The sequence below is a fragment of the Buttiauxella warmboldiae genome (assembly GCF_003818135.1).
Classification (GTDB): Bacteria; Pseudomonadota; Gammaproteobacteria; order Enterobacterales; family Enterobacteriaceae; genus Buttiauxella; species Buttiauxella warmboldiae.
The window spans coordinates 1-45,361 of the sequence record NZ_RPOH01000098.1; the positions used below are offsets into that span (position 1 = coordinate 1).

The 45,361-nt window shown below is 48.3% G+C and carries 43 protein-coding genes and 1 pseudogene; 20 read left to right on the top strand and 24 right to left on the bottom strand.

All coding sequences use genetic code 11. The features are described from left to right. Positions 1–27: 27 nt before the first annotated feature. Entirely contained in the window at positions 28–915 is an 888-nt protein-coding gene (locus tag EHN07_RS18925) for an acyltransferase (protein ID WP_124025561.1), read from the bottom strand. A gap of 446 nt (positions 916–1,361) precedes the next feature. On the opposite strand from EHN07_RS18925, the gene polA reads away from it, so the two are divergent. Further along, positions 1,362–4,154 (top strand): DNA polymerase I, encoded by a 2,793-nt coding sequence (gene polA, locus EHN07_RS18930; RefSeq protein WP_124025562.1) that lies wholly within the window; start codon positions 1,362–1,364, stop codon positions 4,152–4,154. A 153-nt stretch (positions 4,155–4,307) separates the two neighbouring features. Next, positions 4,308–4,355 carry a small protein SpfP gene (spfP, locus tag EHN07_RS20915; RefSeq protein WP_071892919.1) on the top strand — a complete coding sequence of 16 codons (48 nt, stop codon included), beginning with the start codon at positions 4,308–4,310 and terminating at the stop codon, positions 4,353–4,355. A gap of 85 nt (positions 4,356–4,440) precedes the next feature. Here the strand turns inward: spfP and yihA are convergent, their stop codons facing one another. After that, on the bottom strand, positions 4,441–5,097 hold the full coding sequence (gene yihA, locus EHN07_RS18935) for a ribosome biogenesis GTP-binding protein YihA/YsxC (protein ID WP_124025563.1): 657 nt from the start codon (positions 5,095–5,097) through the stop codon (positions 4,441–4,443). A gap of 586 nt (positions 5,098–5,683) precedes the next feature. Between yihA and yihI the strand changes: the two genes are divergently transcribed. Continuing rightward, complete coding sequence (gene yihI / locus EHN07_RS18940; RefSeq protein ID WP_124025564.1) at positions 5,684–6,199, top strand: Der GTPase-activating protein YihI; 516 nt, start codon at positions 5,684–5,686, stop codon at positions 6,197–6,199. A 149-nt stretch (positions 6,200–6,348) separates the two neighbouring features. Continuing rightward, positions 6,349–7,722 carry an oxygen-independent coproporphyrinogen III oxidase gene (gene hemN / locus EHN07_RS18945; protein ID WP_124025565.1) on the top strand — a complete coding sequence of 458 codons (1,374 nt, stop codon included), beginning with the start codon at positions 6,349–6,351 and terminating at the stop codon, positions 7,720–7,722. A 55-nt stretch (positions 7,723–7,777) separates the two neighbouring features. Here hemN and glnG read toward each other — a convergent pair whose 3' ends face one another. The 3 genes and pseudogenes from glnG to glnA all read right to left on the bottom strand — a co-directional run bounded on the left by glnG (position 7,778) and on the right by glnA (position 11,799). After that, a complete protein-coding gene (glnG, locus tag EHN07_RS18950; protein ID WP_124025566.1) occupies positions 7,778–9,187 on the bottom strand; it encodes a nitrogen regulation protein NR(I) in 1,410 nt (469 codons plus the stop codon). 8 nt (positions 9,188–9,195) lie between these two features. Next, positions 9,196–10,244: pseudogene (gene glnL / locus EHN07_RS18955) on the bottom strand (nitrogen regulation protein NR(II)). 145 nt (positions 10,245–10,389) lie between these two features. Beyond that, complete coding sequence (gene glnA / locus EHN07_RS18960) at positions 10,390–11,799, bottom strand: glutamate--ammonia ligase (protein ID WP_124025567.1); 1,410 nt, start codon at positions 11,797–11,799, stop codon at positions 10,390–10,392. Between the two features lie 375 nt (positions 11,800–12,174). Between glnA and typA the strand changes: the two genes are divergently transcribed. The 5 genes from typA (at position 12,175) to fabY (ending at position 17,039) form a co-directional block, all read left to right on the top strand. Beyond that, positions 12,175–14,001, top strand: a complete 1,827-nt coding sequence (gene typA / locus EHN07_RS18965; protein ID WP_124025568.1) for a ribosome-dependent GTPase TypA — start codon at positions 12,175–12,177, stop codon at positions 13,999–14,001. Between the two features lie 152 nt (positions 14,002–14,153). After that, positions 14,154–14,750 (top strand): glucose-1-phosphatase, encoded by a 597-nt coding sequence (gene yihX / locus EHN07_RS18970; RefSeq protein WP_124025569.1) that lies wholly within the window; start codon positions 14,154–14,156, stop codon positions 14,748–14,750. After that, positions 14,747–15,619 carry a virulence factor BrkB family protein gene (locus EHN07_RS18975; protein WP_124025570.1) on the top strand — a complete coding sequence of 291 codons (873 nt, stop codon included), beginning with the start codon at positions 14,747–14,749 and terminating at the stop codon, positions 15,617–15,619. Before yihX ends, EHN07_RS18975 begins: the two co-directional genes overlap by 4 nt. Further along, positions 15,616–16,053, top strand: coding sequence for a D-aminoacyl-tRNA deacylase (dtd, locus tag EHN07_RS18980; protein WP_124025571.1), 438 nt, complete (start codon positions 15,616–15,618; stop codon positions 16,051–16,053). Before EHN07_RS18975 ends, dtd begins: the two co-directional genes overlap by 4 nt. A 44-nt stretch (positions 16,054–16,097) precedes the next feature. Next, positions 16,098–17,039 carry a fatty acid biosynthesis protein FabY gene (fabY, locus tag EHN07_RS18985; protein ID WP_124025572.1) on the top strand — a complete coding sequence of 314 codons (942 nt, stop codon included), beginning with the start codon at positions 16,098–16,100 and terminating at the stop codon, positions 17,037–17,039. Between the two features lie 11 nt (positions 17,040–17,050). On the opposite strand, the gene EHN07_RS18990 is transcribed toward fabY, so the two are convergent. Beyond that, the gene (locus EHN07_RS18990) at positions 17,051–18,733 is read right to left on the bottom strand and encodes an AsmA family protein (RefSeq protein ID WP_124025573.1); all 1,683 of its coding nucleotides are present in this window, start codon (positions 18,731–18,733) and stop codon (positions 17,051–17,053) included. Between the two features lie 125 nt (positions 18,734–18,858). Continuing rightward, positions 18,859–20,250 (bottom strand): nucleobase:cation symporter-2 family protein, encoded by a 1,392-nt coding sequence (locus EHN07_RS18995; RefSeq protein WP_124025574.1) that lies wholly within the window; start codon positions 20,248–20,250, stop codon positions 18,859–18,861. Between the two features lie 234 nt (positions 20,251–20,484). Here EHN07_RS18995 and gltS point away from each other — a divergent pair, with 234 nt between their 5' ends. Then, positions 20,485–21,687 carry a sodium/glutamate symporter gene (gene gltS / locus EHN07_RS19000; protein ID WP_124025575.1) on the top strand — a complete coding sequence of 401 codons (1,203 nt, stop codon included), beginning with the start codon at positions 20,485–20,487 and terminating at the stop codon, positions 21,685–21,687. 3 nt (positions 21,688–21,690) lie between these two features. On the opposite strand, the gene recG is transcribed toward gltS, so the two are convergent. Genes recG through gmk form a run of 5 tightly spaced genes read right to left on the bottom strand, consistent with a single transcriptional unit; the run spans position 21,691 to position 27,554 of the window. After that, positions 21,691–23,772 (bottom strand): ATP-dependent DNA helicase RecG, encoded by a 2,082-nt coding sequence (gene recG, locus EHN07_RS19005; RefSeq protein WP_124025576.1) that lies wholly within the window; start codon positions 23,770–23,772, stop codon positions 21,691–21,693. Positions 23,773–23,776: 4 nt separating this feature from the next. Continuing rightward, positions 23,777–24,466, bottom strand: coding sequence for a tRNA (guanosine(18)-2'-O)-methyltransferase TrmH (gene trmH / locus EHN07_RS19010; protein ID WP_124025598.1), 690 nt, complete (start codon positions 24,464–24,466; stop codon positions 23,777–23,779). Between the two features lie 4 nt (positions 24,467–24,470). Further along, entirely contained in the window at positions 24,471–26,582 is a 2,112-nt protein-coding gene (gene spoT / locus EHN07_RS19015) for a bifunctional GTP diphosphokinase/guanosine-3',5'-bis pyrophosphate 3'-pyrophosphohydrolase (RefSeq protein ID WP_124025577.1), read from the bottom strand. 18 nt (positions 26,583–26,600) lie between these two features. After that, the gene (rpoZ, locus tag EHN07_RS19020; RefSeq protein WP_034499980.1) at positions 26,601–26,876 is read right to left on the bottom strand and encodes a DNA-directed RNA polymerase subunit omega; all 276 of its coding nucleotides are present in this window, start codon (positions 26,874–26,876) and stop codon (positions 26,601–26,603) included. A gap of 54 nt (positions 26,877–26,930) precedes the next feature. Further along, positions 26,931–27,554, bottom strand: coding sequence for a guanylate kinase (gmk, locus tag EHN07_RS19025; RefSeq protein WP_124025578.1), 624 nt, complete (start codon positions 27,552–27,554; stop codon positions 26,931–26,933). 254 nt (positions 27,555–27,808) lie between these two features. Here gmk and ligB point away from each other — a divergent pair, with 254 nt between their 5' ends. Next, on the top strand, positions 27,809–29,500 hold the full coding sequence (ligB, locus tag EHN07_RS19030) for an NAD-dependent DNA ligase LigB (protein ID WP_124025579.1): 1,692 nt from the start codon (positions 27,809–27,811) through the stop codon (positions 29,498–29,500). Here the strand turns inward: ligB and EHN07_RS19035 are convergent. Next, the gene (locus EHN07_RS19035; RefSeq protein WP_124025580.1) at positions 29,494–30,111 is read right to left on the bottom strand and encodes a trimeric intracellular cation channel family protein; all 618 of its coding nucleotides are present in this window, start codon (positions 30,109–30,111) and stop codon (positions 29,494–29,496) included. The two genes, ligB and EHN07_RS19035, sit on opposite strands and share 7 nt — an antisense overlap. A gap of 209 nt (positions 30,112–30,320) precedes the next feature. On the opposite strand from EHN07_RS19035, the gene EHN07_RS19040 reads away from it, so the two are divergent. The 3 genes from EHN07_RS19040 to EHN07_RS19050 all read left to right on the top strand — a co-directional run bounded on the left by EHN07_RS19040 (position 30,321) and on the right by EHN07_RS19050 (position 31,432). Beyond that, positions 30,321–30,698, top strand: a complete 378-nt coding sequence (locus EHN07_RS19040) for a hypothetical protein (RefSeq protein WP_425267209.1) — start codon at positions 30,321–30,323, stop codon at positions 30,696–30,698. Between the two features lie 101 nt (positions 30,699–30,799). Continuing rightward, positions 30,800–31,054 carry a hypothetical protein gene (locus EHN07_RS19045; protein ID WP_124025581.1) on the top strand — a complete coding sequence of 85 codons (255 nt, stop codon included), beginning with the start codon at positions 30,800–30,802 and terminating at the stop codon, positions 31,052–31,054. A 180-nt stretch (positions 31,055–31,234) separates the two neighbouring features. Continuing rightward, positions 31,235–31,432, top strand: a complete 198-nt coding sequence (locus tag EHN07_RS19050; RefSeq protein WP_124025582.1) for a hypothetical protein — start codon at positions 31,235–31,237, stop codon at positions 31,430–31,432. A gap of 329 nt (positions 31,433–31,761) precedes the next feature. Here EHN07_RS19050 and EHN07_RS19055 read toward each other — a convergent pair whose 3' ends face one another. Together EHN07_RS19055 and EHN07_RS19060 are read right to left on the bottom strand one after the other, a co-directional pair. Continuing rightward, positions 31,762–32,844 (bottom strand): hypothetical protein, encoded by a 1,083-nt coding sequence (locus tag EHN07_RS19055; RefSeq protein WP_124025583.1) that lies wholly within the window; start codon positions 32,842–32,844, stop codon positions 31,762–31,764. Positions 32,845–32,994: 150 nt separating this feature from the next. Beyond that, positions 32,995–33,225, bottom strand: a complete 231-nt coding sequence (locus EHN07_RS19060) for a helix-turn-helix transcriptional regulator (RefSeq protein ID WP_085347589.1) — start codon at positions 33,223–33,225, stop codon at positions 32,995–32,997. Positions 33,226–33,488: 263 nt separating this feature from the next. Here EHN07_RS19060 and EHN07_RS19065 point away from each other — a divergent pair, with 263 nt between their 5' ends. Continuing rightward, on the top strand, positions 33,489–34,007 hold the full coding sequence (locus EHN07_RS19065) for a hypothetical protein (protein WP_124025584.1): 519 nt from the start codon (positions 33,489–33,491) through the stop codon (positions 34,005–34,007). Positions 34,008–34,052: 45 nt separating this feature from the next. Here EHN07_RS19065 and EHN07_RS19070 read toward each other — a convergent pair whose 3' ends face one another. Beyond that, complete coding sequence (locus EHN07_RS19070) at positions 34,053–34,433, bottom strand: helix-turn-helix domain-containing protein (RefSeq protein WP_124025585.1); 381 nt, start codon at positions 34,431–34,433, stop codon at positions 34,053–34,055. Positions 34,434–34,690: 257 nt separating this feature from the next. On the opposite strand from EHN07_RS19070, the gene EHN07_RS19075 reads away from it, so the two are divergent. The 3 genes from EHN07_RS19075 (at position 34,691) to EHN07_RS19085 (ending at position 36,226) form a co-directional block, all read left to right on the top strand. Beyond that, positions 34,691–35,254, top strand: coding sequence for a hypothetical protein (locus tag EHN07_RS19075; protein WP_124025586.1), 564 nt, complete (start codon positions 34,691–34,693; stop codon positions 35,252–35,254). A 70-nt stretch (positions 35,255–35,324) separates the two neighbouring features. Beyond that, positions 35,325–35,813: a hypothetical protein gene (locus tag EHN07_RS19080; protein ID WP_124025587.1), complete on the top strand. Its 489-nt coding sequence runs from the start codon at positions 35,325–35,327 to the stop codon at positions 35,811–35,813. Between the two features lie 53 nt (positions 35,814–35,866). Beyond that, positions 35,867–36,226 carry an acyl-CoA dehydrogenase gene (locus EHN07_RS19085; protein WP_124025588.1) on the top strand — a complete coding sequence of 120 codons (360 nt, stop codon included), beginning with the start codon at positions 35,867–35,869 and terminating at the stop codon, positions 36,224–36,226. 84 nt (positions 36,227–36,310) lie between these two features. Here EHN07_RS19085 and EHN07_RS19090 read toward each other — a convergent pair whose 3' ends face one another. The 8 genes from EHN07_RS19090 to EHN07_RS19125 form a co-directional block, all read right to left on the bottom strand. After that, positions 36,311–36,916: a Shedu immune nuclease family protein gene (locus tag EHN07_RS19090; RefSeq protein WP_124025589.1), complete on the bottom strand. Its 606-nt coding sequence runs from the start codon at positions 36,914–36,916 to the stop codon at positions 36,311–36,313. A 192-nt stretch (positions 36,917–37,108) separates the two neighbouring features. Further along, on the bottom strand, positions 37,109–37,837 hold the full coding sequence (locus EHN07_RS19095) for a hypothetical protein (RefSeq protein ID WP_124025590.1): 729 nt from the start codon (positions 37,835–37,837) through the stop codon (positions 37,109–37,111). Beyond that, positions 37,834–38,250, bottom strand: coding sequence for a hypothetical protein (locus tag EHN07_RS19100; RefSeq protein WP_124025591.1), 417 nt, complete (start codon positions 38,248–38,250; stop codon positions 37,834–37,836). The genes EHN07_RS19095 and EHN07_RS19100 overlap by 4 nt, the downstream gene beginning before the upstream one ends. A gap of 41 nt (positions 38,251–38,291) precedes the next feature. After that, positions 38,292–38,993: a hypothetical protein gene (locus EHN07_RS19105; protein ID WP_124025592.1), complete on the bottom strand. Its 702-nt coding sequence runs from the start codon at positions 38,991–38,993 to the stop codon at positions 38,292–38,294. A gap of 8 nt (positions 38,994–39,001) precedes the next feature. Further along, a complete protein-coding gene (locus EHN07_RS19110; RefSeq protein WP_124025593.1) occupies positions 39,002–40,078 on the bottom strand; it encodes a hypothetical protein in 1,077 nt (358 codons plus the stop codon). Next, positions 40,075–41,142, bottom strand: a complete 1,068-nt coding sequence (locus EHN07_RS19115) for a PD-(D/E)XK nuclease domain-containing protein (protein WP_124025594.1) — start codon at positions 41,140–41,142, stop codon at positions 40,075–40,077. The genes EHN07_RS19110 and EHN07_RS19115 overlap by 4 nt, the downstream gene beginning before the upstream one ends. 230 nt (positions 41,143–41,372) lie before the next feature. Further along, positions 41,373–42,635 carry a tyrosine-type recombinase/integrase gene (locus EHN07_RS19120; RefSeq protein ID WP_124025595.1) on the bottom strand — a complete coding sequence of 421 codons (1,263 nt, stop codon included), beginning with the start codon at positions 42,633–42,635 and terminating at the stop codon, positions 41,373–41,375. Between the two features lie 193 nt (positions 42,636–42,828). Then, positions 42,829–43,692 carry a YicC/YloC family endoribonuclease gene (locus tag EHN07_RS19125; RefSeq protein ID WP_124025596.1) on the bottom strand — a complete coding sequence of 288 codons (864 nt, stop codon included), beginning with the start codon at positions 43,690–43,692 and terminating at the stop codon, positions 42,829–42,831. A gap of 123 nt (positions 43,693–43,815) precedes the next feature. Between EHN07_RS19125 and rph the strand changes: the two genes are divergently transcribed. After that, on the top strand, positions 43,816–44,532 hold the full coding sequence (gene rph / locus EHN07_RS19130) for a ribonuclease PH (protein ID WP_124025600.1): 717 nt from the start codon (positions 43,816–43,818) through the stop codon (positions 44,530–44,532). 112 nt (positions 44,533–44,644) lie between these two features. Next, a complete protein-coding gene (gene pyrE, locus EHN07_RS19135; protein WP_124025597.1) occupies positions 44,645–45,286 on the top strand; it encodes an orotate phosphoribosyltransferase in 642 nt (213 codons plus the stop codon). Positions 45,287–45,361 lie beyond the last annotated feature (75 nt).

The following is a 45,361-nucleotide window of genomic DNA, read 5'->3' on the forward strand; positions in this document are numbered from 1 at the left end:
GCATTAGGGCAATCGACCGGCTTTCTTTTATCGTTTAATGCTCGTCAGCAGCGCGTCTTTCTCATGCCATAGCGCATTCAGCCACTGCTGGAAGTATCGCTTAAACCCTTTGTCATTCACATAATCACCATGCAGATCCTCGGTAACAGGCAGCAGTGACACCCTCACCACAATCTTTGTCATCTTCCCGGTTAGCATGTCATAGAACGGCCTTTGAGCATTCTCAGGATAGCAAAGCGTCACATTGAGCAGCTTATCGAACTGTTTTCCCAATACATTGAGCGTCATGGCTATGCCTGCGGCTTTCGGGGGAAGCAGATTCTGAAATGCCGAACGAGTCTGTAATCGTTTCTGGTCAGTGAAGCGCGAACCTTCGACGAAATTCACAATGGTTGTCGGGTGCGTGCGAAATTTCTCGCAGGAGCGGCGGGTTGTTTCAACGTCTTTACCCCGTTGTTCCGGGTGGCGGAGTAAATATCCGCGCGAGTAGCGTTTCATGAATGGCATATCCAGAGCCCAACATGCCAGCCCCATAAACGGCACCCAGGCGAGCTGCTGCTTTAAAAAGTATTTGTTCATCGGGATATGTTTGCGGAACAGCACGCATAAAATAACGATATCAGCCCAGCTTCGGTGATTACAGATCAGCAAATACCAGTTCTTTTTGCTGAGTTCATCAAGCCCTTCTACATCCCATTTTAAATGTGGATTAAGCCTGAGCAGCCATGCCAGGCCCTCACACCAGCAGTACATCATCAAATCGGCAAATACTGAGATGGAACGCCAGATAAAAGGAACAGGTAACAGGAGTTTAATGATACCAGCAATAATAATGGGTATTGAGCAGGCAACGGTCACCAGAATGGTGAGCACGACGCTAAAAACCAACGTTATTGCGGCGAATATTTTCGACATAAATATATTTTTCAGATAGTTAGGTAGCGTCAGCGGTTGAGGAGATGAATAATAAAGCGAGAATTTTACCAGAAATCTATGGGGAATGATGAAACTAAAGCGGTTGATTAAAAAACCCAGCAGGTGGGCTGGCAATATTATTGGTCTATAACAAAATTAATTTTTATATCCACATTTATCACGTAGGCAAAAAATAATTCTTTATTGAATAGCTTAACTTCAAGTAATTGATATATATAGAAACTTACCATCAAGGAGATTTCATTTTATCGCAATAATCAATTGCTTAAAGAATTATGCACAAACTTATCCACAATATTGATCCAGAGTGCGATCCTGAAGATCAACAAAACTTTTCACCTTATCTCGCTCAAAAGTTCATGTTTTCAGCCAGGCTATGGCATCCTTTAGCGATAAACTAAAAACCAGTCACGGAACGGAACATTATGGTTCAGATCGCGCAAAACCCACTTATCCTCGTTGATGGCTCATCCTACCTTTATCGTGCCTATCATGCCTTTCCACCGCTGACCAATAGCAAAGGTGAACCGACCGGGGCGATGTATGGCGTGCTGAACATGCTGCGTAGCCTGCTGTTGCAGTACCAGCCGACTCATGCCGCCGTGGTTTTTGATGCCAAAGGCAAAACCTTCCGTGACGAACTGTTTGAGCATTATAAATCTCACCGTCCACCTATGCCTGACGATCTACGGGCGCAAATCGAGCCGCTTCATGCGATGGTGAAAGCGATGGGGCTGCCTCTGCTTGCCGTTTCTGGCGTAGAAGCCGACGATGTGATTGGCACGCTGGCGCTTGAGGCTGAGCGCGTTGGCCGCCCGGTGCTTATCAGTACCGGTGACAAAGATATGGCACAGCTGGTGACGCCTGGCGTGACGCTTATCAACACCATGACCAATACCATTCTGGGGCCGGATGAGGTCCGTGCGAAATATGGCGTACCGCCCGAGCTTATCATCGACTTCCTGGCCTTAATGGGTGATTCATCGGATAACATCCCTGGCGTGCCGGGAGTGGGTGAAAAAACGGCGCAGGCATTGCTACAGGGGTTGGGCAGCCTCGATACGCTATACGCCAACCCTGAAAAAATTGCCGGATTGACATTCCGTGGTGCCAAAACCATGGCGGCGAAGCTTGAGCAAAGCAAAGAGCTTGCCTACCTCTCTTATAAACTGGCGACGATCAAAACGGATGTGGAGCTTGAGCTAGGCTGTGAACAACTAGAAGTCCAGCTGCCGGCAGATGAAGAACTGCTTGGCCTGTTCAAACAGTACGAATTTAAACGCTGGATTACCGACGTTGAAGCCGGTAAATGGTTGCAGGCGAAAGGTGCCAAACCGGCGGCGCCAGCTAAAAAAACCATCGAGATTGACGCTGAGGTTGCACCAGAAGAAGCGGCAAGCGCGCTCTCTTATGACAACTACGTCACTATCTTTGAGGAAAGCGTGCTTGAGGAGTGGATTAGCCGCCTGAAGAAAGCCCCGGTTATTGCCTTTGATACTGAAACCGATAGCCTGGATAACATCACTGCGAACCTGGTGGGGCTCTCGTTTGCCACTGAACCCGGCGTTGCCTGTTATATCCCCGTTGCACATGACTATATTGGCGCACCGGTTCAGATCCCACGCGAGCGGGTACTCGAACTGCTAAAGCCGCTGCTTGAGGACGAAAAGGTTCTTAAAGTTGGGCAGAACCTCAAGTATGACCGCGGCATTATGCAGAACTATGATATTGAACTGCGCGGTATTGCCTTCGACACCATGCTTGAGTCCTACATTCTTGATAGCGTTGCGGGCCGCCATGATATGGACAGCCTCTCTTCACGCTGGTTGAAGCACACCACCATTACTTTCGAAGAGATCGCGGGTAAAGGCAAAAAGCAGCTGACCTTTAACCAGATAGACCTGGAGCAAGCCGGGCGTTACGCCGCAGAAGATGCAGACGTGACCCTGCAGCTGCATCTGAAAATGTGGCCGCTGCTTGAAAAGCGTGAAGGGCCGCTCAGCGTCTTTAAGAATATCGACATGCCGCTGGTGCCCGTGCTGTCACGTATTGAACGCAATGGTGTCAAAATTGACCCGGCTATTCTGCGGGCCCATTCAGAGCAGCTGACCAAACGGCTAGCCGAGCTTGAGATAAAAGCGCATGAACTGGCGGGTGAACCGTTTAACCTCTCGTCACCGAAACAGCTCCAGACGATTCTTTTTGAAAAGCAGGGTATTAAACCGCTGAAAAAAACCCCTGGCGGCGCGCCTTCGACTTCTGAGGAGGTGCTTGAAGAGCTGGCTTTGGATCACCCGCTGCCGAAAGTGATCCTTGAAAACCGCGGCCTGGCGAAGCTCAAGTCTACCTATACAGATAAGCTGCCGCTGATGATCAACCCGAAAACCGGGCGTGTACATACTTCTTATCATCAGGCCGTTGCGGCCACCGGGCGCTTATCGTCTACCGAGCCGAATCTGCAAAATATTCCGGTGCGCAACGAAGAAGGGCGTCGTATTCGCCAGGCTTTTATTGCCCCTGAAGATTACCTGATTGTTTCTGCTGACTACTCGCAAATCGAACTGCGTATCATGGCGCATTTATCCCGTGACAAAGGGCTGCTCACCGCATTTGCAGAAGGCAAAGATATCCACCGGGCGACGGCTGCTGAAGTTTTTGGCATTCCTCTGGATAGCGTGTCGGGCGAGCAGCGCCGCAGCGCTAAAGCGATCAACTTTGGCCTGATTTACGGCATGAGCGCATTTGGTCTGTCACGCCAGCTCAATATTCCGCGTAAAGAGTCGCAGAAGTATATGGATCTCTACTTCGAGCGTTATCCTGGCGTGCTGGAGTATATGGAGCGCACCCGCAAGCAGGCGAAAGAGCAGGGCTATGTCGAAACGCTGGATGGCCGCCGTCTCTATCTGCCGGACATCAATTCCAGTAATGCGGCGCGTCGTGCCGGCGCTGAGCGTGCGGCTATCAATGCGCCGATGCAGGGAACGGCGGCGGATATTATTAAACGCGCAATGATTGCGGTGGATGCCTGGCTGGAAGCTGAAAAACCACGCGTGAAAATGATCATGCAGGTACACGATGAACTGGTGTTTGAAGTTCATCAGGACGACCTGGAAGCGGTATCGCAGAAAATCCATGAACTGATGGAAGGCAGCATGAAGCTTGATGTGCCCTTGCTGGTGGAAGTGGGGAGCGGGGCAAACTGGGATGAAGCTCACTAATTAAAGGGATTTATGTAACTAAGCAACATAAATCATAGCTTTTTGTGATGACGCTTCAATATCCGTGTGGAAAGGCTGAAAAAAAACTACAAAAAAGGCTTTTTCAACCGAATAAAAAGGAGTAGAGTTATTTGCGTAGGGTACAGAGGTAAGATGTTCTATCTTTCAGACCTTTTACTTCACGTAATCGGATTTGGCTGAATATTTTAGCCGCCCCAGTCAGTAATGACTGGGGCGTTTTTTATTGGGCGCAGCTCAGAAAAAGCACGGGCGAACCCATGCGTTATTACTCTCCGGACGTTGCGTCGTCTTCTTCAACGCCATCTTCTTCAGTCGCTGGTGCGATATCGTTATACCAACCATCAAGCTTATGACGCAGGATATCGACCCCGATCTTTTTCAGTGACGAAAATGCTTCTACCTGAATATCACCGTTAAACTCTACAACCGCTTCGCGCACCATATTCAGTTGTGCTTTACGCGCACCAGAGGCCAGTTTATCGGCTTTAGTTAGCAGCAGCATCACGGGAATGCCGCTGGCAACAGCCCAGTGAATCATTTGCCGATCGAGGTCTTTCAGCGGATGACGAATATCCATCAGCACCACTAAACCTTTCAGGCTGTTACGCTTTTGCAGATACTCGCCAAGCGCGCGCTGCCATTTCAGTTTTACTTCTTCAGGTACTTCGGCGTAGCCATAGCCCGGTAAATCCACCACACGTAAGCCTTCAGCCACTTCAAACAGGTTGATGAGCTGCGTACGGCCAGGCGTTTTACTGGTTCGCGCCAGGGCTTTCTGGTTGGTCAGCGTATTTAACGCGCTGGATTTCCCTGCGTTAGAGCGGCCTGCGAAAGCAACCTCAATACCGGTATCAGAAGGTAAATGGCGAATATCCGGTGCGCTAAGCACGAAGTGAGTCAGTTGGTAGTTCCAGTTTTTCAAAACGGTTGTCTCCCTCAGGATGAGCATTGTGGGGGATTATACCTGAACATGGGGAAAACGCCGTGTTTCTCGGCGCGGCTGACAGGCTTACAGAAATCCGCCCGCGGTTTGTAAGACATTGACCATTCAGAATGGCAGATAACGCAGCGTTGTGAGATGCAGACATTATTTAAAATACTTATTTAACATATGGTTATTGTGTAAGAGGGGGATTACGGCAATCGCTTAACGCAAATACACATCTTGTAGAATCAAGGGGTAAGAGTAAAGTAAGCGGCACAGGCAAAGGAGAGCCACAAAGGATAGCAACTCAGGATGAGGGTTCAGGAGCGTCATGATGACGAAGAACCAGGGAAATGCCAGGAGGCAACGTCAGGAGACGTTTAAAAAGGACAAGGAACTACACGGAAGTTGTTTGCAAGGGAAAGACAGGGCGTCGAGTGCAAACAGGGATTGTGTGACCAGATAACGGTCCAGAGACAAGAAAAAGGCGACAGGTTAACCTGCCGCCTTTTTTCTTTGCTTGCTTTCTGCTAGATTCCGCCGCAATTCTATACTGAATAAAAATGGCTCAAGATAACCTATTATGAAGCAACAAAACTCAGCAGCACCTGGTTCCAGACCTTCAAAAGCACGTCGTAAAACCCGTGAAGAACTCGATCGCGAAGCGCGTGACCGTAAACGCGATAAAAAACACAGCGGACACGCTGCGGGTAGCCGTGCAACTGGCGGCACTGCGGCAAAAAGTGGATCCGCTAGCGCTCAGGCTAAAGATCCGCGTATCGGCAGTAAAAAACCCGTTGCTCTGGGCGTTACTGAAGTCCAGGTCAAGAAACCAAAACAGCACAAACCTAAAGTTGAGAAACCTATGCTTACACCACAGGCTGAACTGGATTTGCTGGAAAATGATGAGCGCCTGGACGCGCTGCTGGAACGTCTTGAAGAAGGCGAAAAACTTAATGCAGAAGAGCAGGCGTGGGTTAACGCTAAGCTCGATCGCATCGATGCCCTGATGGAAGAGCTCGGCATCGCTTACGATGATGACGAAGATGAAGAAGAGAAGGGAGATGATTTGATGCGCCTGCTCAAAGGCACTGACTAACGGTCTGGCTCAATGGGATTGCCTGTTCTTTGCGTGGTTATTCCGCTGGTGTGTTATCTGCTGTGGTTATTCGTTAAACTACGGCGGCTGTCGCGATTACAAAAGTCGTTGCGCCGTCAACGAATGCGGCATCACCGGAGGGAGTAAGCATGTCTGAGCAGTTAATCGATTGGGATTTGGCCCTGATCCAGAAATATAATTATTCAGGGCCGCGTTATACCTCTTATCCCACCGCGCTGGAGTTTTCAGAAAGCTTCGGCGAGGCGGCGTTTCTTGACGCGGTTGCTCGTTACCCTGAGCGCCCGCTGTCGCTGTATGTCCATATCCCGTTTTGCCACAAACTTTGCTATTTCTGCGGCTGCAATAAAATCGTTACCCGCCAGACGCACAAGGCCGATCAATATTTAGATGCTCTGGAGCAAGAGATTGCCCACCGTGCGCCGCTTTTTAAAGGCCGTCACGTGAGTCAACTGCATTGGGGTGGCGGTACGCCTACTTATCTGAGTAAAGTGCAGATAAGCCGTCTGATGGGGCTGCTACGTGGTCATTTCAATTTCACCGAAGACGCAGAGCTGTCTATCGAGATTGATCCGCGTGAAATCGAACTCGATGTACTCGACCATTTGCGCCAGCAAGGATTTACCCGCCTGAGCATGGGAGTGCAGGATTTCAACAAAGAAGTGCAGCGCCTGGTTAACCGTGAACAGGACGAAGAGTTTATCTTCGCGCTCATTCAACGTGCGCGTGAGCTCGGTTTTACCTCGACCAATATCGATTTGATCTATGGGCTGCCAAAGCAAACGCCTGAAAGTTTTGCCTTCACGCTTAAACGTGTCGCTGAACTTAGCCCGCACCGTCTGAGTGTTTTCAACTACGCACATTTGCCGACGCTGTTCGCGGCGCAGCGCAAAATTAAAGATGCCGATTTACCCAGCGCCCAGCAAAAACTCGATATCCTGCAAGAAACCATTGGGTCATTGACCCGCGCGGGATACCAGTTTATCGGCATGGACCACTTCGCGCGCCCGGATGATGAACTGGCGATTGCGCAGCGCGAAGGGAAATTGCACCGCAACTTCCAGGGCTATACCACGCAGGGCGATACCGATCTGCTGGGGATGGGGGTTTCCGCCATCAGCATGATTGGCGATTGCTACGCGCAGAATCAGAAAGAGCTAAAGAGCTATTATCAGCAGGTTGATAGCCAGGGCGATGCGCTGTGGCGTGGCCTGGCATTAACCCGCGATGACTGCATTCGACGTGATGTTATCAAAGCGCTGATCTGTAATTTCCAGCTCAAGTTTGCGCAAATCGAGTCGCTTTGGGAGCTGAATTTTGCTGAGTATTTTGCCGAAGATCTGAAATTGCTGGCGCCGCTGGCGAAAGATGGGCTGGTGGATCTCAACGGCAAACACATTCAGGTGACGGCAAAAGGTCGCCTGCTAATCCGTAATATCTGCATGTGTTTTGATAGTTACTTACGTCAGAAAGCGCGGCTGCAACAGTTCTCGCGCGTGATATAAATAAAAAAGGGCCGTATTCACGGCCCGTTTCTTCACACGTTACTGCAAATGAACGCTATTCCATCCCCAGCTCTTTAAGCTTACGGGTCAGGGTGTTTCTTCCCCAACCGAGTAATCTCGCCGCTTCCTGCTTATGGCCCTGGGTATGGCGTAGCGCAGTGGTTAACAAGGTGCGCTCCATCTCTGGCTGAGCTTCGGAAAGGAGATTCTGATGGCCGGAGCGTAATGCGCGGTCTGCCCACTGTGCCAGCAGCGTGGCCCAGCTATCGGACTGAGAATGCGTTGGGCTATCGGGGATGGTGGTTTCAAACAGCTCCGCAGGCAAATCCTGAATCAGTACTTCCTGACCGGCCGCCATCACGGTTAGCCAGCGGCAGGTATTCTCTAACTGGCGCACGTTTCCAGGCCAGCTGAGACGCGTTAAGGCATTTTCCGTTTCCGGATGCAGCAGCTTTGCCTCCACGCCCAGCTCCTGAGCGGCAATCTGCAGGAAATGGCGGGCGAGGCGTGGGATATCTTCACGACGTTCGCGCAGCGGCGGTAGATGGACGCGAATCACGTTCAGGCGATGGAATAAATCCTCGCGGAATTTCCCTTCCTGCACGCGCAGCTCAAGGTTCTGGTGCGTCGCGGCAATAATCCGCACATCGACTTTCACCGGCGCGTAGCCACCCACGCGGTAAAACTGCCCGTCGGCTAACACGCGCAGTAAGCGAGTTTGTACATCCAGCGGCATATCACCGATCTCATCGAGGAACAGCGTGCCGCCGTCAGCCTGCTCAAAACGGCCCTGGCGGATTTGATTGGCACCGGTAAACGCGCCTTTCTCATGGCCAAACAGCTCAGACTCAATCAAATCTTTTGGGATTGCGGCCATATTCAGCGCAATAAAAGGAGATTTAGCGCGTGGGCTGTGGCGATGCAATGCGTGGGCAACCAGCTCTTTACCCGTACCGGATTCGCCGTTAATCAGCACGCTTATTGATGAACGGGACAAGCGGCCAATAATGCGAAACACATCCTGCATTGCCGGTGCTTCACCGATAATATCGGTGGTCGGCCCATTCACCTGAACATTGCGCGGCTGCTGCTGTTCCTGATAGTGGCTGATGGCGCGCTCAACAAGCGCTACGGCCTCATCAATATCAAAAGGTTTTGGCAGGTAATCAAAAGCACCTTGTTGATAGGCGCTTACCGCGGCTTCAAGGTCTGAATGAGCCGTCATTATGATGACCGGCAACATCGGGTGGCGTTGTTTAATCTGTTTTAGCAGGGCTAAACCGTCCATGCCGGGCATGCGGATATCAGATAACAAAACGTCCGGGGTCTTGGTGGTCAGAGCGTTCAGGACTTCGCTGCCGTTCTCAAAGGCGGTGCAGCTTAAACCCGCCCCGGCCAGCGCGCGTTCCAGCACCCAGCGAATGGAGCTATCGTCATCAACGATCCAGACTATCCCTCGTTGCATAAAGACCTCTACTTACGAATAGGCAGGTAAACCGAAAATTCGGTATGCCCTGGCCAACTGTTAAATTCGATTTTTCCCGAATGCTGATCGATAAGGTTGCGCGCAATAGAAAGGCCTAAACCGGTTCCTCCCTCACGTCCGCTCACCATCGGGTAGAATAGCGTGTCCTGCAGATGGGCCGGAATGCCCGGACCGTTGTCTTCAACATCAATACGTGCAGCCAGACGGTAGCGTGTGCCATGCAGCGTCAGCTGAAAGGCGGTGCGCGTACGCAACACAATTTCTCCACCCTCGCAGCCCAGCGCCTGAAGGGCATTGCGTACAATATTTAATAAAATCTGTTCAATCTGGTCGGGATCGTGCGCCAATTCCGGCAAACTTGGGTCATAATCTCTGACCAGCGTTACGTTTGCGGGTAACTCCATCGACACCAGCGTCATCACACGTTCGGTCACTTTATGGATACTTTCAGTGATGTGCATCCCTGGCTGCTGTGGCCCTAACAGGCGATCCACCAAATTACGCAAGCGGTCTGCCTGCTCAATAATCACTTTGGTGTATTCAGTCAGCGACGGGTCTGGCAAGCTTTCGCCAGCAGTTGCGCGGCACCGCGTAAGCCACCAAGCGGATTTTTAATCTCATGCGCCAGGCCACGCACTAAATCGCGGGCGGCAATTTGCTGGGCATGCTGTAACTGTTCCTGACTTAAACGGCGCTGGTTATCCATCGGGGCCATTTCCATCAGGATGTAGCCTTCTGGTAAACGCTGGGCTGTCAGGGAAAGAATATGGGAGCGGCTATCAATAACCAGCGTGACTTCGTTATCGGTAAAACCCTGGCCTGCGATCAGGCTTTCCTGCATTAAGCCAATATTTAACGAAAAGTAACTCAACAGCTCTGGAAGCGGCGTGCCGTACAGCTTGCGCGAACTCTGCGCCAAAAGTTGCTGCGCCGCCGGATTGGCGTAATGCACCGCCAGCTCGTCATCCACCAGTAAAATACTGTTGATTAGAGAATTCAGGATCTGCCCAGCATCGGGCAGCGTGCCGGTTGCCATATAGCAGTCTCCGATAAATTGCACTGTGATGGTGCATTATAGTGTTCTGCCGGCAAAATTTGCTGTGGCAGCAGGTTATTTGTGGAGAAAAAAGCCCATCTGAAGATGGGCTGAAAGTTTCCACGGCAACAAAAAACGACGCTGATTAAACGCTGTAGTACAACTCAAACTCTACCGGGTGTGGCGTCATGCGCACGCGGTCGTTTTCTTCAATGCGCAGCGCGATGTAAGCATCGATGGCATCGTCAGTGAACACGCCGCCCGCGGTCAGGAACTCGCGGTCTTGATCCAGTGCGCTCAGTGCTTCTTCCAGAGAGCCTGCAACCTGTGGGATCTCTTTTGCTTCTTCTGGCGGCAGGTCATACAGGTTTTTGTCCATTGCTTCACCCGGATGGATTTTGTTCTTGATACCATCAAGGCCAGCCATCAGCAGCGCTGCGAAGCACAGGTACGGGTTAGCCGCTGGGTCCGGGAAGCGCACTTCGATACGACGTGCCTTCGGAGACGCAACCACTGGGATACGAATGGAAGCAGAACGGTTACGGGCAGAGTAAGCCAGCATAACTGGAGCTTCATAACCCGGGACCAGGCGCTTGTAAGAGTTGGTGGTTGGGTTAGACAGGGCATTGATGGCTTTAGCGTGTTTGATAACACCGCCGATGTAGTACAGCGCTTGCTCAGACAGGCCTGCGTATTTGTCGCCAGAGAACAGGTTTACGCCGTTCTTAGACAGAGACATGTGGCAGTGCATACCGGAACCGTTATCGCCAAACATTGGTTTTGGCATAAAGGTCGCAGTTTTGCCGTAGGCGTGAGCAACGTTGTGAACCACATACTTGTAGATCTGAATTTCATCTGCTTTTTTGGTCATGGTGTTGAAGCGGGTAGCCACTTCGTTCTGACCAGCCGTTGCCACTTCGTGGTGGTGAGCTTCAACAACCAGGCCCATTTGCTCCATCGTCAGACACATTGCAGAGCGCAGGTCTTGTGCGGAATCAACCGGTGGAACCGGGAAGTAACCGCCTTTAACCGCAGGACGGTGGCCTTTGTTGCCGCCTTCGTATTTGGTGCCGGTGTTCCATGCGCCTTCGATATCATCGATAGCAACGTGAGAGCCGGAGATGGAACTGCCGAAACGAATGTCATCGAACAGGAAGAATTCTGGCTCTGGCCCGAACAGCACGGTGTCGGCGATGCCGGTAGAGCGCAGGTAGTCTTCTGCACGTTTAGCGATGGAGCGCGGGTCGCGGTCATAGCCCTGCAGGGTGCCTGGCTCAAGAATGTCGCAACGGATGATCAGCGTAGAATCAGCGAAGAACGGATCGATAACCGCGGTAGACGCATCTGGCATCAGCACCATGTCGGATTCGTTGATGCCTTTCCAGCCACCAATCGAGGAGCCATCAAACATTTTGCCTTCTTCGAAGAATTCGGCATTTACCTGGTGAGCAGGGATTGTGACGTGCTGTTCTTTACCTTTGGTGTCAGTGAAGCGCAAATCAACAAATTTCACTTCATGCTCATTCAGCATCGTCAATACGTGTTCAGCGGACATACTTAACTCTCCCGGATTGGTGATTGTCGTCGTGGTAACGAGGTGTTCAATACTTTCTCAATTGGCTTTTCGCCCTGAAATGATTAAAGCGAAATCTGTGCCAACTTTTAAATTACCCCCAAAAGGCGCTATCATGCGCGCTATAGTGCAAAAGGGCTGCACCATGATGGATAGTTTGCACCAATGTAGTGCTTCAGTCTGAGATTTGAGCACCATATTGGTGCAATTTTCGTTAAGGTGCCCTTTTTTGCTCCGTGAAAGCGATCACAAACCCTTACTTTCAACATTGTTTGTAAAGGTTCTTTGTGATCCTGTTTAGTCCTTCGATTAATACGTGTACAATAACGCGCTATTTCTAATGCCTGAGGCAAAGTTGTGATCGAAAATCTGCGTAATATCGCCATCATCGCGCACGTTGACCATGGTAAAACTACCCTGGTTGATAAGCTGCTGCAGCAATCTGGTACTTTCAGTAACGAACGTGCTGAAGCTACCGAACGCGTGATGGACTCCAACGATTTGGAGAAAGAGCGTGGGATTACCATCCTCGCTAAAAACACCGCTATCAAATGGAATGACTACCGTATCAACATCGTTGATACCCCTGGGCACGCCGACTTCGGTGGTGAAGTTGAACGTGTAATGTCCATGGTAGACTCCGTTCTGCTGGTCGTTGACGCAATGGATGGCCCAATGCCGCAGACGCGCTTCGTAACCAAGAAGGCCTTTGCCCACGGTTTGAAGCCAATTGTTGTTATCAACAAAGTTGACCGTCCTGGCGCGCGTCCTGACTGGGTTGTTGATCAGGTCTTCGATCTGTTCGTTAACCTTGACGCCACCGACGAGCAGCTTGATTTCCCAATCATCTATGCATCTGCATTGATGGGGATCGCGGGTAACGATCATGCTGATATGGCGGAAGATATGACTCCGTTGTACCAGGCGATTGTTGACCACGTTAAAGCACCAAGCGTTGACCTTGATGGTCCGTTCCAGATGCAAATCTCCCAGCTTGATTACAACAACTACGTTGGCGTTATCGGCATCGGTCGCATCAAGCGCGGTAAAGTGAAGCCTAACCAGCAGATCACTATCATCGATAGCGAAGGTAAAACGCGTAACGGTAAAGTCGGTAAAGTACTGACCCACCTCGGCCTGGAGCGTATTGAGTCCACCGAAGCGGAAGCTGGTGACATCATCGCGATTACCGGCCTGGGCGAGCTGAACATCTCCGACACCCTTTGCGATACGCAAAATGTTGAAGCGCTGCCAGCACTGTCTGTTGATGAACCAACGGTTACCATGTTCTTCAACGTCAACACCTCTCCGTTCTGTGGCAAAGAGGGTAAATTCGTTACCTCTCGTCAGATCCTTGACCGCCTGAACAAAGAGCTGGTGCACAACGTGGCACTGCGTGTTGAAGAAACCGAAGATGCGGATGCATTCCGTGTATCCGGCCGTGGCGAACTGCACCTGTCTGTACTGATCGAAAACATGCGTCGTGAAGGCTTCGAACTGGCTGTGTCCCGTCCGAAAGTTATCAACCGTATGATCGACGGTCGTATGCAAGAGCCGTTCGAAAACGTGACTCTGGATATCGAAGAGCAGCACCAGGGTTCTGTGATGCAGGCGATGGGCGAACGTAAGGGCGATGTCAAAGACATGATCCCTGACGGCAAAGGTCGTATCCGTCTGGATTACCTGATCCCGGCACGTGGCCTGATCGGCTTCCGTACCGAGTTCATGACCATGACTTCTGGTACCGGTCTGCTGTACTCCACATTCAGCCACTACGACGACGTGAAGCCAGGTGAAATCGGCCAGCGCCAGAACGGCGTGCTGATCTCTAACGGCCAGGGTAAAGCGGTTGCGTTTGCGCTGTTCGGCCTGCAGGATCGCGGCAAGTTGTTCCTGGGCCACGGTGCTGAAGTTTATGAAGGTCAGATCATCGGTATTCACAGTCGTTCTAACGACCTGACTGTAAACTGCCTGACCGGTAAGAAACTGACTAACATGCGTGCGTCCGGTACTGACGAAGCCACCACTCTGGTTCCGGCACAGAAGATGTCTCTGGAGCAAGCTCTGGAATTCATCGATGATGACGAACTGGTAGAAGTGACGCCGACTTCCGTCCGTATTCGTAAACGTCACCTGACTGAAAACGACCGCAAACGCGCGGGCCGTGGCGGCAAAGAAGCGTAAGTTTCTTTCCTGCAAAGCATTAAAGCCCTGCCTGTTTAGGCGGGGCTTTTTTTTGCTTAATACCTTGCAGAACCTGCATACCGTTATTCCAGCAATAGTCAAAGTCCCGCTTTACCGCTACAGTTATTTGTCCATGCGCAAAGGAGAGGCTTATGCTGTATATCTTTGATTTAGGTAACGTCATTGTGGATATCGACTTTAACCGCGTGATGGGGGTCTGGAGCGATTACAGCCGGGTACCGCTGGCGAATCTGCAAAAAAGTTTTGTGATGGGTGAGGCGTTCGAGCGCCACGAACGCGGGCAAATTAGCGATGAAGAGTTTGCGGCGGCTGTGTGTGAAGAAATGGGTATGGCGCTAAGCTTTGAGCAGTTTTCCACGGGCTGGCAGGCTATTTTTGTTGGCCTGCGTCCGGAAGTTATCGCGGTGATGCACAGGCTGCGTGAACTGGGCCATCGTGTGGTTGTGCTTTCCAATACCAACCGCTTACACACTTATTTCTGGCCCGGTGAATACCCGCAAATTGCCGAGGCGGCGGATAAAATCTATCTGTCGCAGGAAATGGGGATGCGTAAACCTGATGTCGGGATCTATCAAAAAGTTCTCGAAATGGAAGGTTTTTCGCCACATGAGACGGTCTTTTTTGACGACAACGCCGATAATATTAAAGGCGCTCAACGGTTGGGTATCACCAGCATTCTGGTGACCGGAAAAGAGACGGTACCTGACTATTTCGCAAAAAATCTATGATAAAAAACCTGCGCCGCAAAACGAGTCAACATTTCAGCCCATTGATTGCGTGGGCTAAATTACTCTGGCATCGCATCGACCAGGATAATATGACCACGCTTGCAGGCAATCTTGCTTACGTCTCCCTGCTCTCGCTGGTGCCTTTGGTGGCAGTGGTGTTTGCTTTGTTTGCGGCTTTTCCAATGTTTGCCGACGTTAGCCTCCAGCTTCGTCATTTTGTCTTCTCAAATTTCCTGCCGGCAACCGGCGATATCATTCAGCGCTATATCGAACAGTTTGTGGCTAACTCCAGTAAGATGACGGCGGTGGGGGCCTGTGGCCTTATCGTTACCGCATTATTACTGATGTATGCCGTGGACAGCGCGCTCAACACCATCTGGCGCAGCGCGCGCGCAAGGCCAAAAATTTACTCATTTGCTGTCTACTGGATGATTTTAACGCTTGGGCCGCTGCTTGCCGGGGCGAGCCTGGCGATCAGTTCATATCTGCTGTCGATGCGCTGGGTGACGGGTTTTAACAGCACAATTGATATCGGATTGCGTATTTTCCCGTTGCTGCTCTCCTGGCTGTCATTCTGGATGTTATACAGCATCGTTCCAACCACCCGGGTGCCGGTGCGTGATGCACTGATTGGCTCGCTGGTGGCGGCGCTTTTGTTTGAGCTGGGCAAGAAGGGGTTTGCCCTCTACATCACTATGTTCCCCTCTTATCAATTGATTTACGGCGTGTTAGCCGTGATCCCTATTTTGTTTGTCTGGGTCTACTGGACCTGGTGTATCGTGTTGCTCGGTGCCGAAATTACTGTCACTCTCGGCGATTACCGCAGGCTTCGCATTGAAGCACAGCAGGAAGAATTGGAAGAACCATGATTGCATTAATTCAGCGTGTCACCCACGCTCGCGTTACCGTGGATGGTGAAGTGACGGGTGAAATTGGCCCGGGACTTTTAGTGTTATTGGGTGTCGAAAAAGAAGATAACGAACAGAAAGCGAATCGCCTTTGCGAACGTGTTTTGGGTTACCGCATTTTTGGCGATGAAAATGACAAGATGAATCTGAACGTTCAGCAAGCCGGTGGCAGCGTGCTGGTGGTGTCGCAGTTTACCCTCGCCGCCGATACCGAACGGGGTATGCGTCCGAGTTTTTCTGGCGGTGCCGAACCAAAGCTTGCTGAAGAGTTGTATGAATATTTTGTTGAACGCTGTCGAAACCAGGGCATTGTTGCCGAAACAGGGCGCTTTGCCGCCGATATGAAAGTCAGCCTGACCAATGATGGCCCGGTGACGTTTTGGTTACAGGTCTGAATTCGCAGTCTTTACGGTCCCGCGTAACAAGAGAGAGTACATGTATGTATCACCTTCGCGTACCGCAAACCGAAGAAGAGCTTGAGCTCTATTACCAGTTTCGCTGGGAGATGTTGCGCAAGCCGCTGCATCAACCTAAAGGCTCCGAGCGCGATGCGTGGGATGCCATGGCCCATCACCAGATGGTGGTGGACGAAGAGGGCAACCCGGTTGCCATTGGGCGCTTGTATATCAATGCCGATAACGAAGCGGCCATTCGCTTTATGGCGGTTCACCCGTCGGTGCAAGATAAGGGGCTGGGTACGCTGGTGGCGATGACGCTTGAGTCCGTCGCGCGCCAGGAAGGGGTGAAACGTGTGGTGTGTAGCGCACGCGAAGATGCTGTCGAGTTCTTTGCCAAATTGGGCTTTGAGAATCAGGGCGAAATTACCACGCCGTCGACCACCCCGATCCGTCACTATTTGATGATCAAACCCGTCGCGTCGCTGGATGACATTCTCCATCGCGCCGACTGGTGCGGCCAGCTGCAGCAGGCCTGGTATGAGCACATTCCATTAAGTGAAAAAATGGGCGTGCGCATTCTGCAATATACCGGGCAGAAATTCATTACCACCATGCCGGAAGCAGGCAACCAGAACCCACACCAGACCTTGTTCGCCGGTAGCCTGTTTTCATTAGCCACGCTGACCGGCTGGGGGCTGATTTGGCTGATGCTGCGTGAGCGCCATCTTGGCGGCACAATTATTCTGGCGGATGCGCATATCCGCTATAGCAGCCCGATCGCTGGAAGACCGGGGGCGATTGCTGACCTGGGGTCGTTGAGCGGCGATCTTGACCGCCTGGCGCGTGGCCGCAAAGCTCGCGTTGCACTGCAAGTTGAGCTTTACGGTGATGAGAAACAGGGCGCTGTTTTTGAAGGCGTCTATCTGGTTCTGCCCGCTAAACCGTTCGGGCCGCTTGAAGAAGGCGGCAACGAAGAAGAGTAACAGCCCGGCGCTTACGCGCCGGGAACCTCTCCGTGCTGCATGGTTTGCTGCACTTGTTTCCCGTCGCCGCTGGTGGCCTGCAATGTACCGTTCACCGTTGGCTTCAGAGGGGTTTGTGCCGCAAGGCTTCCCGTGACGGAAAGCTGCAAGTTACCTTTTCCTTCCAGCGGTACGGCTGGCCATCCCCACTGTTGCAGCACGTTAACTGGCACCGAGCGACCGCGCAGATTAATTGCCGTGTTGCGCTGAGCCGCCTGTGAAATGGCACCAGTGGCTTCCAGCATTCCTTCTCCCGTAAACGCACTCCATTCGGCGATCGTGATTTGGTTCTCTGTGGCATTTAATGAGATAGACGGGCGACGAAGGTCCACGCGGTTAAACGTGGCGGCGGCGGCATTCAGGGTCACATTACCGCTCCAGATCCCCCACTGATGGTTGCGCACCACTTCGATATTGTTCGCCGTGCCGTCTAACGCGGTGAGCTGAAACGGGAAGGCTGGATCGATATCAATAACCAGGTTTCTGTTCGCCGAGAGCTTCTTAATCGATACCGAGTTTAGCCATTCCGGTAAAGGCTCCATCCAGAGGGCTTTCCAGTTGGCGGGTAGCGTATATTCCAGCCCGGCAAAAACCAGCTCGTCGAGTGCGAGTTTTTTCTCACGGCGTTGCCATTCGCCGGAAGCGCGAACCATGCCTCTTTCCCAGCGGGAGGTGAACTGCCGTAGCGTGGCCGTTTGCGGATTAAAATCGATGTTTACGATGGGGTCGTTCAAATGCAGCGCGCCGATGATGACATCGCTGGCGTTCATTGACAGCCGCCCGTCATCGCTCTGCCAGCTGCCTTTTGCCAGCGTCAGGTTGCGCAAACTCAGGTCTAAATCGGTTATCGCCCAGTCTTTACCTTCCAGCCGTGCGTCGGTCACTTCGAGGTTGCTGATGCTAAGTGAAGGAACGGTGGTCAGAGGGGCGAGGAAATCGGTAATCGATTTTTCTGTTTGCAGACGAATATCGTTTAAGCGCAGGCTACCAATTTGCCATGAACCGTCAGCAAGACGCCTGGCGTTACCTGTAAGCGAGCCGCGAGCCATATCTGCCCCGATGGTAGCAAGCGTCACCTGTTCGTTATTAATTTCGCCCTGCAACAACACATTGGCCGCAGGCACGCCGTTGAGCGTCATGGAACCGGCGCTGAACTGAATGTTTGCCTTCTCTCCCAGCACCTTACCCTGCTTTGGCCGCCAGGGCATCACGCCGCCGTTAACGCGCTGGGCGCGTAAATCCCACTCGGTATTCGGGCTGTTAAGCGCCATATCGCTCAATTGCAGCCTGTCTGCCTGGAACGGCAGCGGGGCGGCATCGGGGCTGATATTCAGCGTGCCGTTGTGCAACAGAATCTTATCAACGTGCATAGGTTGTGAAAACTGGCGTGAACTGAGCCCAATATCAATATTCTGTGCCACCAGCGTTGCCGGTTGGCCTTTGCGCCCGAAAGTGACATTCGTCAGCGTAATGTGCGTGGGCGATGCCCAGCGGTGATCCATCTGTGCAAAAGAGAAATGGTAATCGCTTTTCTCGTTGACCCAACGGCTTACCTGGGCTGCTCCCCAGCGGGTTTGCAGCAAAATATAAACAGCAAGGAGCAGTGCAAAGATGACGACCAATAACGCAATGAATAGCTTTCCGAGAAATTTCATTGTCTTCCATCCCATGAAGTTTCGGTAAGGGTGTTATGCCCCATTTACCGTTATAGCTCAAGGATGGGATTGTCAGGAGGGGTAACACGCGCGGATGAGAACAAATCACCCGCGCGTGAGGGACATCAATTTTTCTCAGGCGGGAAAATCAGGTTTAACACGATGGCGGTAATACCACCGGCGGCGATACCGGATGAGAGCAGCGTTTTCAGCCAGTCAGGAGCAAACTGCAAAATCAGCGGCTGCTGAGAAACGCCCATACCCACCGCCAGCGACAGCGCAATAATCATAATGGCGCGGCGGTTGAGAGGTTCGCGAGAAACAATTCGCACACCGGATGCGGCGATAGTACCGAACATCACGATAGTTGCGCCGCCTAACACGGGCTCCGGAATATGCTGCACAAACCCGCTGACTGCCGGGAACAGGCCCAGTACGATCAGCATTAGTGCGACGACAAAACCGACATAGCGGCTGGCAACACCGGTCAGCTGAATCACGCCGTTGTTCTGGCCAAAGCAAGAGTTAGGGAAGGTGTTAAACACGGCAGAAACACACGAATTCAGGCCATTTGCCAGCACGCCACCTTTCAGGCGTTTCATATACAGCGGGCCGGAAACAGGCTGTTCGGAAACGTCAGAGGTGGCGGTGATATCACCAATGGTTTCCAGTGAGGTCACCATAAACACCAGCATCAGCGGGATAAGCAGATTCCAGTCGATGCCCAGGCCATAGTAAAGCGGAGTGGGCACCATAATCAGGTCGGAATGGGTGGCTGGCGCAACATCCGGCAGCATGCCCATCGCCCAGGCCAGCGCATAACCTACCGCCATGGCGATAACCAGCGAAGCCACGCGTAAGTACGGGTTACGCTGGCGGTTAAGCAAGATAATAACCAGCAGTACCGCGCCTGCCAGCAGCAGGTTTTTCGGCGCGCCAAAGGTATGGTCGCTCATCGCGCCGTAGCCACCGCCGATGGAAGTCAGGCCAACCTGAATCAGTGACAGGCCGATTATCATCACCACGACGCCGGAAACCAGCGGGGTGATAATACGACGAGCCAGATGCAGAAAGCGCGACAGCAGCATTTCTGTGCAGCTGGCGAGCATCAAGGTGCCAAATAACGCCGCCATCATGGTGGGGACATCAGCTCCGCCATTTTTCAATGCCATGCCGCCCATAATCAGCGGCGCAACAAAGTTAAAGCTGGTGCCCTGAATAGAGAGAAGCCCGGAACCAACCGGCCCCCAGGCTTTAATCTGGATAATGGATGCCACGCCTGATGCAAACAGGGACATGCTAATAATGTGGCGGGTATCTTCAGCCGGAAGCCCCAGAGCCTGGCAAATCAACATCGCAGGCGTGATCACCGCAACAAACATCGCTAATAAATGCTGACCGGCAGCAAAAAGCGTTTGTGGGAGAGGCGGTCTGTCCTCAAGACGGTAAATCAACTCACTGGTATGCGCCTGGGCAATCGGTTGCGCATCTTCAGACTCTACGGCATTAACAGACATCAGAAATTATCCACCCTGCGAAAAAACGGTGATTTTAGCGGAGTGCCAGCCAAAAGCAAACGTTTGCCAGGCGTGTTTCCTAAGATAAAAAGTATATATGCCGAGCTTTTTATATAACTTTCGCCTGTTTTTTGGTTAAAATCCAGCAGCTGACTTTTCTAGAACCTGAAATTCCAGTGAAGGATAAATTCAAAGCGTCTGTGAGAAATATGCGCAAACAGGAGCACTTCTTTTATGTTTTATCTCGACACTCTTTCCACCCTTGTTGCTGCGACTCTCGTCTTATTACTGGGCCGAAAAATGGTCCACACCATACCGCTGTTAAAAAAATACACTATCCCTGAACCTGTTGCGGGTGGACTGTTAATCGCTCTGGCCCTGCTGGTGCTCAAAAAAAGCATCGGCTGGGAATTTGAATTTGATATGAGCCTCAAAGATCCGCTGATGCTCGCTTTTTTTGCCACTATCGGCCTGAATGCCAATCTTTCCAGCCTGCGTACCGGCGGAAAAGTTGTCGGTGTGTTCCTGATTGTGGTGGTGGGCTTGCTGGTTATGCAAAACGCCATCGGTATTGGAATGGCGAGCCTGTTGGGTCTTGATCCGTTAATGGGATTGCTGGCGGGTTCTATTACGTTATCCGGCGGCCACGGCACGGGGGCTGCCTGGAGCAAGCTGTTTACCGAACGCTATGGCTTCCAGAATGCCACCGAAGTTGCGATGGCTTGCGCAACCTTTGGCCTGGTGCTGGGTGGGCTGATTGGCGGGCCGGTGGCGCGTTATCTGGTTAAGCACTCCTCAACGCCCGATGGCACACCGGATGATAGCGCAGACCCAACGGCCTTCGAAAAACCTGCGGTAGGGCGCATGATCACCTCTATGGTGATGATTGAAACCATTGCGATGATCGCTATCTGTCTGACCGCCGGTAAGTTTGCTGCGCATTTCATTCAGGGCACCAGCTTCGAATTACCGACCTTTGTCTGCGTGCTGTTTGTTGGGGTTATCCTCAGCAACACGCTTTCACTGCTCGGCTTTTATCGGGTATTCGAACGTGCGGTTTCCGTGTTGGGGAACGTCTGTTTATCACTGTTCCTCGCCATGGCGCTGATGAGTCTGAAGCTGTGGGAACTGGCGTCTCTGGCGCTGCCGATGCTGGCGATCCTGACGGTACAGACCATCTTTATGGCGCTGTATGCCATCTTTGTGACTTATCGTTTGATGGGAAAAAACTACGATGCGGCGGTTCTCGCGGCAGGCCATTGTGGTTTTGGCCTCGGTGCCACACCAACGGCAATCGCCAATATGCAGGCGATTACCGAGCGTTTTGGACCGTCGCATATGGCATTCCTGGTGGTGCCGATGGTCGGCGCGTTCTTTATTGATATCGTCAACGCGCTGGTGATCAAGCTGTACCTGATGTTGCCCATGTTTGGCTAACTATCAGGCGTTTGAATAGCGTTCCGTTTCAGGCATCCAGCGTTCAATGAGCGCTGTTGCCTGTTCGGGGTAGCGTTCATGGATATGGCGCGCAAGGCGCTGTACTTCCGGGATCATCGCCTGGTCGCGCAGTAAATCTGCCACTTTAAACTCGGCATTCCCCGTCTGACGCGTGCCGAGTAATTCCCCCGGCCCGCGAATTTCCAAATCTTTTTGCGCAATCACAAAGCCATCGTTGCTATCACGCAGCACCTGTAAGCGCAGCTGTGCGGTTTTTGACAGCGGCGACTTATAAAGCAATACGCAGTGAGAGGCGACTGCGCCACGGCCTACACGGCCACGTAGCTGGTGGAGCTGCGCAAGACCGAGGCGTTCCGGGTTTTCGATGATCATCAGACTGGCATTCGGCACGTCAACGCCAACTTCAATGACGGTCGTTGCCACCAGCAGATGAATTGACCCTGCTTTGAAAGCCTGCATAACTGCCTGCTTTTCCTGCGGCTTCATGCGGCCATGAACCAGGCCGACGTTGAGATTCGGCAGCGCTATCTTTAACTCTTCCCAGGTCACTTCTGCGGCCTGGGCCTCCAGTAATTCAGACTCTTCAATCAGGGTACAAACCCAGTACGCCTGGCGGCCTTCATTGCTACAGGCTTCCCGTACCCGCTCGATAATATCGCTGCGGCGCGAATCCGGGATCGCGACGGTAGTCACCGGCGTGCGGCCTGGCGGGAGTTCATCAATTGTTGAGGTATCCAGATCGGCATAGGCTGTCATCGCCAGCGTGCGTGGGATCGGCGTTGCGGTCATGATGAGCTGGTGCGGATGGAAGCCCTGAATCTGGCCCTTTTCCCACAGAGCCAGACGCTGGTGAACGCCAAAGCGGTGTTGTTCATCAATGATGACCAGCGCAAGCTGCGAAAACTGCACCTGTTCCTGGAAGATGGCGTGCGTTCCCACCACCATCGCTACCTGGCCGCTGGCAATCGCATCCTGTTGGGCGATACGCGCTTTGCCTTTTTGCTTGCCTGCAAGCCAGCCTACTTCGATACCCAGTGGCGCAAACCACTGGCGGAAGTTATTGGCGTGCTGTTCTGCGAGCAATTCTGTCGGTGCCATCAACCCTACCTGCTTGCCATGAGCAATCGCACGTAATGCGGCGAGAGCGGCAACCAGCGTTTTCCCTGAACCCACGTCACCCTGTACGAGGCGCATCATTGGTATATCCAGAGCCATATCGTGTTCGATTTCTGCAACGACTCGTGCTTGTGCGCCCGTTGGTTTAAACGGTAGCGCGGCTAACAGGCGGTTTTTTAATTCATCATGATTATGCAACGGCAGCGCGTGATAACGTTGCGCACCCGCGCGCAACGCAAGCATGCTCAGATTATGGGCCAGTAATTCTTCAAGAATTAAGCGCCGCTGCGCCGGGTGTTTACCGGTTTCGAGATCGGCTAATTGCATGGACGGTGGCGGGCGATGCAAAGTGCGCAACGCTTCGGGCAGGCTCATCATCGCTTTGCTTAAATCCGCAGGCAGCAATTCGGCAATGGCGCAGGTATCAAGCAGCTCCAGCGCCTGGTCGGTCAGCTTACGCAACGTTGCCTGACGAATGCCTTCCGTCGTGGGGTAAACCGGCGTCAGCGTTTCCTGCAATTCAGGCGTACTTAAATCGCCCTGAACACGGTACTCCGGGTGAATCATCTCGGGGCCGTGCGTGCCGCGTTTTGCTTCACCATAAGCGAGTACACGCTTTCCGGCCGTAAGGCTGTTTTTCATTGCGGCGTTGAAGTTGAAAAACCGCATGGTCAGAATTCCGCTGCCATCAGAAATCTGGCAGGTCATCATGCGGCGGCGGCCAAAACTGATATTGCAGTTCAGCACTTCACCTTCTACGGTAGCGTAAATGCCCGGTAGCAGATCGTTAATGGGGTAGAGTTGGGTGCGGTCTTCGTAGCGCAAAGGCAGATGAAGGAGAAGATCCTGAATGGTGTGCAGGCCAATTTTCGCCAGCTTGCCGCTCTGGCTGGCGCCCACTCCGGCAAGCGTACTTAACGGTATGGCATCCAGCAAACGGCCTTTCATCCGACTACTCCGCAGATTGCATTGTGGCCCACCATGCGGCATCAGCTGTTATCTCACCTTGCTGATTCACATGCGGGTAGGGTAAGCCTTTGCGACGGGAAACGCGTGCCAGTACCGGGTAGCCCCCTTCGAACAGCAGGCGCTGTTGTTCGGATTCTGGCAGGGTGCTGTTTTCACGCTGGTACATTCCGGCGTTCTGACGCTGGCGCTGTGCTTCATACAATATTAGCGCGGAGGCGACGGAAACGTTTAGAGATTGCACCATACCAACCATTGGAATAATGATGTCCTGGTCAGCCAGCGCCAGCGCTTCCTGAGTAATACCGGTTTTTTCCTGACCCATCAGAATGCAGGTCGGGCGCGTGTAATCAATCTCGCGAAAATCGACGGCTTTATCAGAAAGGTTGGTGGCGAGGATTTGCATCCCGTTGTTTTTCAGATGGCTAACGGCATCGCCAATACTGCGGTGCGTTTTCACTTCAACCCAGGAGTTACTTCCCGCAGCACTCGATGCCATGGTGCGCATTCTGTTACCCGGCCAAACTGCGTGAACTTCATGCACGCCCACGGCATCAGCGGTGCGAATAATCGCCGAGACGTTATGAGGTTTATGGACTTGTTCCATGCAGACGGTCAGATCAGGCTGACGCCTGGCGAGCATCTCGCAAATACGCGCATAACGTTGAGGATTCATCACACTAATTTCGGTTGCGGGTGACTTTGATAACATCCGGCATTACGCGGATTTTACGCATAATATTGGCCAGATGAACGCGATCGCGGGCAGACATACGGATAAACGCGCTGTAAACACGACCATCTTTTTCTTCCGTATTCAGGCTATGGATATTCGAACCCGCGGTGTTGATTGCCGCAGTCAGGTTTGCCAGCGCACCCTGATGATTGAACATATCCACTTTAATTTCAGTAAGGAATTCCTGCTCGGTCTCTTTATCCCACTCTACCGCCATAAACTTCTCGGCTTCTTTCTGATAGCCACGAATATTACGGCAGGACTCATGATGGATAACTAACCCTTTGCCCGGGCTGACGTGAGCAACAATTGGGTCGCCTGGGATCGGGCGGCAACACTTAGCGAAGGTAATCAGCACGCCATCAGCGCCTTTGATAGGCAGGTGGCCGTGTGCCGGAGTATTGGCCTGCGCAATGACCGACGCTTCACCCTGCAGGTTCTTCGCCACCACCACGCTCATGGCATTGCCTAAACCAATTTCTGCCAGCAAATCATCAAGCGTGGCGAGCTTCATACGCTCAAGCTCACGTTGAATATTCTCTGGCGGAACTTCGGCCAGTTTCCGGCTGCCCCCTAACGCATGGTTAAGCAGACGGCGGCCCAGGCTTACGGAATCGTCGCGCTTGAGGTTTTTCAGCATCTGGCGGATTTTGGCGCGCGCTTTCGAGCTGACAACAAAGTTCAGCCAGGCCGCGTTCGGGCGAGCGCCTGGTGCGGTGATAATTTCGATGGTCTGGCCGCTGCTGAGCGACTGAGACAGCGGATAGGGCTGCCTGTCGACGCGTGCGCCCACACAGGCGTGGCCGATATCGGTATGCACGGCATAGGCGAAATCGACCGGTGTTGCGCCAGCCGGCAATTCGACAATGCGCCCTTCCGGGGTGAAAACGTAAATCTCATCCGGGAAGAGGTCGGATTTTACGCTTTCGATAAATTCAAATGAGCTACCGGCGCTTTGCTGCAGTTCCAGCAGGCTTTGCATCCAGCGCTGGGCGCGGATTTGCGCGGTAGTACCACTTTCACCCTGCTCTTTATAAGCCCAGTGAGCGGCAACACCCATTTCTGCCATCTGATCCATGTCTTCGGTACGGATTTGCACTTCAACCGGCACGCCGTGTGGGCCAATCATTGAAGTATGCAGGGATTGATATCCGTTCGCTTTTGGAATGGCGATATAGTCCTTTACCCGCCCGGGACGGGGCTTGTAGAGGCTATGCATCTGCCCAAGAACGCGGTAACAGGTATCCATATCGTGAACAATTACGCGGAAGGCGTAGATATCCATAATCGAGTGGAAACGCTGCTCTTTGAGCGTCATTTTGCAGTAGATGGAGTAAAGATGTTTTTCGCGACCGCTGACGCGGCAGGGAATATTGGCTTCCTGCAAACGCCCGTCGATTTCCGAGAGGATTTTTTGAATCATCTCTTTGCGGTTACCACGTGCTGCTTTCACGACTTCTTTAATGACGCGATAGCGATTCGGGTAAAGCGCTTCAAAGCCCAGTTCTTCCAGCTCAGTTTTCAGATGATGAATACCAAGACGGTGTGCCAGGGGGCTATAAATTTCGAGGGTTTCGCGCGCAATGCGGCGACGTTTATCAGGGCGCAATGCCCCAAGCGTGCGCATATTGTGCGTGCGGTCGGCGAGTTTGATCAGAATGACGCGGATATCCTGCACCATCGCCATGATCATTTTGCGGAAGTTTTCAGCCTGAGCTTCTTTCTTATCGCGGAATTTCAGTTTGTCGAGCTTAGAGACCCCTTCCACCAGTTCGGCAACGCTTTTGCCAAACAGCTGTTCCATATCCTGGTAGGTGGCAGGGGTGTCTTCAATCACATCATGCAGAAGGGCTGCCATCAGCGTTTCATAGTCGAGTTTCATCTCGGCCAGAATGCAGGCCACCGCTACCGGATGGGTGATATAGGGCTCGCCGCTTGAACGTGCTTGTCCCTCGTGAGCATCACGCGCAACAAGGTATGCCTGCCGAAGGCGCTTGATCTGCTCCTCGGACAAGTATTGTTGAATCAGTTGATTCAGGCTTTCAAACAGATACAAGGGCTACCCGCAGGCTAATTAACGACGACCTTCAGCAATAGCGGTAACGGCCTGCAGTTCTGCGGCTTCCTGCTCTTGCTGCTCCTGACGATCGCGAACATCAAGAATCTGGTTGGTAATCAACCCTTCTTCGATTTCGCGCAGTGCGATGACCGTCGTTTTGTCGTTTTCTTCAGCAACGAGTGGATCTTTACCACCGGTTTGCATCTGACGAGCGCGACGTGCGGCGACCAGAACCAGGTCAAAACGGTTACCAATTTTCTCAACAGCGTCCTGAACAGTTACGCGTGCCATAATTAAAATGCTCCACAGATGAAGAAATGACTGGGCATGATACTGAAACTGGGCTCAGTCTGCCAATAGTTTGCTGATTAAAGCGTCATGTCGCGCTTTTTGGCGACCCATTCGTAGACGCTCGGCACGAATGATAATTTTTAAATCTGACAGTGCGGTGTCAAAATCGTCGTTGACGATTAAATAGTCATATTCAGCGTAGTGGCTCATTTCTGCAACAGCCTGTTCCATACGCTTCGTGATAACTTCTTCACTGTCTTGCCCGCGACCACGCAGGCGACGGTCCAGCTCGTCTTTTGACGGCGGCAGAATAAAAATACTGCGTGCCTGCGGCATTTTCTCACGGATCTGCTGCGCACCCTGCCAGTCAATATCCAGGAAAACATCCACGCCCGTAGCCAGAATTTGTTCAATGGCATGGCGTGAAGTGCCGTAGTAATTACCGAATACTTCGGCGTGCTCAAGGAATGCGTCTTCAGCGATCATCTGCTTAAACTCTTCCTTTTCCACAAAGTAGTAGTGCTCGCCATGTTTCTCTCCCGGACGGATACCACGAGTGGTATGGGAAATAGAAACCTGCGTGTCGTACAGCGGTTGTGTCTTTAACAAAGCCTGGATGAGGCTGGATTTTCCTGCGCCACTTGGTGCGGAAACGATATAAAGCGTGCCTTGAGCCATGAGTTCTAACTTATTCGGTAAGCATAAAAGAGGTGCGTATACCGGCCTATTATACACGCCGCCATCCAGTCACGGAGAATTTGTCACGTCCATCAGCAATATTTCTGCCATTTTGCGTAATGTTTTCTAAAAAATACCTCGTATTACTGCAATAAATTAAACGTCTCTGAAAGTGTCTCCCACTCTGGTCTATCCCCGATCGCATTACCTTTCTCCTCGCGTTATACCTCATGTCGTCTGAAATGGAGGAGCCTATGAGGTGGATAGTTAAGCTTATTGGGTTAGTGGGGCTGCTTAGCGTAATAGCATCGGCAACCTGTCCGGCGTGGTCACCTGTGCAAGCCCGACAGGAGATGGATAAATTAAATGAAAAACTTAAAGCCTGGGATCGCGCCTACTACCAGCAAGGCGTAAGTCTCGTCAGCGATGCGACATATGACGAGATGCGTAGCCAGTTTACTCAGTGGCAGGAGTGTTTTAACCCAGCACAAGAACCTCAACAACCCAGGCTATTTACCCAGGGCAAAGCGCTACATCCTGTCGCTCATACCGGCGTGAAAAAACTTCCCGATAGCGTTGCCGTTGCACAGTGGATCAAAGGCAAAACCCATCTCTGGGTACAGCCAAAAATAGATGGCGTGGCGGTGACATTGGTTTATCAGCAAGGCCAACTGACGCAGCTTCTCAGCCGCGGTGACGGTGAGAAAGGACAGGAGTGGACGGCAAAAGCCAGAATGATTCCGGCTATCCCTAAAACCCTGGCTGGCCCGCTTGCGGATAGCGTGCTGCAAGGAGAGATCTTCTGGAAACGGGATAATCATGTGCAGAAAACGCTGGGCGGTATCAACGCCCGGGGAAAAGCAGCAGGCGCTATGATGCGTCAGGCCGATCCTGCATTACTCAATGAGTTAGGCATATTTATCTGGGCGTGGCCTGATGGCCCTAAAGATATGAGCCAGAAACTGGAAATGCTGCGTCAGGGCGGTTTCCCTCTGACAAAAAGCTGGTCAAGACCCGTGACTTCTGTGGATGAAATAGCCGCGCTGCGGGAGTCATGGTTTAGGGCTCCGCTACCTTTTGTGACCGATGGTGTGGTGATTCGGGAGGCGATGGAGCCTGCCGGAAAATACTGGCGCCCGGGAAAGGCTGCGTGGGTGATGGCATGGAAGTACCCATCGGCACAGCAGCTTGCCGAAGTTAAAAGCGTTCAATTTTCGGTTGGGCGTACCGGAAAAGTTGCCGTGGTGCTTAATCTTCATCCCCTACAGATTGATGATAAACAGGTTAAGCGGGTGAATATCGGTTCAGTGAAGAAATGGCAGGCGTTAGATATTGCCGCCGGAGATCGCGTGAGGGTGAGCCTTGCCGGGCAAGGGATCCCTCGCCTTGACGAGGTGGTGTGGCGAGTTAGCCAGAGGAATAAGCCGCAGCCTCCTGCCATCAACACGATCGCACCGCTGAGCTGTCTGTACTTTGAGATCTGGTGCCGTGAACAATTTATCGCACGCCTGGCGTGGCTAAGTTCCCCGCAAGTCCTGAATATCACCGGGGTAAGCTCGCGTTCCTGGCAGCAACTTCAGCAGCATCTCAAGCTGAAACATATTTTTTCCTGGCTGGCCGTCGGCGAGAAAGAGCTGACCCAGATTAGCGTTATTTCAACTGCCAGAGCGGATCATCTCTGGCAGCAATTCCTACTGACCCGGCAGCAGCCCTTCAGAAAATGGCTGCTGGCGTTTGGCTTACCTCTACCAAAAGCCGTTCTCCATTCATTACCCGATTCACAGTGGTCGCATTTAGCGGCGCGGGATGAAGCAAGCTGGCAAAAATTGCCGGGGATTGGTGCCGCGAGAGCAAAAAAATTGGTGGCGTTTATCCATCATCCCCAAGTCGCTGAGCTAGCTAATTTTCTGGCGCAGCAAGGCATTCAGGGGTTTATCGATCAGTGATCTGCGTGGTTGTAGTGAAATACGGGCAGCCCAAGGCGCAGGCGTAATGCCAGCAAGCGCGTTGTGAATCCGAATATCAGCGTGGAGATAATCACCACGTCCCGATCCGAAACGTAGTGTTGCAACACGATATAAAGCACCGCGGAGGCAAATGCGATGCCTGCATATAACTCTTTCTGGAAGACCAGAGGGATACGTTTACAGAACATATCGCGCAGCACACCACCAAAAACGCCGGTAATGACGGCGGCGATAATGGCAATGATTGGCCCTTCGCCCATATCCAATGCGATTTGTGCGCCAATGATGGAAAAGACGACCAAGCCCAGGGCGTCCAGCACCAGGAACAGGCGGCGAAGATGAGGCATTACAGGAGCAAATACGGTGGTCAGTACGGCGGCAACCGCAACTATCACCACGTATTCCGGGTGCTTTACCCAGCCTAAGGGGTAATGCCCTAATAAAATATCGCGTACCGAACCGCCGCCAAGAGCGGTGGCCGTGGCAATAATAATTACGCCGAAAGTATCCATGCGACGGCGACCCGCTGCGAGTGCGCCAGTCATTGCCTCGGCAGTAATGCCGACTAAATAAAGAATATGTAACAGCATTGATACCCCCGTTAGAAACATGCAGAGGGTAACGTTTTGTGAACCATATCACGATTGAGATTTTCTAAATCGAACTATTTTGGATTAGTTATTTTAATGGATTATTTTCCATAATCGCATATTTAATGGTTTTCTGTGAATGTATTTATCTTTGTAAGGATAAGTTTTTCTATTGATAAATGAATAGGGTCACGATGATGAACACTTCAATGATACTGAGAGCATTGGCAAACGGTGTTAACCCGGATACCGGCGAGTTATTGAGCCGTTCATCTGTTGCTCAGACACCTGAAATGATCCGTATGTTATTCACACTAGCGGAAGAGCTGGTTGATGTTTCTGCAAAAATCAAAAAAACTAAGCTTTCCCTGCACGAACGTCAGCAAAAGAATATCGCAGAAGGGAAACCTGCTAAATCCTATTTTCCCTGGAGTAATGAAGAAAAACTCCAGTTAGCAGAGGGTTATACGGCTGGAAAAACCGTTGAGGCATTAAGTCTTGAGCTGGGGCGTTCCGGGCGCGCTGTTGCCATTCAGCTTGAAAAGCTAGGGTTAATCACGGCGGAGCAACTGATGAATTATCAGTAGATGTGGTTCAGCCGACCAGGCTGCCGGTACATAGATCTATTCATCAAGCTCAAATGGAGGTAATGTTATTACATAGCGTTAATTCATCCGGGGATCTCTTCATGAAAGTGCATAGCATTCTGGCTCTGTCACTGGCTGCCACGTCATTCAGTTGCCTGGCGTTTAAATCGCAGGTCGATATCACCCATGACGCAGCAGCAGTTAACGCCAGCACCCTTGAGAGCAAAATTTTGGCTAACTTCTATAGCCAGCATGGCACGAATCCACAGAATACTCTCCTTAGCACCTGTGACGCCTTACCTGTAGCGGGGTGTTCCTGCCCGTTCTGCATAATGCTACGCAGTCGTATAAGCTAATAACGTTATGTTGCTGGCTACGGTTTGCGCTCTGAGGCTGTGTTTCCGGTGCGGGTTTTAGAGTCAATTTAAGGTATGCGGGCTATTTCGGGGACGGGGAGTTACCGAATTTAATGAAATCTGGTGGCCCGTTCTTCATGTAATTTCATTACGCAACTACTCTGTCAGGGAGCATACATCATGAGATTACCTACACGTCGCATTGTATGGATTGTTGTCGCCATTGCGGGGGTTGTGTCACTTAGCGTGGCGGACTCGACCATTGATGCCAATAACATCGTTCACGATTCCGCTTTGATGCCATTGGGTGCCATTTTGTTGTTGCTGGCATTCGTTATCTTCGTCTTTGACGCTATCAAAACGGTTTTAAGGCGCTAAGCATCAAAGCTCTTTGCCGCTTAGATAGCCATATCATCAGCTAAATGAGCGGTGAACTTATCATTCACGGTACGCGGCCAGAATGATTGTTTGCGCTGCGTGCCGGTTTCGACAGGCCAATCCCGATGTTGTGATCCACTACACTTATTGCCGTGTACAGATAAAACACGCGCTGTAGTGATACGATATGAGACTATATAAAACAAAAAAAGGCCATGATTTACAATGGCCTTTTTATCCTGACGAGACTTAGTGAGACTACGCGATATCGCGTGAAACGTTACTCGATGTTGAATCTGAATGTTGAGTGTCAGTATATGTGCTTTGATTTACAAGTGTTTTCTATAATCGTCTTTTCGATTAGCTACACCCTTAAGTACACCGTAAGCAGATGCTATGTTGTATATGCTGCTTAATTGCTCAACGCAGCGTGGCCACAGACTCCAGATCTCACGTTCATCGAAAAGCACTGTTTTATGTCTAGCAAGTAAGGCAGTCAAGCATGAACGCCCTAGATGTTGTCTGAGACTGGCTTTCAGCGCTATTACGCTGGGTTCTTTTGGGAGGGTAGTAAGACACCCTCTAGTAAGTAACTCCTCTCCTAAGCTGTTAGAGTAGACTTGAAGTCGCTTGAACGGGTTCTTCATCTCCAGGAGTTGGGCCAGCATCAAGGCATTCTTTTTCTTACTGGTTGGTTTAGCGCCAGGCTTGTATCGACCTTCGATACGCAAGAAGCGCTTATGCTCATCCAGATTGATATTAATAAGTTTGGCACGATCCTTCAAAATGAGTTTTCTGTCGCGGTGTGCATTAACTTTTTCATAACAATGAATATGTAGAAGAGAGCGATTGCTGCCTATTCTAAACCCAGGTAATCCATTTTCAGTATCGTAATAAGTGCTCTTCCCTGCATTTTTTAATCCCCATAGGTAATCATCTAGCTTGCAGTTATATACATCAAGAGCTACGTCAATTCTTGTAACCCAAGCTCGAACAAGTAGCCGATAAAATATCTCACCTAAATTGCCATTTATCCATGATACTAAATCATCTATTTTGGCTTTCGTCATATGTTGAGGATTAAAATCCAAACGTAGCCCTCCTGTATTAGGATGCTTTGGAACATAATCGATGTGCAATAGAACTGGGGAGTTCTTCTTTCTATCGTATATATTTAGTGATTTGCGATAAGGTTTTTCCTTTTTGTTTTTAATGTATTCAGCTCGATATATCCTTTCACTCCGTTGATTCATTTTTTCCAGTTTACTATACACTTCCTTTTTTTCCTCTTCAGAAAGAAAACTACTAACTACAGTTAACTTATCAATTCTTATTTTTAGATTGTGCCCGTCATTATCTCTACCGATCTTTAAAGATTGGCATATATCTATATTGCTTCTGTGTAATAACATAACTATTCCTTCTCAGAATAGTGAGAGTTACAGCCCATATGAGGCCATAATCAGCATATGAATCAATATCAGTTATTACTCTCACTATTCATATCTATGTGCATATAACGTGCTATTAGAGGGATGGGATTTTCTGATCCATAAACGTCATCAAATTTTGGTTTCTGCTAACGACACTTTTTGACGATTGGCAATCCATTGCAGTATTTCCTCTTCTCGCCATGCAACAGCACGCGAGGATTCGTTATTGCTGGCGATTCCACCAGTCAAACGAACTGGCTCAGGAAAGTGACCTGCCTTGATCTGGCGATATAGCGTTGCTTTTGAAAAAGCGCAGTATTCAAGGACGGTTTTTAGTTTGATCAGACGTGAGGTGTGCATCGTAAAAGCCCGTTTGGTTTACGCATCCAATTGATGCGACATGCCTTTACAGATTTTTAAAACCGCTAAATTTCAGCGGTAAGCGGGTGAATCTGACGATCAGATTCACCTAAAAGTCGTTTGAAAGGGCTTTTGAGCAAAACCTATAAGGATCTGATGATCAGATTGTGATTGAGTATGGATCTGATCATCAGACTGTAATGTTGACAGCTACTAACCACAGGGTAATCTGATCGTCAGATTTAGAGGCGAGGTCTGGCGTTATGGCAAAAATGGAAAAGCGTTTGGAAGATGATGAAGTGGCAGCCCGAAAACAGAGAGACAAAGATTATCAAAATAGACGTCAGGAACGACTGAAAGAATTAGGCGAGAAAAAAATATCAATTAGGATTGATAATGATTCCTATGAAAAATTGGCAGACTTATGTGAAAGTTTGGGGCATAAAAGACCAGTGCCGGGAATGCATAACCTTATAGAAAGTTATTCTGCTGCCTTAGTTTATTTGCTTCGTCTTGAAAAGATGCAGCAGTTGTATCAGCCTCAATCACAGGCATCAAAAGAATTATACGATTTATATAAGACAGTTGATCATTTTAAAAATGATCTAGGACTTTCTGATTCTCAAATAATCAGTAGCATGAAGGAAAGAAAAATTCGACATCCACGTGCAGTATTTAATGGTGAGGACACATATAACTGGAAGGAAATACATATTAAGAAATTGTTGAATAAGAAGCTTCTTCTTAAACGGCTATCTATATTAGATGAAGAAGATAAATAAAACATCTTTCTTTAAGTTTTTGGATAAAATAGCCATTGTTTATCATTATTGTTTGGTGTATTTATCAAGAAACATAATCAATATGCGCCTCTGCTCATGTGTTAAGCGAGGCCATATGTTATCAAGTCGACTCCTCAAGTCTGCATCTTTTACAGGTGCGAAATCCTGTTGTTTTTGGGCGTCATTTTCAAACGTCGAGAAACAATCAATGAAAAACCAGCTAATCGGTGTGTTGAGCTTAACCGCGATGTTCACGAGATGGGCTACGTTGATCTTGTTTGTTCCACGTTCATAACGCGAAAGCTGTTGGTGGGATATATCCACAAGCTCCGCTAAGTGCTGGGCTGTCATCCCCAGCTCTTTACGACGCATTTGAATGCGTTGGCCTACCTGTTTGTCTGCACTATCTGAGGGTAACTGGGCCATATACTGCTCTTCACTTCCGTAAAATGTCTATAGATGGAAGTTTGTGGCCTTTTTTCTCTTGTATGAACATCATCTATGGATTATAAATGAATTTTGCGCATCTATAGTTGTTATGGTGAAGGGAGGAGAAGGGAGCAAGACAGTGGATACCTCGTAATCTAACGCTTTTGCGGTAACCAACTCCTTGAACTGAAGATGGGATCTTTTTGGTATGTCTATAACAAACTCATAAACGAATATCTTGTTTGGCGTGGCTGATGAAAAAACAGGAAGTATTGATTATTGAATCACGTAGCGATCAGGATATTTATGATGGTAGAGGTGAAGGAGAAACATTAAAGCGTATACTTCAATTACAAGGTGTCAATGCCAAAAGCATTGAGGCTATTAATGAGAAAATGCTCATTAAAGCGTTAAAAGTCGCTCAAAGAGAAAATATAAAATATGTCCACATTAGTGCTCATGGATATGATAGAGGCTTTGCTCTAACAGATGATGCTATTATTACATGGCGAGATTTAGATCGACTTGCCTGGCCGATATTAAGAGGGAAATGCATTTGTTTCTCAAGTTGCTCTGTTGGTAATGGCGCAGAAGAGTTATTTATCCTACACAAATCATTCTGTAATGCGATTATTGCCCCAACAAGAGATATTAGCTGGGGGGAAGGCTTGGTGGCATATTCTGCGTTTTACCATCGAGCACAATTACGTGAAAAATCATCTATCCAGAATGTAAAAGTAATGAACCATATTGTTGGTGCGGGGACGTTCAGGGTTATTGAGTCTCCCTATGTTTCTCATACATATACGATTGGTTGATTAAAGAAGAGGAAATGAGGTAGGTCATGTTACTCGACATAGACAATATGAGTTAATTTTGGAGGGCAGTATGAATAAAGAACAAGATGAAATTAAACGTGATGCGAACGTTCATTCATGGCTATATGGAGTAGGGTTGACGGGAGTTATTTCAGGCATAGGTTATATCTTCACGCCTCTGGAAATACCGATCCGTTTAATTGTCAGTGCATTAATATTCTTACTGCTTTTATTCCCTATTGTTAAATTGGTTTTTTATTTTATTTCAAGTGGTCTTAGATGTAAGGTTTGCAATGCTTCATATAGTATTCAACTAATAGATACTAAAAGAGAATTTTTATCAGCCATACCCAGGAGTAAAACTCAAAACCAAGCCGTTGTTGGTGGAGATACACGAGGCCCTCATTATGGAAAGCAGATAATTATAAAGTCAACTTGGACAGAAGAACGATACAAAATTACTAATGTTTATTCGTGTGTTAATTGCGGAAACACCTATGATACTCAACGTATGGAAACACGAAAACAAGGATATTCCAGTACAAAATTATATCGGTGATGATTTTTTGGTACAGACGTTTTTAATATTTAACAGTATATAAAGGAGTAATAATGAAAAAGATAGTTCTAACTTTGCTATTGGCCAGTAGCTTTACTATGGCACATGCAGCTGAATACGTTAAGCAAAATGGCGCTTTGTCTTTATCGACGGGGAGTGGCACTGCTGAATTTAATATTAATGCATCTCACGGTAATGCTTCTGGTGTTTGTAATATGGAGGGCATTGCCGAATCTGTTGGTGCAGGCGCAGGGCAGCGAAATCGCTGGGTTTACAGCGACTCATCGAGTGCATGTGTGGCAGTGATTAGTGAATTGAAAGATGGTTCTGTCTATGTTATGACCCGTAACTGCGAGAACTATTGTGGTGTTTCAGCTGTGGGTTCAATGGACGGGAATTATAGGGAGCAATAATTTTATAGGCAGGCATCATTTTGGTTCATGACGCCTGCCTATTTTAGCTATGACAACATTTATGAATATTATTATATATTCAAATTATAGAGATTTTTTAATATAGGAGCGACTGGAATAATGTAAAGTCGATAAATAACTAGCTAACCCGTCGTGAGGTGGTATGGTATTATTCATTTCACGAGCCCATCCATCATAAGTTCGTACCTGAATAAATGGATTTGATAGCCCTTTTTGACTCCAGCGTTCCTGTCTCCTACTATTATTTAATTCAGAATCCCTTCCGTAAATCAGTATTCCTCTTACAGCAAAAAAAGGTGGCAAGTCATTATGAGACTTTAGTGGGACGAGTGTATCTCGAAACGTACCTTGGTTCCTAGCGCACCAGCCCAACCAATCTTCCACTTGCCCGTATGCGTGATTAAAACTTTGAGTAAATGAACTGTCTTGATTAAATATCAATTTCGAAGGTTTTTCAATCTCAATAAGATACACATATGTGGGGCCGGAACGAGGATTTACCCATGTAAAATCTGTGATAAAATCGACGCCTAATGGAAACTTAGATATTAATGCATTCGATAATGCATAAGCAGCCCCTATAATTGATGCAGGGTGTTTTTCAAAAAAATCTTGTATCTTGGATTCTTCAGGATCAGTATTAATCAACTTTATTAATTCGTTCATCATATAGATTCGCTATTAGAGTCGGCACTAAATATTTAATATATCTACATATAAAAAGTTGCATAATGGTATAATTGTTCTTTTAGATATAATTACTATTTATCTTAATTATTAATTCTCTGATCCAAACTTCTTAAAAAACATGCCTGTTTTAAACAGGCATGTTATATTTCAATATCCGTTATTAATAGAAAATCAATCAGCCCAATCAAGAAAATAACCATGTTCTTCACAATATGAATAAGTTTCTTCGTAAGTGTTTATACCTCTGCGCGTCATGTCAGCATGAATATCTCGGAATATTATTACGCCATTGTTAATATCAAGTGCTGTGCTCGGGTTATAAACGACACTATCTATATGCGCAAATTGCATTAAAGAAGAGTCACCAAATGAACGTCCTGTAAATTCACACTGAGTAATATTATAGGTTCGGATACGTTCATTTTTCAGAGTCGAGCGTTTTTGTTCTATTTCTTCTAAAAACATCTCTTTCAAATCTCTCACTGCTCCAGAGTTAAGAATCCTGAAGTAAAGATTAAGAGCTATTTTTAAGTATTGCTTTGTTTTCCCACTTCTGCAACCTATTCTAGAATCCAGAATAGCACATAATGAATGTCCAGAAATATGATCAAACCCATCTATGGATACTATTTCTGAACGAGGTAGAAATCCAGGTATGCCTTGATATATAAGAGCCCTCTCCAGCCCGGAATTACCTGTACGTATTATATCGGCAATCCCTTTTACTTTAATGAAAGGAACTCCATTTACGCATATTTTTGTATTAGTGTATAAAGCTTTTGCTATTGATTCAACATTACCTCTATCTAGCTGGTCTAATGTTGCATTTGATATTTCATTAATAGAAAATGGATCTGTTAGTTCGGAGAGATCGTAATATCTAAGAGTTGGATAGTTCATTTCTTACCCACCATCTCACCATAAGCTCGATTTATTCCTTCGCTTACTTTTGTAAAATCAATATCTTTCTTGATGTTCTTATTTTTATCAGGATGAAATTCTTTTTGCATTTTAACTAGCCATGCTTTTGCAAGCGTTGAATCAACAAAGTGCCGTCTTGTTATACCTAACTCTTCATTAAAAGCACCACTTTCGTATTTTGATAAAAGGTATGCTAGTTTATGACGTTGTGATTTGAAGCACCCTTCTATAAGACACTGGTTAAAGTACTCTCTTAATGCTATTAAATCATTAGGAGATTTTATCGATAGAAAAGTTAAATCCTTAAATTCATACTTAATTTTTTCAAATTGAAGATTAAGTTCCTCTTCATTTAAATAAATCCAACCTTCAACTTTGTTTTTAGTTTCCATATTAATTCCTCACAAATTAAACGATCTCGTAATATATAAAATCAACCTTCGCTTTCCAATAACTGTTGTATTACTAAATCCGTATAAAATGGTATTTGATCATCAAGTGCTAAAAGACTTCCAGCCTTGGATATTTCGAAATCAGATGGTCTCCCATCTATAAGACAGTTTATTTTCATTTTATCTATTGTAAACTTCCTTTCCCCAGTTAATTCATATAGATCATTAATAGCATTTTTACGTGATAATACTTCAATTGACGACTTTGCATTGTCGTTAATTACCATACTGCTTACTTTTATTTTTCTAATTTTTAAGAGTGAAATTTCGTCCATTCTTTTTAAAACGGAATGAAATTTATTCAGATCAATATTTATTGAACTTAATCCAATTTTATAGTTTAATTCCGAACAAAGTTTGTCTATGAAATTTTTGATAGATTTTGGTGGATTATAGATACATAACAGATAAAGTTTTGTAGATAATGGAATTAATGAAAATTTCACAGAGATATACTCGGTGATTATTTGAACGTGTTCATTACCCAATGGGTCAACAATTATATTCTCTATAATATTTCTTTCAGTGTGAATTGCTCTAATGATGTTTCCATCTAATTCGAAAGCAGAATAGCCATAGCCTTTATCGTCTGAGTATGTGTTTTGGCTAAAATAGTCAACCAACTCAGATAATGATAATGATGTTCTAAGGCGATTCCACTTCACTCTTTCTTGAACACTCATATATTACCTCATTCATATTCTTCATTAATATTATCTATGATTGAACGGGCTGTTGATTCAATTAACCGCTTGAAATATAGCTCTCTATTGTCACTTAAAGGAGATGCATTTTTATTATATTCACCTGCTCCTTTATACTTCTTATAACCTCTAGATATGTACGAAAATCCTGTGAAATCTAATGGGTCGCTAAATTGAGCTTCAAACTCATACATATCTGGATCACCGTTTTGTTCTAATACTTTCCAGCGGATTTTCCAGATATAAAAACCACGTTGATATAATGAAGTTAGCTCTTCTGATTTTAGAACACCTTCACCTTTTAATGAGGCTTTACTTATATGTACACCCGAATCAGTATCACCATCTTCTTCTTCAATAACTTTTGGCTTTGGATGATAAACATAGGCATCGGTAACATCATGCAGGGTAAAACCTTCCAATCCATTAATTAATCTGGTAAAAAATTCCGTTCTTTTCTCTGCATCATCTATGTTACTCAAGCTAATTTCATCGAGGTTCAAATCGAAATTATTCTCAGATTCTACTTCGTTACATAGTTTCTCGACATGCTTTAAGAGATTTGACTCATACACTTTAGCTTGATCGTTATCGGGTCGTCGGATTGAATAACCTAAGTCTTGTTTTTCGATTTCGAAAACTGCTGTTTTTTTCTCAACTTGGCAGAAGTCACTTTTTCCATAATTTGTACTTAAATAAGTAATATGTATTCTGATTATATTCTTATCAGCTATTACATGGCAAAGATCATCTTGGCTTTCTAACTCCTTCTTTAATTGGTCAGCAGCTTCTAACATTACATCTCGTGATATTTCATTTTTGACAAGAACTGATGTATTTTTTTCTCTTCGAAGGAAACCACCAAAAATAGCAGCAATTTTTTGGTGTAAATGAAAATCATGTGAGAATTTAGAAAAATTCTTAGCAAGTTCTTTCTTATCTGTTGCCTTAGATACTAAAATACCGCGTTCAAGGTATAAGTCTCGTAATTCATTAGTTGTGACTCTTGGTTGACTTAGTGCGTCAAAAAGAGCCTTATCAGTCACACTATGAATATTATTCATTTCTCAAGCCCCCATGATCTTTCTTCGGATGAGTAGAATTCTTTTTGAATCGGTACTGAGTAGATCTCAATTGAATCAAGATATTTTTTCATATCTTCATCATATCCCCAATCCATTGCAAATTTTTGTCGCGCGCGAAAGAAATGTGAGACTAAAGAATCATCTTTATCCAGAGACGCTACTCTAATACGTATTTTATTTTTTGCATTTAAAATCTGGTAGTTGCTCAGTAAATCTAGAAGATAATAAAATTCTAGGTCACTATTTGCTTTTTCATTATAATAAATAATGTAACCTTCAGGATAAACCTCTTTATCTTCCTGTTTTTTTCTATCCCATTCGAAAACAGCTCCATGTTTAACAATCATGAATGGGGACGTAAGTGTTTCTATTGTAGCTGGCAAATACTCATCTGCATTAAGGACTTTATGAAATGTTAGTTGAGGGTAAAAGAAGCCATATTCTTCTTTTGGAAATTTCGATTCTGCTATAAGTTCATTCATATCCCCAACGATGGACATAAGGTAAGTAATTGTTCTCGGTTCAATAATATGAATCTGCTGTCCTGTAGTCAGTTTTATCTTATCAAGATTGACCGCAGTGGGCCTTCTGCCTTTGGCTGGCTTAGGAGGATAAAAAAAGTCGTAGAAGTTATGTTTGAAATCATTATCATGATTATAAACAAACAACAATCCTCTAATTTCACTTTTTTCAGGTTGAGTGCAATATCGTTCAGACCATACTCCACTACGTTTTGCGCAATTAATAGTTTTCCCCAATGAATTTAGAGAATTTTCAATCATTTTCGGATTCAGCGATCCTGCTGAATAACTTTTTAGATCAGTATTCAAATAAATTATTTTATTTAAATATGGATCTTTATAATGAAATACTACATCCACCGGATGAGTATGCGACTGTTTTTTATCCTCTGGTTTATGCTCTTCTTCATTGATGCATGGGAAATCCTGATCTGTTGGACCATGCTGTTGCCATTTGAAACGAGCCAGTAATTTTGAGGAGACCAGCTTGGCTAAATCCTCGCGCGGGCCATTTTCTGACATAAAAACTCCATCTTTTCACTTAGTTAGCCATATGAATATAGTGGGTATAAAGCCTCCATTGCAAGAACTTAATCGTCTTATTCAGGCGGTATCCAGATGTGTCTTGAAGTAGTTAATGTCAAATATGCTCTCTCAATTCCTTTAGCTGTTATGAGCTAATCTTATGTAAAATAAAGGAATACATTTGCTGTGTACTGACTACAAGTAATACTCACATATGTAAGTACGTTTTATGCTATAACTTTTCTTAACGGCGTCACGTTATAGCCCTCACCTCTTTCTAAAGAAACAAGCAAGTCAGCCCACAATTCCAACGCTTGCTTCCTCTCATCAAAATACTGATAACGATTATAAATCCCTTCTACGCCTTTGATTCTGTGGTTCAAACAACGCTCTGCAACTACCGGATCAACCCCTAATGCTGCCAGATGCGAGCGAGCAGTACGCCGAAAATCATGAATAGTAAAATTAGGTACATCAGGTAGATTGCCCTTTACCTTGCTCAAGGCCACAGGCAATGTGCTTTCCTGAATGTGGGGGATCATCCGGTGCTGCATCTTTCTTGCTGGAAGCACCCACTGGCTATTGCAGGACATCTGATGCAGTTCTTTTAACCATCCAAGCGCTGGTGCAGGGATAGGGATATCGATCGCATCTCCATTCTTAACTCGTTCTGCGGGTAAGTGCCAAACCGCATCATCAAGATCGAACTCTTCCCAACGTGCACCGCAAAGCTCCATCTTACGGCAGCAGAACACCAGCAGAAGTTTCATTGTCAGCTCGTTTTGACGTGAGAAACCTTTTGTCATGGGCATAGCCTGGAAAAACTTCATCAACTCTTCACGACTGAGCCAGCGTTCTCTGCTTTGCTCCTGTCCGCCAGCATCTGAGATTTCAAAAGCACTGGTAGGATTGCTTTCAAGCATATGTCGTTTGATACCGTAATCAAAAATACGGCGAGTCCAGCGAAGAACATCATTAGCAACTGTAGGCGCTCCGCGTTGGACGATTTTTTGCAGCATATCGTCGATATGCCAGGGTTTGACATCTTCGATTCTGTGATGCCCGATTGTTGGATTGATGTCTTTGTCTATGCGGCGGCGCAGAATGTCGGGGTGCTTCCACCGATTGAGGATCTGACGTTCAAAGTATTCTGCCGCCAGTTCTGAAACGCGGAGTGCATGTTTCTCCTCCTCCATCTTCTTCAGCGCTTCAGCCTTACGTTCCTGCTTCTCTCCCGCTACGTCATGTCCCAGAGCGACACGGGCAGAAAGTTCTTTAGCAATTTCCCGCGCTTTCGCGAGCGAAATACTGGAGTAATAGCCAATCAGCATAACTCTGGCTTTGCCCGCCATTTTGTAGCGAAATCGCCAGAATGGGGCGCTATAAGTCTCTGGAAAACAGATATATAGCCCATTCCCGTCAGAGCGACCCGCAAAGTGCTCATTGTTTCTAATCCATGTACGGATTTGTATGTCTGTCAGTTTTCCCATATATCTCTCATCATCAGAAGGGGTGTACTTAAACGTGTGTACTTAAATCTTAATAAGTACACCTTTAAGTACACGCAGAACACGCGCTGTAGTGATACTTCATGAGACTATATAAAACAAAAAAGGCCATGATTTACAATGGCCTTTTTGTCCTGATGCGACTTAGTGAGACTACGCGAGATCGCGTGAAACATTACTCGATGTTCTGGATCTGCTCGCGCATCTGTTCAATCAGCACCTTCAACTCAATAGCGGAGTTGGTGACATCTGAATTGATAGATTTTGATGCCAGCGTGTTCGACTCGCGGTTGAACTCCTGCATCATAAAATCTAGACGACGGCCAACGGCTTCTTTTTTCTTCAGAATGTTGTAGGTCTCTTTGACATGCGCTTCCAGGCGATCCAGCTCTTCGGCAACATCGACACGCTGCGCCATCAGCACCAATTCTTGCTCGAGGCGGTTATTTTCAAGCTGAACCTGGGCATCTTCCAGTTTTGCCACCAGGCGCTCACGCTGCCATTTCAGCACTTCTGGCATCTGTGCACGGACTTTAATGACCTCGCCGCTCACGCCTGCCAGGCGCTGCTCAATCATAGCTTTCAGCGCTTCACCTTCGGTTTCACGGGCGACAATGAAGTCGTCCAGAGCGCCATCAAGGGCGGCAAGAATTTCAGCGGCGATGGCGTCAAGATCCTGCTCCTGGGCGGACATCACGCCCGGCCAGCGCAGAATATCAACCGGATTGATTTCACCTTCGTCACTTTGCATTTTCACCCAGTTCGCCGCTTCCACCAGCTGTTTAGCCAGTTTTTCATTAAGCAGCAAAGAGCTTTGAGCGCGAGCATCAGGTTCGAAACGCAGGTTACATTCGATTTTTCCGCGGGTTAAACGGGTGCGAATACGCTCGCGGGCCACGGGCTCGAGGCTGCGGAACTGCTCTGGCATACGGATGTAAGTTTCGAGGTAGCGTTGGTTTACCGAACGTAACTCCCAGGAGGCGCTGCCCCATTCGCCTTTGACTTCACGTCGGGCATAAGCGGTCATACTGCGGATCATATTTCGTAACCGTATTCTGTAATAGATGTGGGGATTATAGCCATGCCAGGACTTGCAGGATAGGAATAAGCGAGGGAAGTCCGTATAATGCGCAGCCACATTCGTTTTAGCGGAGATAACCCCATGCGTCCATCAGGTCGTAGCGCCGAACAAGTGCGCCCAGTCACCCTGACCCGTAATTACACCAAACACGCAGAAGGCTCCGTGCTGGTCGAGTTCGGCGATACCAAAGTGCTTTGCACCGCTACCGTTGAAGAAGGCGTGCCACGCTTTCTGAAAGGCCAGGGTCAGGGCTGGATCACCGCAGAATACGGCATGCTGCCTCGTGCAACGCATACTCGTAACTTCCGTGAAGCAGCAAAAGGTAAGCAGGGCGGCCGCACTCTTGAAATTCAGCGTCTGATTGCTCGCTCGCTTCGTGCAGCAGTCGATTTGAAAGTGCTCGGTGAATACACCATTACGCTGGACTGTGATGTTCTGCAGGCTGACGGCGGTACTCGCACAGCTTCAATCACCGGCGCTTGTGTTGCTCTGGCTGATGCGCTGAACAAGCTGGTGGCCGCAGGTAAGCTGAAAACCAACCCGATGAAAGGGATGGTTGCTGCAGTCTCCGTTGGTATCGTTAATGGTGCGGCTGTTTGCGATCTGGAATATGTTGAAGATTCTGCTGCAGAAACCGACATGAACGTCGTGATGATGGAAGATGGCCGCATGATTGAGGTTCAGGGCACCGCTGAAGGCGAGCCGTTCACCCATGAAGAGTTGCTGGCGTTACTGGCGCTGGCACGAGGGGGAATTGAATCCATCGTAACGTCGCAGAAGGCGGCGTTAGAAAATTGATTTTTCAGGCGACTCAAGTAGTCGCCTTTTTTCTACCTGTCATATTCCAGGCGGTAATGCCTCTTGAATTATTGCGGGTAAATATCGACATGAAATGCAAAGGAGCAAATCCATGAAACCGTATCAGCGCCAGTTTATTGAATTTGCGCTTAACAAGCAGGTACTGAAGTTTGGCGAGTTTACGCTGAAATCCGGGCGCACCAGCCCTTATTTCTTCAACGCCGGGCTGTTTAATACCGGGCGTGATTTGGCGCTGTTAGGCCGTTTTTATGCCGCCGCGTTAGTGGATTCGGGTATTGATTTTGATTTGCTGTTTGGCCCGGCTTACAAAGGCATCCCCATCGCGACAACCACCGCTGTGGCACTGGCGGAGCATCATGAACGTGATGTGCCGTATTGCTTCAACCGTAAAGAAGCAAAAGATCATGGCGAAGGCGGCAGCCTGGTGGGCAGCGCACTTCAGGGACGCGTGATGCTGGTGGATGATGTGATAACGGCGGGGACCGCCATCCGTGAATCAATGGAAATCATCGCGGCGAATAATGCATCACTGGCGGGCGTGCTAATTTCTCTGGATCGCCAGGAACGTGGTCGTGGCGAAATTTCTGCGATTCAGGAAGTGGAACGGGATTACCAGTGCCAGGTGATTTCAATCATTACCCTGAAAGATCTGATTGATTATCTGCAAGAAAAGCCTGAAATGGCTGAACATTTGGCTGCCGTTCAGGAATACCGTACGCAGTACGGCGTGTGAAAAAAGGGCCTTGCACAGGCCCTCAGACTGATGGCAAACCCCATGTTGTTCGCAAAACGAACAGAGGCCATCAAT

Excerpts from the sequence above, each read along its gene's own strand:
- EHN07_RS18925 (WP_124025561.1), bottom strand. The coding sequence starts at position 915 with ATGTCGAAAATATTCGCCGCAATAACGTTGGTTTTTAGCGTCGTGCTC.
- polA (WP_124025562.1), top strand. The coding sequence starts at position 1,362 with ATGGTTCAGATCGCGCAAAACCCACTTATCCTCGTTGATGGCTCATCC.
- yihI (WP_124025564.1), top strand. The coding sequence starts at position 5,684 with ATGAAGCAACAAAACTCAGCAGCACCTGGTTCCAGACCTTCAAAAGCA.
- hemN (WP_124025565.1), top strand. The coding sequence starts at position 6,349 with ATGTCTGAGCAGTTAATCGATTGGGATTTGGCCCTGATCCAGAAATAT.
- glnG (WP_124025566.1), bottom strand. The coding sequence starts at position 9,187 with ATGCAACGAGGGATAGTCTGGATCGTTGATGACGATAGCTCCATTCGC.
- glnA (WP_124025567.1), bottom strand. The coding sequence starts at position 11,799 with ATGTCCGCTGAACACGTATTGACGATGCTGAATGAGCATGAAGTGAAA.
- yihX (WP_124025569.1), top strand. The coding sequence starts at position 14,154 with ATGCTGTATATCTTTGATTTAGGTAACGTCATTGTGGATATCGACTTT.
- EHN07_RS18975 (WP_124025570.1), top strand. The coding sequence starts at position 14,747 with ATGATAAAAAACCTGCGCCGCAAAACGAGTCAACATTTCAGCCCATTG.
- dtd (WP_124025571.1), top strand. The coding sequence starts at position 15,616 with ATGATTGCATTAATTCAGCGTGTCACCCACGCTCGCGTTACCGTGGAT.
- fabY (WP_124025572.1), top strand. The coding sequence starts at position 16,098 with ATGTATCACCTTCGCGTACCGCAAACCGAAGAAGAGCTTGAGCTCTAT.
- EHN07_RS18990 (WP_124025573.1), bottom strand. The coding sequence starts at position 18,733 with ATGAAATTTCTCGGAAAGCTATTCATTGCGTTATTGGTCGTCATCTTT.
- EHN07_RS18995 (WP_124025574.1), bottom strand. The coding sequence starts at position 20,250 with ATGTCTGTTAATGCCGTAGAGTCTGAAGATGCGCAACCGATTGCCCAG.
- gltS (WP_124025575.1), top strand. The coding sequence starts at position 20,485 with ATGTTTTATCTCGACACTCTTTCCACCCTTGTTGCTGCGACTCTCGTC.
- recG (WP_124025576.1), bottom strand. The coding sequence starts at position 23,772 with ATGAAAGGCCGTTTGCTGGATGCCATACCGTTAAGTACGCTTGCCGGA.
- trmH (WP_124025598.1), bottom strand. The coding sequence starts at position 24,466 with ATGAATCCTCAACGTTATGCGCGTATTTGCGAGATGCTCGCCAGGCGT.
- rpoZ (WP_034499980.1), bottom strand. The coding sequence starts at position 26,876 with ATGGCACGCGTAACTGTTCAGGACGCTGTTGAGAAAATTGGTAACCGT.
- gmk (WP_124025578.1), bottom strand. The coding sequence starts at position 27,554 with ATGGCTCAAGGCACGCTTTATATCGTTTCCGCACCAAGTGGCGCAGGA.
- ligB (WP_124025579.1), top strand. The coding sequence starts at position 27,809 with ATGAGGTGGATAGTTAAGCTTATTGGGTTAGTGGGGCTGCTTAGCGTA.
- EHN07_RS19035 (WP_124025580.1), bottom strand. The coding sequence starts at position 30,111 with ATGCTGTTACATATTCTTTATTTAGTCGGCATTACTGCCGAGGCAATG.
- EHN07_RS19040 (WP_425267209.1), top strand. The coding sequence starts at position 30,321 with ATGATACTGAGAGCATTGGCAAACGGTGTTAACCCGGATACCGGCGAG.
- EHN07_RS19045 (WP_124025581.1), top strand. The coding sequence starts at position 30,800 with ATGAAAGTGCATAGCATTCTGGCTCTGTCACTGGCTGCCACGTCATTC.
- EHN07_RS19050 (WP_124025582.1), top strand. The coding sequence starts at position 31,235 with ATGAGATTACCTACACGTCGCATTGTATGGATTGTTGTCGCCATTGCG.
- EHN07_RS19055 (WP_124025583.1), bottom strand. The coding sequence starts at position 32,844 with ATGTTATTACACAGAAGCAATATAGATATATGCCAATCTTTAAAGATC.
- EHN07_RS19060 (WP_085347589.1), bottom strand. The coding sequence starts at position 33,225 with ATGCACACCTCACGTCTGATCAAACTAAAAACCGTCCTTGAATACTGC.
- EHN07_RS19065 (WP_124025584.1), top strand. The coding sequence starts at position 33,489 with ATGGCAAAAATGGAAAAGCGTTTGGAAGATGATGAAGTGGCAGCCCGA.
- EHN07_RS19070 (WP_124025585.1), bottom strand. The coding sequence starts at position 34,433 with ATGGCCCAGTTACCCTCAGATAGTGCAGACAAACAGGTAGGCCAACGC.
- EHN07_RS19075 (WP_124025586.1), top strand. The coding sequence starts at position 34,691 with ATGAAAAAACAGGAAGTATTGATTATTGAATCACGTAGCGATCAGGAT.
- EHN07_RS19080 (WP_124025587.1), top strand. The coding sequence starts at position 35,325 with ATGAATAAAGAACAAGATGAAATTAAACGTGATGCGAACGTTCATTCA.
- EHN07_RS19085 (WP_124025588.1), top strand. The coding sequence starts at position 35,867 with ATGAAAAAGATAGTTCTAACTTTGCTATTGGCCAGTAGCTTTACTATG.
- EHN07_RS19090 (WP_124025589.1), bottom strand. The coding sequence starts at position 36,916 with ATGATGAACGAATTAATAAAGTTGATTAATACTGATCCTGAAGAATCC.
- EHN07_RS19095 (WP_124025590.1), bottom strand. The coding sequence starts at position 37,837 with ATGAACTATCCAACTCTTAGATATTACGATCTCTCCGAACTAACAGAT.
- EHN07_RS19100 (WP_124025591.1), bottom strand. The coding sequence starts at position 38,250 with ATGGAAACTAAAAACAAAGTTGAAGGTTGGATTTATTTAAATGAAGAG.
- EHN07_RS19105 (WP_124025592.1), bottom strand. The coding sequence starts at position 38,993 with ATGAGTGTTCAAGAAAGAGTGAAGTGGAATCGCCTTAGAACATCATTA.
- EHN07_RS19110 (WP_124025593.1), bottom strand. The coding sequence starts at position 40,078 with ATGAATAATATTCATAGTGTGACTGATAAGGCTCTTTTTGACGCACTA.
- EHN07_RS19115 (WP_124025594.1), bottom strand. The coding sequence starts at position 41,142 with ATGTCAGAAAATGGCCCGCGCGAGGATTTAGCCAAGCTGGTCTCCTCA.
- EHN07_RS19120 (WP_124025595.1), bottom strand. The coding sequence starts at position 42,635 with ATGGGAAAACTGACAGACATACAAATCCGTACATGGATTAGAAACAAT.
- EHN07_RS19125 (WP_124025596.1), bottom strand. The coding sequence starts at position 43,692 with ATGATCCGCAGTATGACCGCTTATGCCCGACGTGAAGTCAAAGGCGAA.
- rph (WP_124025600.1), top strand. The coding sequence starts at position 43,816 with ATGCGTCCATCAGGTCGTAGCGCCGAACAAGTGCGCCCAGTCACCCTG.
- pyrE (WP_124025597.1), top strand. The coding sequence starts at position 44,645 with ATGAAACCGTATCAGCGCCAGTTTATTGAATTTGCGCTTAACAAGCAG.